Below are 40,391 nucleotides of genomic sequence, written 5' to 3' on the forward strand. Positions count from 1 at the left end.
GGTGAAATATAGAATTTCTCTAGCCGCTCGGCAATGGACAATTTATAATGTTTCAGATTAAAAAAACTAATCTAATTTTTGAGTGTACCTATGTCCAGAAGATTGCCACCATTAAACTCGCTGAAAGTGTTTGAAGCGGCAGCTCGCCAGCTGAGTTTTACTCGCGCTGCGGAAGAGCTATTTGTGACACAAGCCGCAGTCAGTCATCAAATCAAAGCGTTAGAGGAATTTTTAGGGTTAAAGCTATTTCGCCGTCGTAATCGTTCTCTGCTATTGACAGAAGAAGGGCAAAGTTACTTTCTCGACATTAAAGATATCTTCACCGCACTCTCTGAAGCCACCGATAAGGTACTAGAGCGCAGTGAGAAAGGGGCATTAACCATTAGTTTACCGCCGAGTTTTGCAATTCAGTGGCTCGTGCCGCGTCTGGCCGATTTTAACCAGCAAGAGCCGGATATTGATGTGCGTATCAAAGCGGTTGATATGGATGAAGGTTCGTTAACCGATGATGTGGATGTGGCGATTTATTATGGGCGAGGTAACTGGCCTGGTTTACGCGCGGATAAGTTGTATCAAGAGTTTTTGATCCCGCTTTGTTCTCCTTCACTGCTGTTAGGCCCTAAGCCTTTAGAAACACTGGACGATCTAACACGCCATACTCTGCTACACGATACTTCACGTAAAGATTGGAAACAGTTTGCCAAAGAGAACGATCTTGAAGGGGTGAATGTCAACCACGGCCCCATTTTTAGCCATTCGACCATGGTGCTACAAGCGGCGGCGCATGGGCAAGGTATCGCACTGGGGAATAACGTGTTAGCTCAGCCAGAGCTGGAAGCGGGTCGCTTGATTGCGCCTTTTGACGAAGTGCTGATGACTAAAAATGCTTTCTATGTGGTCTGTCACGAGAAGCAGGCCGATATGGGGCGCATCGCTACTTTCCGTGATTGGATGCTCAAAAAAGCCAGAAGGGAACAAGAGGTATTGCTAGATGAAGAGTAAGTTATTGCTCACTATCGCGGCTTTTATGGCGGGCGTTGGTGTCGCTCTAGGAGCTTTTGCGGCGCACGGCCTAAAAGCGTATTTAACCCCTTACTTGCTTTCGGTGTTTGAAACGGGAGTGCAGTACCAATCGATTCACGCTTTAGCCATATTAGCGTGTGGTATTTTGCTGCGCTGTCGTTTGGGATCGAAAGCACAAAAATATTTTTTCATTGCGGCAATTTGCTTTATCATCGGCGTCCTTTGTTTTAGCGGCAGTCTTTACGCTTTAGCACTCACGGGCATCAAGTGGTTTGGCCCGATCACGCCATTTGGTGGCGTGTTCTTTATGCTAGGGTGGGGAGTGTTTGGCTATGCAGCACTTAATATTCAAGAGGTGGACCAGTGAAACACGTAATGCTCTATTGTCGTGCAGGCTTTGAAAAAGAGTGTGCCGGAGAGATCCAAGATAAAGCGACGAAGCTAGAGGTTTTTGGTTTTCCTCGTTTGAAAAACAATACGGGTTACGTTTTGTTTGAGTGCTATCAGGCCGGTGATGCTGATAAGTTGGTTAAAGAGATCGATTTCCAATCGCTTATTTTTGCTCGTCAGATGTTTGCGGTAGCGGCGGAATTTAGCGATTTACCTAAAGATGATCGTATTTCGCCTATCTTATCTGAACTCGCCGAACTTGAGGATTTTCCGCGTTGTGGTGACATTCGCATTGAAACGCCAGATACCAATGAAGCGAAAGAGTTGCTCAAATTTTGTCGTAAGTTTACCGTGCCATTGCGTCAAGCGTTACGTGGCAAGGGGATTCTGTCTAACAAAGAGTCGGCGAAGAGACCTGTGCTACATGTCTGCTTTATTCAACCCGGACACTGCTTCGTTGGGTATTCGTACACCAACAATAACTCGCCTTTTTTCATGGGTATTCCTCGTTTGAAATTCCCAGCCGATGCGCCAAGTCGTTCCACTCTGAAGTTGGAAGAGGCTTTCCATGTGTTTATTCCTCGTGAAGAGTGGGACGAACGTTTGGCTCCGGGAATGTGGGCGGTAGACTTGGGTGCATGCCCGGGGGGCTGGACTTACCAACTGGTGAAGCGTTCGATGTTTGTTCATGCTATCGACAACGGTCTAATGGCTGAAAGTTTGATGGACACAGGACAAGTGAAACACCATGCCGAGGATGGTTTTAAATTTGAGCCGCCACGCAAGAACGTGACTTGGATTGTGTGTGACATGATTGAAAAGCCAGCTCGTGTTGCGCATTTAATGGGGCAGTGGATCCTCAAGGGTTGGGCGAAAGAAGCCATCTTTAACTTAAAGCTGCCAATGAAAGGGCGCTATGATGAAGTTTTACAAGATATTGAAAATCTGAAAGTTTTTCTGATTAAAAATGATGTAAAGTTCCGCATGCAGGCAAAGCATTTGTATCATGATCGTGAAGAGATCACAGTGCATGTCCAATGCTTGTCGAACATCTCTCCGCACTAATGCTCCAATAGGTTAATTTAACGCTCCTTTCTAGGAGCGTTTTGCTATTCTGGATGGGATACTTGCGCTGAAAAGCGAATGTCTTGCAAATTAAAACCGAGCTCTATATCGGTCTTTAGTGTGGCAATGTGTTTGCAGACTCGCGCCATATCGATCTGCTCATCAAATTTTTTACGGTATTTCTTGGCCAAATCAGCACTGGCGTAGGCCGCTTCTATGTCGGGAAATTGCGTTAATATCTCTTTTGCTGCTTTGGGACCAATGCCGGCAATGCCGGGAACTTGGCTTGAACTGATGCCCGTTAATCCCCAAAAATCGGTTAATTGGCTCGGCTTTACGCCAAATTCCTGTTCAATAAAGGGTTGATCTAACCAACGATGTTGAAAGTAGTCACGAATTTGTAAAGTGGGGGAGAGCAGTTGGCAGTAGCCTTTATCGGTTGAAATGATCGTTACTTTTTCACCGTGGCTTGCCACTTTCGTGGCTAAGGTGGCCACCAAATCATCGGCTTCATCACCTTCCGAGAGCAGTGAATCAATCCCTAATTCCCACCATGCTTGCTGAATGGCGTCTAGGCCAAGTTGCAGTGCTTCTGGCATCGGCTTCCGGTTCTGCTTATAAGTCGGTAGAAGTTGTGCTCTCCAGCCCCGGTCTTGTAAGTGATGATCAAACACGGCGATGATGTGGGTCGGTTGAGCTTCATTGATGATACGGTGCAAGGTGCGCGAGGTTGTCTCTATGGTTCTTGCCATATCGTTAGGATCGGGTTGCGCGGAGTGCACCCGACGGATCAAATTCAAAGCATCAATGATGACAAGGTGTAAAGACATAACGACCAAAAAATAAGGGCTTAATAAGCCCTTATTGTAATGATCTCACTTAATATTGCCACTCATCCCCGGCATAAGTTATTTTTGCCTTTAATGGTTATTGGTTATTGGTTGCAATTTTATAGCAAGGTTCATAAGCACTGCCACCCGGTAGCTTCATTCGGTGTTGTGCAACGAAGTCTTTTAGCAATAGATCCATTTTTTTCATCAATTGGGCATCGCCATCAATGATGAATGGGCCGTGACGTTCAATTTCTCGAATGCCTTCCGCTTTCACATTACCAGCGACAATGCCAGAGAAGGCGCGACGCAAGTTAGCAGCGAGTACTTCTGGTTTTTGGTTTAGGTGTAAATCCAAGTTGGCCATACTGTCGTGAGTCGGTTCAAAAGGCAGTTGGAACTCAGGCTCGATTTTGAGGGACCAGTTGAAACTATAAGCATCACCACTATCTTTACGATGCTGACGAACCAGCGGCATCGCTTGGCTCATGATACGCGCCGCTTTTTCTGGATCATCAATGACGATTTGATAATGCTGGCGTGCTTTTTCACCTAATGTTTCGGCAATGAATGTGTCGATTGAACGGAAGTAGGCTTCGCTCTCTTTTGGCCCAGTCAGTACAATTGGCATTGGTTGGCTTGCGTTATCTGGGTGCATCATGATACCCAAAATGTACAGCAGTTCTTCCGCTGTTCCTGCTCCACCGGGGAAAATAATGATGCCGTGCGCCATTCGCACAAAAGCTTCTAGGCGTTTTTCAATATCCGGCATAATCACCAATTCGTTCACAATCGGATTCGGTGGCTCGGCGGCAATGATCGATGGTTCGGTTAAGCCAAGATAGCGTTGTGCGGTATAGCGCTGTTTAGCGTGTCCAATGGCGGCCCCTTTCATTGGCCCCTCCATAGCGCCTGGTCCGCAACCTGTACAAATGTTCAGTTCACGCAAGCCCAGCTCATGGCCCACTTCCCGCGTATATTGGTACTCAGTAGGGTTGATAGAGTGTCCACCCCAACAAACCACTAAGTTAGGTTCAAGACCGGGAACCAAGGCACCGGCATTACGCAAAATACCAAACACTAAGTTGGTGATGTGAATGGCATTGGTGAGATTTAGGCGCTGATTATCCGCCAGATGCATGTTGACATAAACGATATCGCGCAGGACCGAAAACAGATGTTCTTGAATTCCTTTAATGATCTGCCCATCAACAAAGGCATGTTCTGGTGGATTCGTCAGCTCTAGCTTGATACCGCGTTCACGGCGCATGACAGTGACATCAAAAGATTTATATTTTTCAAGAAGTTCTTTTGAGTTATCCGTATGGCTACCAGAGTTAAGTACCGCCAAAGTGCAGTTGCGATACAGTTGATATAGATCGCTCGACGCGGTCTTTTTTAGACGCTCAACTTCAAGTTGAGAAAGCAGATCCATGCTGCCTGTAGGGCTGATATGAGTAATCATACTGGCCTCCTTAGTTGAGAAGTAAGGAAAATGTCCACGCTACGACTAAAGTTGGTTTTTATATATACCCGCTTAGTATGGAGTATAGGTCATGGTTCGTTTAGTGACGGATGTGCGATAGGACGATATAACTGATTGAAATTACAGTATCAATCTAGTTCTTTTCTCGATTGTTAGGAAATGTTTATGCAAGCAGAGTGTGATGTTAAGCACGCTTTAGTTTGGTTTTGTTCAAATAGCGACCAATTAAGGCCGCGATTTGAATGGGTTTCTTTTGTCTACATCCGATCTGGACTTGTGTTTATTTCCAAACCACTTGGTTAGGGCCGAAACTCTTGGCTTCTAGTAACGAGCGGCGTAAACGTTCAAGTACTTCCTCTGGCGTATCGGAGTCTTTAAAACAGGTACTCGCGGCTGAAAGTGTAATCGTAATACTCTTGTCTCTGAACTTGAAAGGGAGCCTCGATACATGACGTTGAATGTTTTTTACCACCTTGAAACAGTGATTATCTTCTTGATCGGGAAGTAAAATAATAAATTCTTCACCAGAGAAACGTGCCACGGTATCCGTATCGGATGCTTCTTTGGATATGGTGCGGGCAATAATTTTAAGGGCTTTATCACCTGCCGTATAGCCAAAGCTATCGTTGATAGTTTTGAACTTATCAATATCAAAGATTACGATTCGGAAAGTGTGTTGAGCTCTTATCCAGCGCCGATATTCCAGCTCAAGGTGGTCATTAAAGGCCGTGCGATTATAGACTTTTGTCAGTGGATCAAGCAGCAAGCGCTGAGACTGATCTTCCAATCGACGGCGATAATCTTGGGTGAGCTCAAACAGAGCTTCCATTTGATTTTTGCCATAATTTAAGCGTTCAATCAGTACCTGCTCGCGTTGCTCTGCATGACTTAAGCGTTCAGAAAGTGACGCCATTTCGCATAATATAGGTGAAACGGAGAGCTTAAGATCGTCAATCGCCACAGAATCTTTGATTAGAGTTTGGCTTTGGGTAATCAAAGCGGCGAGTTCAGCATTCATCTCTTGGCGATGTTCAAAGTAACTCTGGCTTTGGTCTGCGTTGTGAGTGCTACTTTTAATGTGTTTTGTGAGTGATGAGTTGACCTGTTCTAAAAACTTCTCAGATGTTTTGCGCTCACTGTTGGTGCCATCAATCACCAGTTTTAGAATCTCTAACGTCAACTCTAAGAGCGTTGATGTCGATACGCCAATCAACAGCTTGGCACGAATATCTACCAGTAGTTCCCCTGATTCACCTTCAAAATCCAATTCAGTGATCAGGTGTTGCAGTTCATCGGATAGCTTGGTCAATAGCTCTCTATCCGCGACATGCAGCTCGCTGATGGCCGTGTTCGGGTTCGCTGTTATTATTTTGATTGCACGTTCATAAATCCCAAGCAGTTGAATCGCTTGTTCGGCTTTAGGCTGAGCTTCTGAAAAACTGAGCAGATCACGCAAATCACGCTTAAGTTTGGCGGGTAGGCCAGCAACGCGAAGTAATGTTTCTCCACAATGTTTGATTTGAGAGTCCAAATGAGAGTTTTCTTTTTCCATAACCAAAGTTTGTTGCTTCAACATGCGCTCCAATACGGCTAAGCGAGGTATGAGCGTGCTTACATCTTTTTGTTGCTCTAGAGCTTCACGAAGATCCGATAAATTAATATTTAGCTGATGATCATTACCCTGACATGCCAAGCTTAATGATGCGACGATCCGTTTTAGGACAGTATGTTCTCGTTTAAATTTGAACGAAGTGTCCCTGTGTGTCAAACGAACCTGTTCCAACTGAGTTTTCAGCTGCTGTAACTGTGTTTGAATATCCTGTTCGAGAGCGCCCATGTACAACTAAACTAAACTGCGAGGATCGTTAGGATCCTATTAATTGATTTATCGATAATAACAAATTAATTGCCCACGTCACTGCTTTAACACATTGAATGCCGAGTAATTACCCATCTTTTAGGAGTTTTTTGATGCTCTCCTCATTCTTATAAGAAGAATGCACTTTTATCAACCCTTGATTGATGGCGTGCTTGCATGATTTGCGAATATTGTTGGAGGCAAAACTAGCGGCTGGAGCGTTATCGATCGCTTTTAAGTAGACCCAATGGCTTGCTCCTTCTCTCATGCTTAGCTCACGAGCCGTGTTGGTTGCCATCAGCAGAATATCGAGCAGCTCTTTATCATTAATCGCCATATAAGCTCTTGGCAAAAAGGGGTAGTCGGCGATGCCCATCCGTATTGTACGGTTTAAGCGACGTTCAGGTTGAAATTCATCTATCCATTGCTGAATTTGATCGAATGCGATTTCAGGCGGTGTATTGCGATCGGCATTCGGTTCGATATAGAGCAGATTGGAATCTGAAAAGTGATAAATCCGATTTGGTTCTTTGATTTTCGATTTTAAAAACTGACCAAATTGATGCTCCAATTCTAAGCCAGCTGAATAGCCATGTTCTAAGTACATGTTGCGCAGAAAGGGAATATCAATCATCACAAAGCGGAGGCGATCACTCAGTGGCTCGTGGATGAGTTCACCAATATACCACGGCTCAAAATGACGGCTGCTTTTTTGCATCGCTGAAGGAAGCTTAGCATTGAGCATGCGCAAGTTACGCAAGCGAGAGCGAGAATGGGTAAAGAGCGTGCTGTTGAGTTCATCGATTTCTTCATTTTGCAACTGGATAAGGTAGCCTCTACGCAGTAGCAGTAAAAATAAAATAATGGAGATAATAAACAGAATAAAGGCGATCTTTTTGAACTTATTATACTCTTCTTGAGTTTTGAGCAGCGCTTTTTCTTGCCCGACCAGATGTAAGGTTTGTTCTACAAACTCTTTTTGTTGACGAAAAGCATCTTCACTGATCTGATTGAGTTTTTCTTGGCGTATTTGCGATAGTGCATTGCTGCGTTTTATGTTCTCTAAGGCCTGTGCGTACTGACCGTTTTGCTCATAACCCAAGGCCAGTAACCGATAGGCATGCTCTTCAATCTCTTCATCTTGCATTGTTTTAGCAACGCTTAAGGCGTGCTGAGCGTTGCTGATGACCACATCGGCTTGTTTTTGGTGAAAGGCTAATCCTGAATGCAGTAAGTAAGCCTGTGCCTTTAAACGAGGATAATCTTTCAGCTCAAGCAAGTCTTCGGCGCGAGTGAGATATTGGTCAGTTAATGGGTAGTTATAGAGATTGAGGTAGGTCGCCGCCAAACTAATACGCACTTCAATGACTTTTTCCAGATCATTGCGGCTCGTTTCGTGATCGATCACGTTGAAGTAGTGAACGAGCGCTAGATTGTATTTACCTTGCTGGTAATAGACATCGCCCATACGTTGCAATACATCAGCCAAGGCTGGCGACTTGTTATAGCCGTCATAAAAATCGGCGGCTTGAGACAAATGCTCTAAAGCCTTATCGAGCACTTTTCTTTCAAAAAAAAGCTGAGCCAGTAAGGTATTGGTTTTAGCGAGTAGGGCGCTTGAGTTGTTTTCAATCGCGCCCCAGTAGGCAACTAGCAACTCAGATAAAGCACGATTGTAAAAGCCATGAGTGAGAAAATGTTGACCAATAACAATCTGATATTCAATCACGGTTTTCGGTGAGGAGATCGAATCAATGTAAGGCTTTAGGTCAGCAAAAAGCTTATTGGCCAGTTCGATATCATTGGTTTTTGAGGCAATTTCTGCTTTGAGCAGGGTAATTTTATAATCGAGACCTTTTGCCACTTGATCCGCATTTTTGATGGCATCATATTGAATGCTGATCGCGCGTAGCGCCTGCCGAGCGGCGCTTGCATCATTATTATTGAGCCAAATTAGGCGAGTTTTGAGTATTTGTACATCCGTGGCTAAATAAGGCAATTGATAGTGTTGCGTGAGCTCTTCAGCAAGTTTTAACGCGGCCAGTGCGGCATCCATATTGTGCAACTGGAACTCTGCTTTGGCTAAAATCTTTAACGCATCAACGCTGCTGCCCGGTGTTCGAATCCGACTGTCGCTTTCATCGCGCGCCATCACTGATGATGATTTTTCTGATTTTTCGGCCAACTTGCGCTGAGTCAGATACTCAGTGGCTAGGGTTTTGGCTTGATTCGGTGAGATATCAATCAACCCATTGGCTTCATTTAACATTGGCGACGAGTAGATAGTGGCTTGTGAAGCCAATGAAAACAGAGCCAGAGTTAAACTGAGCAAAAGTGTCCAGCGCACGTTGATCATCCTAATGCTAATCCTTATTGACGGGCCATACGTTGGTTATGTGTTGGCCGTTCTTGTTCGGTTGAGCGAAATGGGTTGATATCCAAACCGCCGCGGCGAGTGTATCGAGCGTATACTGTTAACTGTGTCGGTTGGCAGTATTGCATAATGTCGGTGAAGATGCGCTCTACACACTGTTCGTGGAACTCATTATGTTCACGAAATGAGACGAGATAGCGTAGCAGTGCTTCTCGATCAATTTGTTGACCTTGATAATGAATTTCGACGCTGCCCCAGTCGGGCTGATTGGTGATTAAACAGTTCGATTTCAGTAAATGGCTGTGCAACGTTTCGTTGACTTGCTCATTACGCGCGGCGCTTTTCAGTAAGCTGGCATCAAATTGGTAACTTTCAATCTCAATATCTTGTCCATCAATGCATTCACCTTGCATAGTCACAATTGCTTGGCCAGTGTAATCGCTCACCGGGTTGAGAGTGACACTGACTTGCGCGCCAGCACAGGCCGATAAATCGTTGGTTAAGCGCTGCGTTACTTCATCCCAACTGGCTATTTTGCTTTGGTTATAGCTATTGAGGTAGAGCTTAAAGGATTTAGATTCAATCAAACTAGCACTTGTCGCAGGGATAGAAACCTCGCCAACTGCCACTTGTGGTAACCCTTTTTCATTGAGCCAAGAGAGCTCGTACAAAGTCCAAATGTCACAGCCTTTAAACGGTAAGCTATCCCCCAAATGCAGATCATCACGGTTTAAGCTACGAGGGACAGGTTGCAGTAAGCTTGGATCGTACTGTTTGGCGTAGTCGGTTTTTTTGCCAAGGGTTAACCCTGCCAGCACTTTGGCATCGGAATATTTGCTCATACTTTCACGTCAATTCGATTAGAATAAGCAGAATTTTACGCAATCCTAGGGTTGCTGTCATCACACAAGGCAGCGACTCATCAATTTTGGAGCACTTCATGGCACAAACTGCCGAGCAAGCCTTACTTTCATTTACTCAACGTTATCTTGACGCTTACCAAACAAAGCATGGCGAGTCTCCTCGTAATGATGAGTTGGCTGAGTTGGATTCCCCTTGCGCAGTGATGAACGACCAAGACAGTGTGCTGTGGAAGCCCGTCGTCAGATCGGTTACAGCTGATTTTTCTAACGTAGAAGCAGCGATTGAATTGACTCTACATTCTGATATTAAAGCCTTTTATGGCGTACAGTTTTGTGCGGACATGCCAGCTAAATGGCAAGGCAACGAGCTCGCTCTATTGCAAGTGTGGAGTGAGGATGATTTTGTTCGTTTGCAGGAAAATATCCTCGGTCATTTGGTGACTCAGCGCCGACTAAAACTCAAACCAACCGTGTTTATTGGTGCAACCGATGCGGAGATGGATGTAATTTCGATCTGTAACCTTTCTGGACATGTGATTTTAGAACGTTTAGGTACCGATAAACGCGACGTGCTGGCCGAAAGTGTGGCCGAGTTTTTCGCTAATTTAGAACCTGTGGTGTAACGATGTACGTGGTTGAATTGCAGTTTGAGTGTTTTGATAACACGACTATCTCGGCGGTAGATAAAGCGATTAATGGCCTAATGGATGCTTTACGCTATAACGGTCAAGTGCTTGGGCGTGAATTCCCCATCGTGATGGGAGAGGGCGAGTTCTTTGTGCGGGTGGTTTGCCCAGAGCAAGAAAGCTTACACCCTAAGTATCATTCTGATTTTGTTAGGGTGTGCCTGAATCGCTTGACGGAGGCTAGTTTGCTGGCTCCGAAAGCCCGTTTGTTGGGGCGCGATCTTAATTCCGAGCAAGCCGCTGATGATGTTTTGCCTAGCTGGCAGATACTTTACACCACTTATGTACACACTTGTTCTCCGCTGCGCAGTGGTGACACATTGCTGCCGATCCCTTTATATCGTAATTCTGCGACCTTAAATGGCGATCATAAAGCAGTGATCAAATGGCAAACGGAGTGGCAGGCGTGTGATGAACTTCAGATGGCGGGTGGTTGCCGAGCAGAACACGCTGCACTGCACGAGATTTGCGATGTGGACAGTGTGCTGTTTATTAGAGGATGGGATTTACGAGGACGAATTGAGTTTTTGACCCATATCCCTACTTATTACTACCAGTATCGAGTTGGCGGCCAGAGCCTAGCGGACGAACAAGCCAGAAAATGCCCGAAATGTGGGGGAGAGTGGCTACTCAATGAACCGCTACACGACATTTTCCATTTTAAGTGCGACCCGTGCCGTATTGTGTCCAATATGTCTTGGGATCATATTAAGTAAGCAGGTGCGTGTTGTTGATACGAAAAAGCCGATACATCGCGTATCGGCTTTTCTATTTTTATAGGCTTTTTGCAGAGGTAATAGGTTTATTAATTACCAGCCTTTTACTGCACCACCGTCAAAAATTTTCGAAGCGGCTTGGTACACTTCTTCTGTTTGGTAGGCTTTAACAAAGTTAGTCACGTTTTCAGCATTCAGATTTTCTGCACGAGAAACAATGATATTGACATAAGGTGACTCTTTATCTTCAACGAACACACCATCTTTTTCAGGCGTTAGATTGATTGAGCTGGCGTAGGTCGTGTTAATGATCGAGAGCGTTACGTCGTCAAGTGAACGAGGCAGTTGCGCGGCATCTAACTCAACAATAGTGATGTTTTTTGGGTTGGCGACCACATCACGTACCGTTGCCAGTAGGCCTGCTCCGTCACGTAGAGTAATAAGGCCTTGCTGTTCTAGCAGCAGTAAAGAGCGACCAAGGTTGGTTGGATCGTTAGGTACCGCAATACGAGAGCCATCTTGAATCTCATCAACCGATTTCACTTGTTTTGAATAGCCAGCAATCGGGTAAACAAAGGTGTTACCAGCAATCGCTAATTTGTAACCGCGGTCAGCGATCTGTTGATCAAGGTATGGTTTGTGTTGGAATGCATTGATATCAATCGAACCATCATCTAGTGCCGCATTAGGGGTAACATAGTCGGTAAATGTCACGAGTTCTACATCTAGGTTGTATTTTTCTTTTGCAATTTTTGCTGCAACTTCAGCAACTTGTGCTTCAGCACCGGCAATGACACCCACTTTGATTTTATTGTTGTCGACCGCTTTTTCACCACAGCCTGCCAGCACGAGTGCTGAAGCGCTAACGGCGAGGGTAAGTAGAGCTTTAAGGCTAAATTTCATGATTAACTCCTTGTTATAAAACGAATCTGTGTTTTAACTTTATTGTGATTTAACGGTGGTCGACACGGCGGACAAACTTATCGCCAATCGATTGAATAATTTGTACTAAGACAATCAACATCACTACGGTGACCGTCATGATGCCTAAGTCGTAGCGATGAAAGCCGTAACGAATAGCGACATCGCCCAAGCCACCGCCGCCAACGGTTCCGGCCATGGCAGAGTAACTTACTAGAGTGACCATAGTGATGGTGACTGAGTTGACAATCGTTGGTAGCGCTTCAGGAAGCAACACTTTACGAATAATTTGGATCGGCGTAGCCCCCATTGACTGCGCAGCTTCGACCAAACCAGTGGGCACTTCCAGCAATGCACTTTCAATTAAACGAGCGACAAATGGAATTGCGCCAATCGTCAGCGGAACAATAGCCGCTGTGGTACCAATAAACGTACCGACAAGCAGTTTTGTCACCGGAATAATGGCCACCATAAGCACCAAAAATGGCACAGAGCGACCAATGTTGACGATGGCACCAAGAATGCGGTTCAACTGAGTGTTTTCGAGAAGGCCGCCTTTTTTGGTAGTATGTAAAATAACCCCTAGTGGAATACCAACCACGAAACCGACGATGCCTGCGACAGCGACCATGTAGAGTGTTTGCCAGGTTGCCATCAGTAGAAGATCGCCATTCAAGTTTAACCAAGCGGTGATGGTGTTAAAGGACATAACCAAGTACCTCTACTTTTACGTTGTTTTCGCGAAGAAATTCAAGAGCGGCCGTATCGTCCGACTCATTACCAAACAGTTCAGCGACCATCATGCCGAATTTAACGCCACCAGCGTAATCAAGGTCAGAACTTAATATACTGACATCAATATTAAATTTACGGGCAATTTGTGTCATCAAGGGAGCATCAACCGTTGCGCCTGTAAACTCTAATCGCACCAGCGGGTAGCTACCTTTTACGCGAGTGGCTTGCAGGCGAGCTTGGTAATCTTCCGGAATTGATAAATCGAGCGTTGAGCGAATAAATTGATGAGCCAAGGCGGTTTTAGGGTGAGCAAAAATCTCGCCAACTGTGCCTTTTTCAACCAGTTCACCGTCGCCAATAATGGCCACTTCGTGGCAAATACTTTTTACCACATCCATTTCGTGAGTAATTAGCAAAATGGTGATATTGAGTGTGCGGTTGATCTCTTTCAATAGCTCTAAAATCGATTGAGTTGTCGCAGGATCAAGCGCACTGGTGGCTTCGTCACACAACAATACTTTGGGATCAGAGGCGAGTGCTCGCGCTATTGCAACACGTTGCTTTTGACCACCACTCAGATTTGCAGGATAAGTTTCGCGCTTATCCGTCAGGCCGACCAGTTGCAACAGCTCTGACACTTTCTTTTCAATGCTATTTTTTTCGACACCAGCCAGCTCAAGTGGCAGAGCAACGTTGTCAAATACCGTACGTGATGAAAGCAAATTGAAGTGTTGAAAGATCATGCCAATGTTGCGACGAGCTTGGCTGAGTTCTGATTTGCTCAGTTGAGTTAAATCAACGCCATCAACCACAACCGAACCTGTTGTTGGAGCTTCTAGCATGTTGACACAGCGAATCAGCGTACTTTTCCCTGCACCTGACGAGCCAATTACACCAAAAATAGTGCCTTGCTTAATGTGAAGATTAATCTCTTTCAAGGCATGAATTTCCTTATTGCCTTGATAGAAAACTTTATTTACTTGATTAATTTGAATCATCGGAAAACCTGTGCAGGGATAACAGAATAAAATGTTGAACTCTCTCTCACTTGTTGGACGATGCTATGGCTTAACTTGATTTAAGTCAATAGATATTTTTACGTCTAGACGTCTAAACGCTTTGGTGAATTAGGTAGTGATGAAAAAAATAAAGCGTGTAATAATCATCATATCTGGCGTGATATGAGAGAGTTATTTTGGCTAAACCTGCAGTGTTTTTAGATCGCGATGGCGTGATCAACGTTGATCATGGCTATGTTCATGATGAACATGATTTTGAGTTTATTGATGGTGTATTTGAAGCCACTAAGAAGTTTCAAGACATGGGGTATTTGCTGGTTTTGGTGACCAACCAATCAGGTATCGCTCGTGGGAAATTTAGTGAAGAGCGCTTTTTATCTTTAACGCAATGGATGGACTGGAATTTTGCCGATCACGGTGTCGAGTTTGATGGTATTTATTACTGCCCGCACCATGCAGAGCACGGTGAAGGTAAGTATAAAGAAGAGTGTGATTGCCGCAAACCCAAGCCTGGTATGTTTATCTCCGCACGGGACTTTCTTGATATCGATATGGAAAAATCCGTGATGATAGGCGATAAAGCTGAAGATATGATGGCTGCACAAGCTGCAGGTGTTGGTACTCGTGTGTTAGTGCGTACCGGTAAACCCGTTACTGAGCAGGGTGAATTACTCGCCACCGTGGTACTTGATAGTATTCGCGATGTCCCTGCTTTTCTTGCACCGTAAAAATTCCCCCCTTTGTGGAAGGCAATATGAATAAATCATTTCTTTTTATTGGATTCAGTGTTGCTTTTTTAGCAGCATGCTCACCACATTACGCGAACGATTCGCGCGTTGAAAGTGAGAACCTGTTCCAGCATTATCAATGCCGTTCTGGTGAGCATTTTGATGTTGCGTATATTGAGCAACAGTCAGCCGTTCTCCGTATTGCCGATCGCGAATATACATTGATACAAATTCCAGCCGCCTCTGGCGCAAAGTATGTGATCGACGATAGCGAGCAAACTCAGCCTCAAACCGTGCTTTTACATACGAAAGGCGATGAGGCTTTGCTCGAAGTGGGAGCAACGATTTATCAAGGCTGTACCACTCAATAATTCATTTAAGATAAGCGCATGTTATCTTCCATTTTTATTTACGCTATAGGTTCGCATGAGCAGAAAACTGACTATCTTGGATATTGCAAAACTGTCTGGTGTTGGTAAATCGACGGTTTCTCGTGTATTGACGAACGACCCAAAAGTGAAGCCTGAAACACGAGCAAAAGTGGAACGCGTTATCCAAGATTCTGGGTATGTGCCACTGAAATCGGCTCAGTTAATGCGTGGTGGCAGTGAGAAAGTGATTGGCGTAATTATCTCACGCCTTGAGTCACCGTCTGAAAACCGCGCCGTGGGGCGAATGCTACAGGTGTTGTATCAAAATGGGTACGATGTGGTGATTATGGAAAGCCAGTTTGATCGCACTAAAACGAACGAGCACCTTGAGGTTTTACATAAGCGTAATGTGGATGGTGTGATTGTATTTGGTTTTACCGATCTCGATATCACACAACTCAACCTATGGGCATCGCGAGCGGTTGTGATTGCGATGGATGCCGATAAAGTCTCATCGATTAACTATGACAATTATGGTGTTATTCAAGGTGCGCTTGCTCATTTGACTTCGAAAAATCGAGTTCATATTTCCTACATTGGGGTCGATCCTAGCGATAAAACGACAGGTAAATTACGTTTAGATTCGTACTTAGATTGGTGCAAACAAAGTGGATGCACTCCCAATTATCGCACTGGACGTTTGCATCATGAAAGTGCCTACCAACTGGTTGATGAAGTGCTGAATGATCAGACTCAAGCTATCGTGTGCGCCAGTGACACTCTGGCACTTGGCGTGATTAAACGTCTCCAAGAATTGGGCCGAGATGATATCGCCGTCACTGGTGTGGGTGGTAATGAGCTGCTCTCTTTTCTTTTTCCTAATATTTACAGTATTGATCCTGGCTATGCTCAAGCGGGAGAAAAAGCAGCTAATCTATTGATTTTACAGCTTAATAATGAAATGAACCCTGCACACATCACTCAACAACCGCTAACAAGCTAACTCCTTATTTCTTAAAGTGAATTACAATTAGTCTGTGATCTTATTCAATTAATGGGATTGTTCCCATTTTTACCTTTTATTATTTATGTCAATATTGCACTTGTAGGTGGGAATGTTCCCATTAAAAAGAAAAACAGACAGTATTCCAATATAGGGTGGGCAAAAGTATGGCCAAGATAGCGAAGCAAGACGTGATACGTCTTATCGAGCTGGTAGGTGGTAAAGAGAACATCGCCAGTGTGAGTCACTGTTTGACTCGTTTACGCTTTGTTTTAAATGATACCGACAAGGCGGATAAAAAAGGGCTAGAACAGCTGAGCATGGTTAAAGGGTGTTTTACCAATGCTGGGCAGTTTCAAGTTGTGATTGGTACTGAGGTGGACGAAGTTTACGCCATCTTAATCGGGCTTTCAGGCAAAGAAGCCGTTTCTAAAGATGAAGCGAAGAAAGCCGCTCGCCAAAACATGAACTTTTTAGAACGTGGCATTTCGCATCTTGCGGAAATCTTTGTTCCTTTGCTGCCAGCGATCATCACCGGCGGTTTAATCCTCGGTTTTCGTAATGTCATTGGCGACATTCGCATGTTCGATGGCAAAACCTTGGTTGAAATTAGCCAATTTTGGGCCACGGTTCATTCTTTCTTATGGTTAATTGGCGAGGCTATTTTCTTCTTCCTACCGGTTGGTGTTTGTTGGTCAACGGTGAAAAAGTTGGGTGGAACACCGATACTAGGTATTACTTTGGGTGTGACTCTGGTTTCGCCTCAATTAATGAATGCTTATCTGATCGGTAAGCAGATGCCCGAAGTGTGGGATTTTGGCTTGTTTGTGATAGAGAAAGTCGGCTATCAAGCTCAGGTTATTCCTGCAATGTTGGCGGGTGTTGCTCTGGCGTTTATTGAGACAAACTTAAAGCGCATCATCCCTTCTTATCTTTACCTCGTTGTTGTGCCGTTTATCTCTATCATATTGTCCGTTATTTTGGCCCACGCTTTAATTGGTCCATTTGGTCGCGTATTGGGCGATGGCGTCGCGTTTGCGGCTAAAGCTGCAATGACTGGCGATTTTGCGGTTATCGGTTCAATGGTGTTCGGTTTCTTGTATGCGCCACTGGTCATTACCGGGATTCACCACACCACTAACGCGGTGGATCTGCAATTGATGCAAGAAATGGGTGGTACGCCAATTTGGCCACTGATTGCACTGTCAAATATTGCTCAAGCGTCTGCGGTCGTCGGTATCATCTTTATCAGTAAAAAACACGGTGAGCGAGACATCTCTGTTCCTGCGGCTATTTCGGCTTATTTGGGTGTGACAGAGCCAGCGATGTATGGTGTCAACTTAAAGTACAAGTTCCCAATGCTAAGCGCCATGATTGGTAGTGCTGCTGCAGCCGCAATTTGTGGTAGTGCAGGGGTGATGGCAAATGGCATCGGTGTGGGTGGTTTACCAGGTATTCTTTCGATTCAACCACAATACTGGGGTATTTACGGCATCGCGATGCTGGTGGCGATGGCCGTCCCAATTCTGCTTACTCTGTTTTTATACAAACGAGCTCAAGCTAAAGGCGAGCTAGAGCCAGCAAGTGCATAACCTTTCATTCGAGTGGTGAGTTTTCACCACTCATTTTCATTTTGGTAAGTGAGTTGTCAATATGGTTATAACCAAGAGTGATAGTCAGTGGTGGAAAACTGCGACCATCTATCAGATTTATCCCAAAAGTTTTTGCGATAGCGGCAATAAAGGAACGGGAGATATCAAAGGGATCATCTCTAAACTGGATTACTTGCACCGCTTGGGAATTGATGCCATTTGGCTGACACCCATTTATTCATCTCCGATGGTTGATAACGGTTATGACATTTCGGATTATTACAGTGTCAATCCTCAATTCGGTAGCATGCAAGATTTTGATGAACTGCTGGCTCAAGCTCATCAAAGAGGTATCCGCATTATTATGGATATTGTGGTTAACCATACCTCAACCGAGCACGCTTGGTTTCAGTCGGCGTTGGGTGATAAATCAAGCCCGTATCGTGACTATTATATTTGGCAAGACCCGATTAATGGTCAGGCTCCAAATAATTGGCAGTCAAAGTTTGGTGGTAGTGCATGGGCGTTAGATGACGCAACAGGGCAATATTATCTGCACCTATTTGCCAAAGAGCAGGCGGATCTAAATTGGGAAAATCCTCAAGTTCGTGAGGAAGTGAAGCAAGTGATTCGTTTTTGGGCCGAAAAAGGGGTGGATGGTTTTCGTCTTGATGTGATCAATTTAATCTCAAAAGCGCAGGATTTCAGTGATGATCACCAAGGTGATGGACGCCGTTTTTATACCGATGGCCCGCGCGTGCATGAATTTTTACAAGAGATCAGCCAAGCTGTTTTTCAACAATACGGCAGCGTCACTGTGGGGGAAATGTCTTCAACAACGCTTGAACATTGCCAACAATATTCACGCTTGGACGGCAAAGAGCTGTCGATGGTGTTTAACTTCCACCATTTAAAAGTGGATTATCCGAACGGTGAAAAATGGACGAAAGCGCCATTTGATTTCTTGCAATTGAAGCAGATTTTCAACCATTGGCAAACGGGTTTAAATGGTAAAGGGTGGGGAGCACTTTTTTGGTGTAACCATGATCAACCTCGTATCGTGAGCCGTTTAGGGGATGATCAACGTTATCGCGTTGAGTCGGCAAAAATGTTGGCCGCATCGATTCATATGATGCAAGGCACGCCTTATGTTTATCAAGGTGAAGAAATTGGCATGACCAATCCCGGCTACACCGCTATTGAACAGTACCGAGATGTGGAAAGTACTAACATTTACGACATCATGGTGAACCAGCAAGGGGTAAGTCATGAAGCCATGATGGCCATTCTTGCACAAAAATCCCGTGACAATTCTCGCACGCCAATGCAATGGAATGCAGAGCGCTTTGCTGGTTTTAGCCAAGGTCAGCCTTGGCTAGACATTGCAGAAAACTATCAAGAATTGAATGCGCAACGGGCGTTAGCTGATGAGCAATCGGTGTTCTATTTCTATCGAGAGTTGATAGCGCTGCGCAAAAAAATCGGTGTAATTACTGATGGTGATTACACCGATTTACTCCCCGATCATAAAGAGATTTTTGCCTACCAGCGACGCAACGCGAAACAGGTGCTGATCTGTATCAATAACTATTATGGCGTTGACACCGAATGCGTGCTGCCAAAAGAGTTACCGATTGAGAAAGCAAAATACCTGTTAGGCAACTATACAGATATAAAACTACTCAAAGTTTTGGAACATCAAGTGCTTCGTCCGTATGAAACACGCGTAATTTTGTTCGATTTAGTATCCTGATTGAGTCCTACCCCTATAGATTCAGTCATTTTTCAGCCCCGAATTTTCGGGGCTTTTTTATCGACTCTGTTTATGAGTCAAGGCCCAATGGTACTTTCTTCGTACTCTTATTGATTCAACGCAGTAGGTTCGGCTGTTGATGATTTGTTTAATGTTTTAACAGCACCACAACTTTGTTGCTTGGTCACAATTAGTCACACAAAGATGAAACACAATCCGCTATAGTTTGCGTTCTTAGCAAACGGATGTGAAACACAATGAACAGTACTCTCTCCCCCTCTTATCGAGTGGTTCTCGTTGAAGATGATTTAGAACTCTCGGAACTGATCAAAGACTTTCTCAACCACTATGAGTTTTGTGTCTCAACGGTTGCGGATGGGATTCAAGCCGTTGATCGGATTTTGGATGAGCAACCTGATTTAGTCATTCTGGATATTATGCTACCAGGGCAAAGTGGTATGGATGTCTGCCGCGCTGTCCGAGATCAATACCACGGTATGATCTTAATGCAAACGGCGTTGGACGATGATATTGATCAGGTGATGGGGTTGGAACTGGGTGCCGATGACTATGTTGTTAAGCAGGTTAAGCCCCGTTTGCTACTGTCACGTATTCGAGCTTTACTTCGGAGGCAAGCAAGAGGAAGTCAAAGTGACAAATATGAATTGTGCATAGGTAGCTTGTGGATGAATTTACAGCATCGAGCGGTATTACTTGAGCAGCAGCCCATAAAACTCACGACCAGCGAGTTTGAGCTTTTGTATCTACTCGCCCAGCATGTCGGCACCATTGTCACGAGAGATGATATCGCTCAGCATGTGCGTGGTTTTGAATATGATGGTTTAGATCGCTCAATTGATCGTCGTATATCACGCTTGCGGCGTGCGCTCGGAGATGATCCTAATGAACCTAAATTGATAAAAACGGTTCGAGGTAAAGGATATCAGCTCTGCGCTGTATCGGAAGGGAAGTGGTCATGATTCGATCTTTTTGGGTACTCTGGGTAGCTGTGTTTCTGCCGATCTTATTACTCAGTATTCCCACGCAATTTAATCCGATCCCATATCTTAGCCGCAGTATCTCTGAAGAGTTTTATAAGCCTGTCTATCAGAGTAACTTTACGTTTCTATCTGAAAAATTACGTCAAGCGCCTCAAGCTGAGTGGACAACGATTATTGACGGCTATGCTAAGCATTTCAGTTACCCACTTAGATTAGAGGCATTAGACAGTTACCACGCCTCCCTAGAAGTTTATCAAGCGTTGCAAAAAGGCGAGATCATTTTTCAAGATGGTGATCCTATGGCACTTTTGCAAAGAGTGTTGAACAGTGACAAAGTGCTCTATTTCGCGATCAATGAACCGAGAGAACTCGCTGCGCTTAACCAGTCCAGAGGTACATTATACCTCGCGGTAGAAGATCTCCGTAGCCAACCTCGTACTCAATGGCAAACCAGTATTGCTGAGCAAAATAGCCGAATACCTTTAGAGTTGAGTCTATTGCAAGAGCAAGATTTGTCACCCATCGAGCGAAGTAAATTGTTGGCTGATGAAGAGCAGATGACCAGTTATATCAATCAACAAGGCAGCATGATCTTATTGGCTGCGGTGGATGAGAATACGTGGTTACGCGTCGAGGACAATATTTCCTACCAAACCCAATTAAAGCTCACTACGGCTATCGGCGGTTTTTTTTTTTTAGCCATTTCTGTGGCCTTAGTTATGTGGATTTATCCTTTATGGCGAGATCTGAAACGTCTGGTAAAAACGGCGAATGAATTTGGTCAAGGAGTATTATCTCGTAGAGCGACGACATCTCGACTTTCCGTGGTCTCTCAGCTCAGTCATTCTTTTAATAATATGGCAAATAACATCGAAAAGCTGATTGCCAGCCAAAGAACCTTAACCAACGCCGTGGCGCATGATTTACGAACACCGCTCTACCGTTTACGCTTTGCATTTGAAATGCTTGAGGATGAAGACATTGCCTTAAGCCAGAAAGAAAAATACCGCCAAGTGATTCACTCCAGTATTGAAGATCTCGATCATTTGATTAACCAGACACTTGTTTTGTCGCGCTATAACCGTATCACAGATATTCGCCATTTTTCTTATTGCCACTTTGCCGACAATTTGGTTGCAGAAGCGGAGCATTTCCAGCTTGAAAACCCGCAACTCACATTGCGTGTCAGCGTGTTGGATTCGTTGCGACAGCAAACGATATTTGTCGATAATCGAGCTTTATTGCGGGCCGTTAAAAACTTGCTGAGTAATGCCGCGCGATTTGCGCAGCAAGAGATCCATCTCTCGTTGAACGAATCTAATGGGCAACTTTTTTTGGTGGTCGAAGACGATGGCCCCGGTATTGCGCCAGATGATATTGAACGTATTTTTGAGCCCTTTACTCAAGTGAATAATCAAGAGCGTAATAGTGAAAAAGGCCATGGTCTTGGGCTGGCGATTGTCAAACAGATCACTCGTTGGCATCAAGGTAAGGTTAGAGTAAAAGTAAATGGTTCAGCATTAGGGGGCGCATGTTTTGAACTGCAATGGCCAAAGCAGATTTCGCTACCTAATGTGACCAAACTGGATACAAATGGTCAATAAACTGCTGACGATTTATTTGTATTGAGAATGCTACCTTGAATGGGTCGGTGAATCAGACCGCTCACAAGGAGTAAGCATGAATACCAAATTATTAGCGCTGTTTTTAAGCGGCGTATTTTTCTCATCCACCAGTGCCACTAAACCGATGGAATGGATCTCAGCCTTCAGCGATGGGGTCCGCTTAAATGACCAGCTCAGCCAAACCAATACGCAATCGAATGTGATGATGGATTACTCGCAACAAGATGCTGCATTGTATTTGGACGGTAGTGAAGTCGCCTTTCTTTCCATCAGTACCAGTTACCTCTTCTAATGCTTAACCACAGGAAAATATTATGTTTAAGTTAAACCAGTTGTTCGTGATCCTGAGTGTGCTCGCACTTATCGTGGGATGTAAAGCCGATGATTTGAAAGATGCGGATAAGCTGACTAAGCCTACGGTTAATGCTGGTGCTGATCAGATGCTAATACTGCCAGTAAATAGTATTACGTTGAGCGGAACGGCGAAATCTGAGTTATCAATATATGAAATTAAAACGAAGTCTTGGCGTCAAGTTTCTGGGCCTCAATCGCTTACCTTGATCAATGCAGATTCTCTGAAAGCAACGGCGTTTTATCCTACGATTGCTGGCACGTATGTTTTTGAATTATCAGTCAAAGACAGTGGTGGAAGAAGCAACAGTGACCAAATGCAGGTGATCATTCAGGCGGCCGCGCAAAGCATGCAGCGAGCCTATATGCAGCAGGTTGATGTCGTTGCTTGGCAGTATGCTGATAGGAACCAAGGCATGCTGAGCTTTAGTGATTTAGATTCGGTTTCTTTAACCGAATTGGACACTCAATTAGAGCATGCGCTGACCTCACTCAATAGCGCTGCTGAGTTTGAGCTACATTTTGCCGCCAATGCTGGGGGAAATATACAAACGGCTTTGTTGTTATTAAATGCCCTTTCTGCTCAAGGAGTTCCGATTTGTTTAAGTGAAAGTTCATCTTGCCACTCTTTGGAACAAGGGTTTTTATTGCAGACTGAACTGCCAGAGAGTATCAATTGCAGTGATGCACAAAGCTGTGTTACCGCTCTACTTCAGTATATTGAGGGTTAACTAGACTACTTAGTGACGTCAGTTTATAGAGCTATGATGTAAAGAAACGAAAAAGCCAGCTCGAAAGCTGGCTTTTTATCGTTCTCGATCGAGAAAATATGGTGGAGGGGGACGGATTCGAACCATCGAAGGCGGAGCCGGCAGATTTACAGTCTGCTCCCTTTGGCCACTCGGGAACCCCTCCGGGTATTTCCCTATTCTAAAAATAGGCTTGAATGATGTTTTCCCAACGTATCAGTCAAGGTTTCTCTTACGAGAGAATATGGTGGAGGGGGACGGATTCGAACCATCGAAGGCGGAGCCGGCAGATTTACAGTCTGCTCCCTTTGGCCACTCGGGAACCCCTCCGGGTATTTTCCTATTCTAAAAATAGGCTTGAATGATGTTTTCCCAACGTATCAATCAAGGTTTCTCTTGCGAGAGAATATGGTGGAGGGGGACGGATTCGAACCATCGAAGGCGGAGCCGGCAGATTTACAGTCTGCTCCCTTTGGCCACTCGGGAACCCCTCCAGAGGGTTTTCATACAATGTGATTTATAGTGTTTATAACGACACTATTGGCTCACAGTATGCTTAAACAACGTTTTCCCAACGCATTGCTCAAGTGCGGAGCGCATGATAGCAAACTCGCTCTCTCTGTAAAGCCTTTTTCTTATGATTTTGAATTGAATGCTGCCTTTTTGGGCAAAGGGGGGAGGAATGGATAGTTTTGCTCTATTTATACCCTTCCCAGTTGAAGCTCCAGCGGTGTTGGCTACGTTCGCTCACCCCAATCACATAGTTTATCTATGCTCATGGGGATGAATTTACTTGCCGCCTACCTGCAACTTCAGGTTGTTTGGGTATAGCCTGTGTGTGACGCCTAAAAAGCTGCCGGAGGAGGCTAAGTTATGACGCACGTTACAGATATTTAATAAGATTTACACTCCTTGACGTTCGAGCGTCGTATAAGCAGTTACAATTCAATCAGTCTATTTATTGTTGAATAAAAACTATGAAAAACACGTCTATTCTTTCGTTAATGTTGGTTACCTTGCTTACCACACCGTTAAGTGCGTTCGCTGCGCAAGCACCACAAGCCGTTGCGGTGGTCGCAGAGCGTGTGGCAACTCATCAAGTGTCTCAGTCTCTTTCACTGATTGGTAAATTAGAAGCTGAACGAGCAGTGGAGATCTCATCTGAAGTTTCGGGAAAGGTCAGCCATATTGCGATTAAAGCCAATCAAGAGGTCAAGAAAGGTCAGCTCTTAATTCAGCTTAATGATGATAAAGCCAAAGCCGCACTTTCAGAGGCTCAAGCCTATTTGAACGATGAACAGCGTAAGTTGAAAGAGTTTGAACGTTTGGTCAAACGGAACGCCATTACCCAAACGGAAATCGATGCGCAAAAAGCGAGTGTTGATATTGCTCAAGCACGTTTAGATGCAGCAAACGCAAATTTAAACGATCTGCGCATTAGCGCGCCATTTAATGGCACCGTTGGTTTTATTGATTTTAGTTTGGGCAAAATGGTCAGTGCAGGGACGGAATTGCTGACTTTAGATGACCTATCGGTGATGCAACTCGATATCCAAGTGCCAGAGCGTTACCTTTCGTTAATCAGTAAAGGTATGACGGTGACGGCGAAGAGTAATGCTTGGGCAAAAAACGAGTTTACCGGCAAAGTTGTGGGTATTGATTCTCGCATTAACCGTGAAACCTTGAATTTGCGTGTCCGTATTCATTTCGATAACCAAGATGGCAAGCTAAAACCCGGGATGTTGCTTTCTACTAAGTTGAATTTCCCAGCGATTGAAGCGCCCATTATCCCCGTTCAAGCACTCGAATATTCAGGCACTAAACGCTATGTCTATGTGATTGATAGCAATAATAAAGTAATACGCACGGAAGTTTGGCTTGGCGCGCGGATCGACAATCAAGTGGTGATTGATAAAGGTTTAGCCATTGGCGATAAGATTGTGGTGCAAGGCATCGTGAATATGAGAAACGGCATTGTCGTTACTGAAGTCAATGTGGATGGCTCGCCGATACAAAAGGATGACAAATAATGTGGTTATCCGATGTTTCAGTGAAGCGCCCTGTGGCGGCGGTGGTATTAAGCTTACTGTTATGCGTTTTTGGTCTAGTGTCATTTTCTAAGCTTTCGGTCCGGGAAATGCCCGATATTGAAAGCCCGGTGGTTTCAATCAGTACTCGCTATGCAGGGGCTTCAGCTACCATCATTGAAAGCCAAATCACTTCTGTATTGGAAGATCAACTGGCAGGCATTAGCGGGATTGATGAAATTGAATCCACCACGCGTAATGGCATGTCACGGATTACTGTTACATTTGAACTGGGTTACGATCTCAATACTGGTGTGAGCGATATCCGCGACGCCGTTGCGAGAGCGCAGCGCTCATTACCCGATGAAGCAGATGATCCAACCGTATTCAAAAATAATGGCTCTGGTGAAGCTTCTTTGTACATTAATCTCAGTTCTTCAGAGATGGATCGAACCCAACTGACCGATTATATCGAACGAGCTTTGATTGACCGCTTTAGTTTAATCTCTGGCGTCAGTTCTGTGGATGTGTCTGGTGGTCTTTATAAGGTGATGTATGTCAAGCTCAAGCCGAATCTGATGGCTGGGCGTGGTGTCACGACTTCTGATATATCAAGTGCATTGCGCAGTGAAAATATTGAAAGCCCGGGCGGGGAAGTGCGTAACGATTCGACAGTAATGTCGGTGCGTACCGACCGAGCGTACAAAACGGCTCAAGATTTTGACTATTTGGTGGTTAAGCGCGCAAGTGATAATTCGCCGATTTACTTAAAAGATGTCGCGGATGTCTTCATCGGCGCTGAGAACGAAAACTCAACCTTCAAAAGCGACGGTGTGGTTAATGTGAGCATGGGCATTGTGCCACAGTCAGATGCTAACCCCTTGGATGTGGCGCAGCGTGTCCATCAAGAAGTCGATAATATTCAGCAGTTTCTACCCAAAGGAACGCGCTTGGCCATTGACTACGACTCGACCATTTTTATTGATCGCTCAATTTCGGAAGTGTATAGCACACTGTTTATCACGGGTGGTTTAGTGATTTTGGTACTGTACATTTTTATCGGCCAAGTTCGGGCAACGCTAATCCCAGCCGTTACTGTGCCAGTATCATTGATCTCTTCTTTTATTGCCGCTTACTATTTCGGATTCTCCATTAACCTTATCACCTTGATGGCGCTGATTCTTTCCATCGGTTTGGTTGTTGATGATGCGATTGTGGTGGTGGAAAATATATTTCATCACATAGAACAGGGAGAGAAGCCACTGCTGGCGGCTTATAAAGGGACGCGCGAAGTCGGCTTTGCCGTGATTGCCACCACATTGGTATTAGTGATGGTCTTTTTACCGATCTCTTTTATGGACGGTATGGTCGGCCTGTTGTTCACCGAGTTCTCTGTACTTTTGGCCATGTCGGTTCTCTTTTCATCGCTAATAGCGTTAACTTTAACGCCCGTTCTCGGTAGCAAGATTTTAAAGGTCAATGTCAAACCAAACCGTTTTAATCGTTTTGTTGATCGTGTTTTTGGCCGTTTAGAAGCGGGTTACAAATCCTCTTTACGTTTTGCTATCAGTTGGAAATGGGCTGCACCGCTCGTCATCCTTGCATGCGTTGGTGGCAGTTATTTTCTGATGCAGAAAGTGCCTTCTCAGCTCACGCCTTCAGAAGATCGCGGCGTTATTTTTGCCTTTGTGCGCGGAGCGGATGCGACCAGTTATAATCGGATGTCGGCCAATATGGATCTTGTTGAGCAGCGGTTAATGCCCTTGGTTGGCAAAGGTTTTCTCAAGTCGTTTAGTATTCAATCGCCCGCGTTCGGTGGGCAAGCGGGTGATCAGACGGGTTTTGTTATCATGATTTTGGATGACTGGAACGAACGAAGCATCACCGCTCAACAAGCATTAGGGCAGGTCAAAAAAACGCTAACGGGAATTCCCGATGTACGAGTTATGCCCTTTATGCCCGGCTTTCGTGGTGGCTCTAACGAGCCTGTTCAGTTTGTGTTAGGTGGGTCAGACTATCCTGAACTCAAAAAATGGGCCGAATTGTTAAAAACGGAAGCTGAAAATTCCCCCTTTATGGAAGGAGCTGACACCAATTATTCCGAAAAGACACCTGAACTGGTGGTGACGATTGATAGGCAGCGTGCCGCGGAATTGGGGATCAGTGTCGCGGATATTTCAGATACGTTAGAAGTGATGCTCGGCGGGAAGAGTGAAACCAGCTTTGTTGAGCGTGGCGAAGAGTATGATGTTTATCTCCGTGGGGACGAAAATAGCTTCAATAACGCCTCCGATTTAAGCCAGATCTACATGAGAACCGCATCTGGTGAGCTTGTTACACTGGATGCACTTGCGAAAGTGGAAGAAGTGGCATCATCAATCCGCTTGTCTCATTACAATAAGCAAAAGGCGATCACGGTTACTGCAAATTTATCAGCTGGTTACACGTTGGGCGAAGCGCTTGATTTTCTGGATCAGAAAGCCATTGAAACACTACCTAGTGATATTTCCATTAGTTACTCAGGTGAGTCAAAAGATTTTAAAGAAAACCAATCGAGCGTAGCCATTGTATTTGCGTTAGCGCTGCTTGTCGCTTATTTGGTACTAGCCGCCCAATTTGAAAGTTTTATCAACCCGTTAGTGGTGATGTTGACGGTGCCGATGGGTGTGTTTGGCGGCTTTCTTGGTCTATCAATTATGGGACAAGGTATCAACATCTATAGCCAGATTGGGATGATTATGCTGATCGGTATGGTGACCAAAAATGGCATTTTGATCGTTGAATTTGCCAACCAGCTGCGTGACCGGGGGGTTGAGTTTGAAAAAGCAATTATTGATGCTTCAGCAAGGCGCTTACGGCCAATCATGATGACCGCCTTTACTACTTTAGCAGGTTCAATCCCATTAATTATCTCGACAGGAGCAGGCTATGAAAGCCGAGTTGCGGTGGGTACGGTGATTTTCTTCGGTATGGGTTTTGCCACTTTAGTCACTCTGTTTGTTATCCCTGCTATGTATCGTTTGGTCTCGGCATCAACACGCTCTCCAGGTCATGTTGAAGCTGAACTTAATCAAGAACTGCTGCATGATGTTAAAACCAGAAGTGTTCACTGATTAACGTATCAAGAGCCTGCGCCCTGCAGGCTCTTCTTTGTTCACCGTTCACACCTATTCCATTCACCGTTATCTATCCCCATTAGATGAAATCACATGCGGCCGGCTTATCACATCAAGTTATTTGAACATACAAGCGAGATATCAAATGGTTAATGCCATTTTCGATAATCCATCAAAATAGCCAGTTCATTTTTCCTATTTAAATCTTAGGTATTAATTATAGATAGACTCAATTTTGAGACACCCATTGCAATGCGCCTTGCGATACTCTATCCACCTCTTTAATACAGAGACAAAATGAAGTGAATGCATCAGTAATGGCCATGGAAAATAAAAAACTCTCTATCCTCATCGTATGCATGGGAAATATATGCCGTTCACCGCTTTCTGAAGCTGTTTTGAGCCAAAAAGCGCAACAACATGGAATTAATTTATTTGTTGAAAGCGCTGGTACTGTGAATTATCAAGTGGGCCGAAAACCAGATCCCAAAGCAATATCTGTCGCTGAGCAGCGTGGCTATTCAATGTCAAATTTAAGAGCAAGGCAGGTTTGTTCTGAGGATTTCGAAAAATTTGATCTTATTTTTGCCTTAGATAAAGCCAACTTAGCGGATCTGATTGACATTTGTCCTGCTAAACATAAAGAGAAACTTTCACTGTTTCTATCGCATAGTCACATCGGTGTCACGGAAGTCCCTGATCCTTACAAAGGAAATATTCATATGTTTGAACGGGTTTTGGAACTGATAGAGAGCGGGGCCCAAGGGATCATCGAACATATATCTAAACAATATCAATTAAAGGAAAGTGCAATGAAACTTTGTGTGTAACACATAGAAAGTTTTATATGACTTTTTGATTACCCACCCCAAAAAACAAAGCAACAGTTTGGCAATTAATTTCTACTCATAGTTTGTAGGTAGGTGATTAAATGTGGGTGGTTAATAAGTTTTCTCTTATATACATAAAGCAAAAAAATGTGAAGAAAATGCGCATTCTAGAGGCGACATCTAGTGGCGGTAGCGTATTTAACCGTTGCTATTCACCATTTTTATCTACTTTTTGAAGAAATAGCGTTGAACAGTTTGTTCTTAACAGTCGTTTAGTTTAGCCCAAGGAAATAAATAAAGTGAAAAAAATACTCATTGCGTTTGGTACACGACCTGAAGCAATTAAAATGGCGCCTCTAGTTCATCAGCTTAAACAAGATAACCGCTTCGACACAAAAGTATGCGTCACTGGCCAGCACAGGGAAATGCTTGACCAGGTTTTAGAGTTGTTTGAAGTGGTGCCTGATTTTGATCTTAATATCATGGAACCAGGGCAAACACTGACGACAGTAACGACTAAAATCTTGAACGGTATGGAAACGGTTCTAAAAGACTTTCAACCAAACATTGTCTTAGTTCATGGCGATACCGCTACAACGTTTGCGACTTCACTTGCTTGTTATTATCAGCAAATTGCAGTCGGCCACGTTGAGGCTGGATTACGCACCGGCAATATTTATTCCCCTTGGCCTGAAGAAGCGAACCGCAAGCTTACGGGTGCATTGACTCACTACCATTTCGCACCAACGGCAACATCTCAACAAAATTTATTGGATGAAAATATTGCCTCGAGAACATCCATATTACTGGGAATACCGTCATTGACGCCTTGTTTATGATCCGTAACAAGATTCATAACGAGCAAGATCTCAATGCTACGCTGGCACACCAGTTTCCGATGCTTGATAACAATAAAAAACTCATTCTTGTTACAGGCCACCGTCGTGAAAGTTTTGGTGATGGATTTGAGCGTATTTGTGAAGCCTTATCCATCACAGCAAAGCGCCACCCTGACTGTCAAATTCTTTATCCGGTACATCTTAATCCGAATGTTCAAGAGCCCGTCAATCGTCTTTTAAAAGGCATTGAAAACATTTTCTTAGTGGATCCACAACAGTATTTGCCCTTTGTCTATTTGATGGACAGAGCACACATCATTTTAACCGATTCCGGTGGTATTCAAGAAGAGGCACCGTCGCTAGGGAAGCCTGTATTAGTGATGAGAGACACCACCGAACGACCTGAAGCGGTAAGCGCGGGTACGGTCAAGCTGGTTGGGACTAACACACAACTGATTTGTGAAGAGTTAGACCAGTTGCTTAGTGATGAGCGCGCTTACCAACTCATGAGTCAAGCACATAATCCATACGGTGATGGCAAAGCCTGTCAACGTATCGCCGACATTCTAGCAAGATAAGATTTAAGGAAAATAAGATGTTTAATAAAGTTTCTGTGATTGGTTTAGGGTATATCGGCTTGCCAACGGCTGCCGTTATTGCTTCGCGTGGTATTGAAGTGATTGGCGTAGATGTCAATCAACACGCTGTCGATACAATCAACAAAGGTGAAATTCACATTGTCGAGCCGGATTTAGATATCGTAGTTCGAAGTGCAGTGATGACTGGCAAACTAAAAGCAACTGTGACAGCTGAATCAGCTGATGCTTTCTTAGTGGCGGTACCCACACCATTTAAAGGTGATAATCACGAGCCTGATCTTAGCTATATAGAAGCCGCGGCCAAAGCGATTGCGCCAGTTCTGGAAAAAGGCAACTTGGTAGTGTTGGAAAGTACTTCCCCAGTCGGTGCGACAGAAAAGCTTTCCGCATGGCTAGCAGAGGCTCGTCCTGATTTAACTTTCCCACAGCATAAAGGTGACACGGCTGACATTAAGGTAGCGCATTGCCCAGAGCGAGTTTTACCGGGTTATGTACTACAAGAATTGGTCAGCAATGACCGAGTGATTGGTGGTATGAGCAAATCGTGTAGCGAGAAGGCGATGGCTCTGTATAAAACCTTTGTTAAAGGCGAATGCATCATCAGCAACTCTCGTACGGCGGAGATGGCGAAATTAACAGAAAACTCCTTTCGCGACGTCAATATTGCATTCGCGAACGAACTTTCTCTTATTTGTGAGAAATTAAAAATCAATGTTTGGGAATTAATTAAATTGGCCAACCGCCACCCTCGGGTCAACATATTAAACCCAGGACCAGGTGTTGGCGGGCACTGTATTGCAGTTGACCCTTGGTTTATTGTTAACAGCTGCCCAGAAGAAGCAAAACTGATTGCTGCTGCTCGTCATGTTAATGATGGTAAACCACACTGGGTCGTTGATCAGGTAAAACAAGCCGCAGATCAGTTCAAAAAGCCTGTTATTGCATGCTTAGGTTTGGCATTTAAAGCCGATATTGATGATTTACGTGAAAGCCCAGCTTTAGACATCACTTTGCATTTAGCACAAGACAATATTGGACAAATTCTAGCGGTAGAGCCAAATATCCACCAATTACCGGGTAAGTTAACAGAACATGATGTTGAGCTAGTCTCGCTAGAGCGTGCTTTAGAGTTAGCCAATATCGTTGTGGTGCTGGTTGATCACCGAGATTTTAAAGAAGCAGATAAAACGGAGTTTGCCAAGAAAGTCGTGATTGATACTCGTGGTGTGGTTGCTTGAGTTCACCTAATCTTGCGCTCAAAAAATAAAGACTAATGTTTACACAACTCTGACTACTAGAGAAAAGTGGTCGGGGTTAAACGTTTTGTTCATTGATGAAGATGGAATCGAACTGATGAAAAAAGTGTTACTGATCATGCCTATTTCAACCCTGAACTGGGGAGAAGAAAATATAGGTGGCGTGGATTCAGTATGTCAAATGTTGGTACGTCAACTTGCTGATCAAGAGCGCCCATATCATTATCGGGTTTTAGCGTTTGATCCGCTCAATAATCACTCTTCTTCAGGCGAGATTATCCAGCTATCAAAGAATGTGGAAGTTGTGGTTTGCCAGCTGCGTGAAAAGCGATTTGGACTACCTCTGCCCAGTCTATTATCTACCTGGTTACGTATCCAAGAGCAGTTGAGGTTTTTTCAGCCGGACCTTGTTCATGCTCATTTAAATAGTTGGATGATTGGAATTGGGTATAAAACCCGTAATGTTTTGACGTTACATTCCTACCGAAAAATTGGGCGTAAGCCTGTTTCAAAACTCAATGATTTTGTTTATGAGCAAATAATTCCTTGGGCGAGCGACTTTTCTGTGGATGCCTATACGTGTGTCGGTGAAGTTTTACATCAGGCACTGAAACCCGAAACGGCCAAGCCGATTCGGGTGATAGGTAATCCGGTGAATCAGGAATACTTTATTCAGCCTTCTCATACCTTTTCAGGATCTTCGATTCACTTCGTAACTTGTGCGCTTATTTCTCGTCATAAAAGGATTGAATTAGCAATTTCATTATTACGAGAGCTGAAAAAACTCGGTCAATTGGCCACTTTATGTATCATTGGTCCCAAGGTGGATCACGTGTATTCCATGGAGTTGCAACAGTTAGTCCAAGATTATGGACTTGAACAAAATGTGCATTTTCTTGGCAAGCTTAATCAAAAAGAAATTGTCCAACAATATCAGCTTGCTGATGTAGGCATATTCACTTCCGCTCAAGAAACATTTGGTTTAGCGCCGCTAGAAATGTTGGCAGCAGGATTACCGTTGGTTACAACTCCTGTAGGGATTTTAGGTGAGCGACAAGCAACGTTTGCTAAGTTGGGGGTTTTTTTTTTTTTTTTTTTTTTTTTTTTTTCATGCGAGATGGCGAGGAAGCGGAGATTGCAAAGCGAATGAATGAGATCAAAATGGCCGATACTCAAGCGATTCAAGCTTATTTACGCGATCAGTTTACAGCAGAAAATGTGATTGAACATTACCAGAATCTTTATCGAGAGGTGCTGAGTTGATTGCTAGCCTACTCAGATATGCCCCTGTGCAGGTTTTTGCTGCTTTGAGCGTTTTTATGCTAATCGCCGTACAAACCCGTTTCCTTACACCAGAAAATTATGGTGTGTTAGCGGTGGCTATGGTGGTTCTCGAACTCGTGCGTGCTTTTAGTACTCAGTGGCTCAACACGTCGATGTTACGTCTCTACCCCGGGTATTCGGATCGGGAGCAAGTCCAACTCGTTCAAACCATTTCACTGCTGGTTATTATCGGATCTTTGCTTGGCTTTATTGTTATCGCCGCAACTTTATTCATTTATCAGCAATTGAATTGGGAACGATTATTGATACTGGGTGCTTTACTGTCGGTTAAATCGATATTTCAATACCAGTTAGAATTGAGTCGCTTAAATGAGCGATTGAGCGCTTATCGTCAAGCGACCGTATTGCAGTCAATTTCTGCGGTAGTGCTCTCCATCCTTTCGCTCTCTTGGGCGGCTACTATTGAGTCTGCGTTGTTTGCTTTAACCTTGAGCTTTGGTATTGGAGCTTTAGGTCTGGGTTTTCCTAGACGGCCTGAATGGCATATTGCTACGTTAAAGCGTCTGCTTACTTACGGTATTCCGATCATGTTAGCGGGAGGAATTGGCGTATTAGGGGGAAGAGTCGATCGTTTATTTATTGCCCATTTCGTTGGGATGAACGAAACGGGTATCTATGCTGCGCAAGCCAACTTATTAATGGGAGTGCTGGGCTTAGTTTTCATGGTAATTGCTATGCCTCTCTATCCTAATTTGGCCAAGCATGCGGAAGATAAAACCACCCTTGTGAGTCAGCATAAAACCTATCTGCATTTATTGGTTACCCTTACTTTTCCGGCTCTACTTGGACTTGGCATATTACAAGAAGAAATCATTAGGCTCTTTTTGGGTGAGCAATATCTCAGTAGTTCTACCGGACTATTCTGGGTGTTAGCGATCGCTGTTTATCTGATTAATTTTAAAGGTCATTACCTTGATCATGGTTTGCAGTTTCTATTACAGACTCGCAAGCTCCTATGGGTTTCTCTCTCGGGCTTAGTAGCGAGCATTTTCCTACTACCTTTTATGCTCAATAAATTTGGCATGTTTGGTGCGGCTATCACCTTGCTTATAGTGAGTGGCTTAGTCGCAATACTCTCTTTTATCAGCTCATGGAGATCGGGGTATCGTTACGCTATTGGCATTGATGGCGTCAAAGTGATCATTTCTTCACTTCTGATGGGCGGCTACTTATACGCAGTGAAACAGTGTCCACTGGCGATCCATTCATTATTCGCTCTAGCCTTTTATGTCACCTCATCATTGTTGTTTTATGGCATCTGTTTGTGGTGCACGAATGCTTTTAATGCACGTCAACGTTTATTCTCAATCTGGAGGCCCAATTGAGCGAACGTAATCTCATTCGATGGGTGATTCTGATTGTCCTCGGTGCGTTTCTGCTGGGGGCTTTTTTACTCGAAAATATGGGCATTCAGTACGTTTCAGAAGGCGGGAGCCCCATACTCAAAATTCATGTCTATTCCTATTTGACTATAGGAATTTTTGCTCTGTTGATATTACGGGTAGGGCTTTTTAATCTTATTAATCCTTTGAATGAGCTTAAAAAAGCATGGTGGCTGGCCATGGTATCGATGCTGGCCGTTATTTTATACGGCTTTATGCGATTCGGTACGTCGGGACTCGCTTATCTTATTGATACGATTTTTATCCCTTTGGTTGTGGTTCCTATTGTGTACGGTTTGTCCGATGCTGCTAAAGGACGATTACTAGCCTTGCTCGGTTATCTTTTATTTCTTAATGCTTGTATTGCTATTATTGAGCTTATATTGGCACAGAGTATTGTGGCTGTAGAGATTGGAAGTTTTTCAACTTTCCGTTCGACCGCATTTTTGGCTCATCCACTGAACAATGCTCTCATTACGGCGTCATTAACGCCGATTGTGATGCGTTATACACGAATTCCGGTGGCTTTGTATGTCTCTGTTATCGTGCTAGCCCTGTTTGCTTTTGGTGGGCGAGCTGCGTTGGGGATTTTCCTATTGGGGAATTTTCTGATGTTGTTGCCCAAATTACGTGACTTTTTAGGCCAAGGCGTTCGTTACCACAAGTTGAAATTCGCTTATCTGCAGGCCTTGGTCTATTTCTCTGTGATTGCCGTTATTTTGACCTTAGTGTTAACTCCTATAGGCGAGCGAATACTGTCTAAGTTGTACATCGACAAAAGTGCCGAAGCTCGATTCGATGTTTTTATTTTGCTTGAACAGCTTTCACCTTCGGAGTGGGTATTTGGCGCATCTCATGGATTACTTAGTGATATCGCCTTTTATATCGGGATCAATGTCGTGGAAAACTATTTGATTGGATGGGTTCTAAACTTTGGCTTACTGGGGGGGATCGGTTTATTACTGGCAACTTACACTGTTCCAGTGCGCTTGATTTACCGACAAGAATTTCCTGCTCAAGTTGCTTTACTCAGTTTTATGTTGATATCACTGACTAACAATGCACTAACGGTGAAGACCCCCGCACTAATGTTATTAGTTGTGGCTTTAGTCTGTCGTTATCGTTCATCTGATCGCTCGTTGGCGAACAAGAGTTATTAGGAGATAAGAAATGTGGTTGTATTGTGTTGGCCATTTCTTCTATAAGCGCCGCATACCGCTATTGCCTCAGGTTTGTAATAGTTTGATTCGTTTGGTTCATAACTGTGCGGTCTATAGTCAGTCTGAAATTGGTAAGGGGACTGTCTTTGGCTATGGAGGAATTGCGGTTGTAATTCATAAGCGCTGTGTAATCGGCAAAGAGTGTGTGATTGGAAGTAATGTAACTATTGGTGGCCGTTCTCGTTCACATAATGTTCCAGTGATCGGTAATTACGTCTATATCGCCACTGGGGCAAAAGTACTGGGTGATGTTCGAGTCGGTGATGGAGCCGTGATTGGTGCGAATGCTGTGGTACTTGAAGATGTCCCCCCTTACAGCGTTGTGGTCGGAATGCCCGCCAAAGTGATCAAAACAAATATTAATCCCAAGGACTTTTACTGATGTTTACAAGTTCACTTTATGTTAAAGCACCAATCTGGCTGCAAAATGTAATGCTTTCTGTGCGGGCGCTTTCACGTAAGATGGTCAGAGAAAACGGCGAGATGCGCGCCGTTCTAAAAGAGATCCAGGCTAATGAGTTTTCGCGCACCCATTTAGGCGATTACCAACAAGATAAGCTTCAAAACACCTTAGCTAATGCTCGTAATCATGTACCGTTTTATCAGAATTTAGACTTACTCAATCTTGAGCTTGAGGCTTTTCCATATCTGGATAAAGCGGTATTGCGTCATGACCACGAGCAGTTTATCTCGCAGAACAAACCTTCTGTGGTAGTGAAAGGGGCTACAAGTGGTACAACCGGCACGCCTCTGACTATTTTGCAAGACATGAATTCAGTTATTCGTGAGCAAGCCTTTGTCGAAAGACAGTTGGCTTGGGCGGGGTATCGTAAAGGTGATAAACGAGCGTGGATCCGTGGCGATATGGTGGTGCCATTGAGTCAAAAACAAGGGTCGTTTTGGCGCTACTCCTGGTTTGAACAGATGATAGTGCTTTCATCTTTCCATCTTACATCGCAAACGATACCTAGTTATCTGCAAGCTATGGTCGATTTTGGAGTTGAAGTGATTCAAGCATATCCTTCTTCGATTGCTACTTTAGCCCGCTATTTAGAGGCTAACCAAAGTTATTATCCGGCGAAGCTCAAATCCATTATCACTTCATCAGAGTCTTTGTCTGCAGAAGATCGCCAAGTTATTGAGACGCGCTTTGGCTGCAAAGTGTTTGATTGGTATGGCCTATTTGAAAGGGTTGCTGCAATTGCTAATTGTGAGCATGGTCGTTATCACGTTCTCACCGATTACTCACATGTTGAATTTTTAGATGCGGGAAATGGTACTCATGAAATTGTTGGCACTAATTTCAATAATAGCTACTTTCCTCTAGTCAGGTACAAAACTGGTGACCATGTCGTATTGTCTGACGAGAAGCAGTGTCCATGTGGGAGATTCTACCCAATAATTGAACATATTAAGGGACGTGTTGGTGATTATCTCGTCGGCGAAGATGGTCAAAAAGTGCATATCCTGAACCATATACCTAAAGGTGTCACTGGGATTATAGCATGCCAATTTGTTCAGAGTGAACGTGAACAGATTGTGGTTAAAGTGGTGGCGGATGCTGAGCAATTTAATGAAGAGCAGCAACAAAAGTTAATCGGTAATACTCAAGCTCGCTTAGGAAGCTCGTTAATTGTCACCATAGAAATGGTGGCAGCGCTTGAGCGTACCGGGAATGGTAAGATTCGACAAGCTATCTGTACTATCAAGGATGTGTTGTGAGAAAAGCGATTAATCTAATGGTCGCCACTGACCTGAAAGGTCAAGGTGGCGTGGCAACTGTGGTTTCAACGTACGCTGATTGCGGTTTTTTAGAGGAAAACCAAATCAAGTTGATTGCTTCACACTCAAGTTTAGACCACGGACAGAAATGGCGAATGACATTACGCTTTATGCTGGCTCTCTGCCAATTGTTGTACTGCTTTGTACGTTACCGAGTTGGCCTTGTGCATATTCACATGTCATCACGAGGTAGCTATCGACGTAAATCTGTGATTGTGCGCCTGGTTAATATTTTGAAAGGTAAGGTTATTTTGCATTTGCATGGTGCTGAGTTTCGTGATTTCTATCGAGATGAGTGCAATGTGGATCAGCAAACTCACATTCGACGTACTTTTGCTCTAGCTGATCATGTACTGGTACTATCCACTCAATGGCTGACATGGCTACAAGAGGTGATAGGACGAACACAAGGTGTTTCTGTGCTGTATAACGCTGTACCCAGTTTGGCTTTAGATCGCCATCTTGCTCAACCAGGTCGTATTGCCTTCCTTGGTCGTTTAGGCACGCGCAAAGGTGTGGGTGACCTGATTCAAGCTTTTGCGTTAGTCAAACAGCGTTGTCCTGAGGCGCAGCTTTATCTCGCTGGCGATGGCGATATTGAAATTTATCAAGCTATGGCTAATAAAATGGGGCTCGCTGACTCTGTGTACTGTTTAGGCTGGATTGCTGGTGAGGCGAAGACCAACTTATTGACTCAAACGGATATTTATTGCTTACCCAGCTATAACGAAGGCTTTCCAATGGGAGTGATAGAAGCCATGTCGGCAGGCATTCCTGTGGTAGCAAGCCGAGCGGGCGGGATTCCTGATGCAATTAGTAATGGTGAAGAAGGGCGTTTAATTGAGGCTGGCGATGTGGTCGCTTTAGCGCAAGCACTAGGAGATTTGATTGAGCAACGTGCGGAAAATCGACGTATTGCTACGGCCGCTAAACAAAAGTTTGCCGAAAACTTCTCTTTGCAGGCGGTGATCCCGCGTCTACAAACACTCTACGATGAGCTATTAAAATCATGAAATCGACGACTGTAGCTGACATTAGCCAATGTTTATTGAATAAAGCTCGTACAGAACAATTCGCTGGATATGACCCTTTTGATGGACTCAATTCAAGCTGGTTCAAGCGCTTGCCGATAAGCAAAGACTCGACTTTTGGCTTAGCATGGATCCAGTTGTTCAAACGCTCTCCCCTTAATCTTCGGCCATGGCTAGGTGTGCCCAAAGCACGAAACCCTAAAGGCGTGGCTCTGTTTATTCTCGGATTAATCGAAGAGTATCAAGTGACAAAAGATCCCGCTTTGCTCACAGAAGCGGAGCAACTTGCGCTGTGGCTAGTGGCTCAGCGTTGTGATGAGCAAATCTGGCATGGTGCCTGTTGGGGGTATCATTTTGATTGGAAAGCGCGTGCATTCTTTGTTCCTAAGGGGAAGCCAAATGTGATCACGACAGTCTATGTCAGCCGTGCCTTACACCAATTGGGGCAACTGACGGGGCGAGCTGACTGGGTCGAGTTGGCGCTGCGCAGTGGTGATTTTATTGCTGGCCATTTATTGACTCAAAATGAGAGCGGGGAGTTTTTTGCGTATATCCCCGGGGAAACGGCGTTTGTGCACAACGCCAGTTTGTGGGCGGCAGCTTGGCTGGCCGTGGTCGGTCGAGAAACGTCTCGCCCAGACTACACTGAGTTGGCATTACGCATTGCGCGTAATAGTGCTCAAGCTCAAGCTGCCGATGGCAGCTGGGCCTATGGTACTCGTCATCATCATGTGTTTATTGACGGATTTCATACGGGCTACAACTTAGAAGCGCTACATCTCATACGAACTACTTTAGCGACAAAGGAATTTGATGAGGTGATTGCACGCGGTTTTTATTTTTACAAGCAGCATCTATTTGAAGCCGATGGAACAGCGAAATATTACCACAACAATCCTTATCCACTGGATCCGCATTCAGTATCACAGGCAATTATTACCTTACTCAGTGTTGGAGGTGAGGAGAGTGATGTTGTTTTGGTTAAACGCGTCATTCAGCGTGCTATTCAAACGCTGTACATGCCCGAGCGGGATCAGTTTGTTTATCAACGTAACAAACGTTGGGTTAATCGAATTCACTACGCGCGCTGGACACAGGCGTGGATGTACTTTTCATTCCGTTTTTATTTAAGAATTACCAATGAGGAATAACCGATTGAAACGCATTAATTTTCTTGGTAGCCCAATGGATGTGGCTTCGATGAGTGAAACTGTTGCTCTGATCCGCGATCGCATTTTGCGACAAGAGTTTACCCAGCATGTGGTCGTCAATGTTGCTAAGTTAGTCAATATGCGTAAGGATTCTGAATTGGCTCAGTCCGTGACCGAGTGTGACATTATCAATATCGATGGTATGGGTGTGGTTTGGGGCGCGCGCTTTTTAGGTCACCAAGTGCCGGAACGAGTGGCGGGTGTTGACTTGTTTCTAGAGCTCAATGCGATGGCTGCACAAGAACAAATGCCAGTGTTCTACCTAGGCGCAAAGTCGGAGATTGTTGAAAAAACGGCTGCGGCCATGCAGGCAAAGCATCCACAATTAGTGATTGCGGGTTATCACCATGGCTATTTTTGGGATGATGAACACGCGATAGTTGAAAAGATCCGTCAGTCAGGTGCAAAACTTCTGTTTGTTGCGATCACATCACCGAAAAAAGAGAACTTTATCAACCGCTGGCAAGAGCAGTTGGGTGTGTTATTTGTGATGGGGGTAGGGGGAACATTTGATGTTGTCGCAGGTCATGTTTCTCGTGCACCCTCATGGATGCAAAAGTCTGGGTTGGAATGGTTATATCGTGTATTACAAGAACCTGGAAGAATGTGGAAGCG

General features: G+C 44.4%; 33 protein-coding genes, 3 tRNA genes and 2 pseudogenes. 27 read left to right on the plus strand and 11 right to left on the minus strand.

Going from position 1 to position 40,391, the window contains the following annotated elements; all coding sequences use genetic code 11:
• The first annotated feature begins 90 nt into the window (after nt 1-90).
• From AACQ21_RS05490 to rlmM, 3 genes are read left to right on the plus strand one after another with little or no spacing between them, the layout of a single operon-like run.
• Nucleotides 91-1,002 carry a transcriptional regulator GcvA gene (locus AACQ21_RS05490; protein ID WP_026027676.1) on the plus strand — a complete coding sequence of 304 codons (912 nt, stop codon included), beginning with the start codon at nt 91-93 and terminating at the stop codon, nt 1,000-1,002.
• A complete protein-coding gene (locus AACQ21_RS05495; protein WP_013857395.1) occupies nt 992-1,390 on the plus strand; it encodes a DUF423 domain-containing protein in 399 nt (132 codons plus the stop codon). The genes AACQ21_RS05490 and AACQ21_RS05495 overlap by 11 nt, the downstream gene beginning before the upstream one ends.
• The gene (gene rlmM / locus AACQ21_RS05500; protein WP_105976408.1) at nt 1,387-2,478 is read left to right on the plus strand and encodes a 23S rRNA (cytidine(2498)-2'-O)-methyltransferase RlmM; all 1,092 of its coding nucleotides are present in this window, start codon (nt 1,387-1,389) and stop codon (nt 2,476-2,478) included. Before AACQ21_RS05495 ends, rlmM begins: the two co-directional genes overlap by 4 nt.
• Nucleotides 2,479-2,522: 44 nt before the next feature.
• On the opposite strand, the gene xni is transcribed toward rlmM, so the two are convergent.
• The 5 genes from xni to queF all read right to left on the minus strand — a co-directional run bounded on the left by xni (nt 2,523) and on the right by queF (nt 9,868).
• A complete protein-coding gene (gene xni / locus AACQ21_RS05505) occupies nt 2,523-3,308 on the minus strand; it encodes a flap endonuclease Xni (protein WP_026028115.1) in 786 nt (261 codons plus the stop codon).
• A 97-nt stretch (nt 3,309-3,405) separates the two neighbouring features.
• Entirely contained in the window at nt 3,406-4,773 is a 1,368-nt protein-coding gene (ppnN, locus tag AACQ21_RS05510; protein WP_088721014.1) for a nucleotide 5'-monophosphate nucleosidase PpnN, read from the minus strand.
• A gap of 301 nt (nt 4,774-5,074) precedes the next feature.
• Nucleotides 5,075-6,631 carry a GGDEF domain-containing protein gene (locus tag AACQ21_RS05515; RefSeq protein ID WP_105976409.1) on the minus strand — a complete coding sequence of 519 codons (1,557 nt, stop codon included), beginning with the start codon at nt 6,629-6,631 and terminating at the stop codon, nt 5,075-5,077.
• Nucleotides 6,632-6,740: 109 nt separating this feature from the next.
• Nucleotides 6,741-9,008, minus strand: a complete 2,268-nt coding sequence (locus tag AACQ21_RS05520; protein WP_105976410.1) for a tetratricopeptide repeat protein — start codon at nt 9,006-9,008, stop codon at nt 6,741-6,743.
• Nucleotides 9,009-9,022: 14 nt separating this feature from the next.
• Entirely contained in the window at nt 9,023-9,868 is an 846-nt protein-coding gene (gene queF / locus AACQ21_RS05525; protein WP_105976411.1) for an NADPH-dependent 7-cyano-7-deazaguanine reductase QueF, read from the minus strand.
• A 98-nt stretch (nt 9,869-9,966) separates the two neighbouring features.
• Here queF and syd point away from each other — a divergent pair, with 98 nt between their 5' ends.
• Both syd and AACQ21_RS05535 read left to right on the plus strand, forming a co-directional pair.
• Complete coding sequence (gene syd / locus AACQ21_RS05530; RefSeq protein ID WP_026027678.1) at nt 9,967-10,512, plus strand: SecY-interacting protein; 546 nt, start codon at nt 9,967-9,969, stop codon at nt 10,510-10,512.
• A 2-nt stretch (nt 10,513-10,514) separates the two neighbouring features.
• Nucleotides 10,515-11,291 carry a Zn-ribbon-containing protein gene (locus AACQ21_RS05535; protein ID WP_105976412.1) on the plus strand — a complete coding sequence of 259 codons (777 nt, stop codon included), beginning with the start codon at nt 10,515-10,517 and terminating at the stop codon, nt 11,289-11,291.
• A gap of 93 nt (nt 11,292-11,384) precedes the next feature.
• On the opposite strand, the gene AACQ21_RS05540 is transcribed toward AACQ21_RS05535, so the two are convergent.
• From AACQ21_RS05540 to metN, 3 genes are read right to left on the minus strand one after another with little or no spacing between them, the layout of a single operon-like run.
• Entirely contained in the window at nt 11,385-12,194 is an 810-nt protein-coding gene (locus AACQ21_RS05540) for a MetQ/NlpA family lipoprotein (protein ID WP_013857385.1), read from the minus strand.
• 49 nt (nt 12,195-12,243) lie between these two features.
• The gene (locus tag AACQ21_RS05545) at nt 12,244-12,921 is read right to left on the minus strand and encodes a methionine ABC transporter permease (protein WP_017044205.1); all 678 of its coding nucleotides are present in this window, start codon (nt 12,919-12,921) and stop codon (nt 12,244-12,246) included.
• Nucleotides 12,911-13,945 (minus strand): methionine ABC transporter ATP-binding protein MetN, encoded by a 1,035-nt coding sequence (gene metN / locus AACQ21_RS05550; RefSeq protein ID WP_013857383.1) that lies wholly within the window; start codon nt 13,943-13,945, stop codon nt 12,911-12,913. Before metN ends, AACQ21_RS05545 begins: the two co-directional genes overlap by 11 nt.
• A 197-nt stretch (nt 13,946-14,142) precedes the next feature.
• On the opposite strand from metN, the gene gmhB reads away from it, so the two are divergent.
• From gmhB to AACQ21_RS05595, 9 genes are all read left to right on the plus strand, one after another.
• Nucleotides 14,143-14,694 (plus strand): D-glycero-beta-D-manno-heptose 1,7-bisphosphate 7-phosphatase, encoded by a 552-nt coding sequence (gene gmhB / locus AACQ21_RS05555; protein ID WP_013857382.1) that lies wholly within the window; start codon nt 14,143-14,145, stop codon nt 14,692-14,694.
• Nucleotides 14,695-14,720: 26 nt separating this feature from the next.
• Nucleotides 14,721-15,065, plus strand: coding sequence for an MliC family protein (locus AACQ21_RS05560; protein WP_105976413.1), 345 nt, complete (start codon nt 14,721-14,723; stop codon nt 15,063-15,065).
• 55 nt (nt 15,066-15,120) lie between these two features.
• Complete coding sequence (treR, locus tag AACQ21_RS05565) at nt 15,121-16,068, plus strand: trehalose operon repressor TreR (protein WP_013857380.1); 948 nt, start codon at nt 15,121-15,123, stop codon at nt 16,066-16,068.
• A 167-nt stretch (nt 16,069-16,235) separates the two neighbouring features.
• Nucleotides 16,236-17,660 (plus strand): PTS trehalose transporter subunit IIBC, encoded by a 1,425-nt coding sequence (treB, locus tag AACQ21_RS05570; RefSeq protein WP_064624695.1) that lies wholly within the window; start codon nt 16,236-16,238, stop codon nt 17,658-17,660.
• A 61-nt stretch (nt 17,661-17,721) separates the two neighbouring features.
• Nucleotides 17,722-19,413, plus strand: a complete 1,692-nt coding sequence (treC, locus tag AACQ21_RS05575) for an alpha,alpha-phosphotrehalase (protein WP_105976414.1) — start codon at nt 17,722-17,724, stop codon at nt 19,411-19,413.
• Nucleotides 19,414-19,670: 257 nt separating this feature from the next.
• Entirely contained in the window at nt 19,671-20,393 is a 723-nt protein-coding gene (locus AACQ21_RS05580) for a winged helix-turn-helix domain-containing protein (RefSeq protein ID WP_017044211.1), read from the plus strand.
• The gene (locus tag AACQ21_RS05585) at nt 20,384-22,018 is read left to right on the plus strand and encodes an ATP-binding protein (RefSeq protein WP_105976415.1); all 1,635 of its coding nucleotides are present in this window, start codon (nt 20,384-20,386) and stop codon (nt 22,016-22,018) included. Before AACQ21_RS05580 ends, AACQ21_RS05585 begins: the two co-directional genes overlap by 10 nt.
• Nucleotides 22,019-22,094: 76 nt before the next feature.
• Nucleotides 22,095-22,331, plus strand: a complete 237-nt coding sequence (locus AACQ21_RS05590) for a hypothetical protein (RefSeq protein ID WP_094125026.1) — start codon at nt 22,095-22,097, stop codon at nt 22,329-22,331.
• Between the two features lie 22 nt (nt 22,332-22,353).
• Nucleotides 22,354-23,121, plus strand: coding sequence for a PKD domain-containing protein (locus AACQ21_RS05595; protein WP_105976416.1), 768 nt, complete (start codon nt 22,354-22,356; stop codon nt 23,119-23,121).
• 99 nt (nt 23,122-23,220) lie between these two features.
• Here the strand turns inward: AACQ21_RS05595 and AACQ21_RS05600 are convergent.
• From AACQ21_RS05600 to AACQ21_RS05610, 3 genes are all read right to left on the minus strand, one after another.
• Nucleotides 23,221-23,305 (minus strand) — tRNA-Tyr (locus AACQ21_RS05600).
• A gap of 79 nt (nt 23,306-23,384) precedes the next feature.
• Nucleotides 23,385-23,469, minus strand: a tRNA-Tyr gene (locus AACQ21_RS05605).
• A gap of 79 nt (nt 23,470-23,548) precedes the next feature.
• A tRNA-Tyr gene (locus AACQ21_RS05610) sits at nt 23,549-23,633 on the minus strand.
• 483 nt (nt 23,634-24,116) lie between these two features.
• On the opposite strand from AACQ21_RS05610, the gene AACQ21_RS05615 reads away from it, so the two are divergent.
• The 13 genes and pseudogenes from AACQ21_RS05615 to vpsK all read left to right on the plus strand — a co-directional run.
• Nucleotides 24,117-25,169, plus strand: coding sequence for an efflux RND transporter periplasmic adaptor subunit (locus AACQ21_RS05615; protein WP_019281706.1), 1,053 nt, complete (start codon nt 24,117-24,119; stop codon nt 25,167-25,169).
• A complete protein-coding gene (vexH, locus tag AACQ21_RS05620) occupies nt 25,169-28,279 on the plus strand; it encodes a vibriobactin export RND transporter permease subunit VexH (RefSeq protein WP_105976417.1) in 3,111 nt (1,036 codons plus the stop codon). The genes AACQ21_RS05615 and vexH overlap by 1 nt, the downstream gene beginning before the upstream one ends.
• 305 nt (nt 28,280-28,584) lie before the next feature.
• Nucleotides 28,585-29,112, plus strand: a complete 528-nt coding sequence (locus AACQ21_RS05625; RefSeq protein WP_013857370.1) for a low molecular weight protein-tyrosine-phosphatase — start codon at nt 28,585-28,587, stop codon at nt 29,110-29,112.
• A gap of 299 nt (nt 29,113-29,411) precedes the next feature.
• Nucleotides 29,412-30,529, plus strand: a pseudogene (gene wecB / locus AACQ21_RS05630) (non-hydrolyzing UDP-N-acetylglucosamine 2-epimerase).
• A 17-nt stretch (nt 30,530-30,546) separates the two neighbouring features.
• Nucleotides 30,547-31,788, plus strand: a complete 1,242-nt coding sequence (vpsB, locus tag AACQ21_RS05635; RefSeq protein WP_105976418.1) for a UDP-N-acetyl-D-mannosamine dehydrogenase VpsB — start codon at nt 30,547-30,549, stop codon at nt 31,786-31,788.
• Nucleotides 31,789-31,903: 115 nt separating this feature from the next.
• Nucleotides 31,904-33,069: pseudogene (locus AACQ21_RS05640) on the plus strand (VpsD family glycosyltransferase).
• Nucleotides 33,066-34,475, plus strand: a complete 1,410-nt coding sequence (gene vpsE, locus AACQ21_RS05645; protein WP_105976419.1) for an exopolysaccharide biosynthesis flippase VpsE — start codon at nt 33,066-33,068, stop codon at nt 34,473-34,475. Before AACQ21_RS05640 ends, vpsE begins: the two are co-directional and overlap by 4 nt.
• Nucleotides 34,472-35,692: an exopolysaccharide biosynthesis protein VpsF gene (gene vpsF, locus AACQ21_RS05650; RefSeq protein ID WP_105976420.1), complete on the plus strand. Its 1,221-nt coding sequence runs from the start codon at nt 34,472-34,474 to the stop codon at nt 35,690-35,692. Before vpsE ends, vpsF begins: the two co-directional genes overlap by 4 nt.
• A 10-nt stretch (nt 35,693-35,702) precedes the next feature.
• Nucleotides 35,703-36,134: an exopolysaccharide biosynthesis acetyltransferase VpsG gene (gene vpsG, locus AACQ21_RS05655; RefSeq protein ID WP_017049472.1), complete on the plus strand. Its 432-nt coding sequence runs from the start codon at nt 35,703-35,705 to the stop codon at nt 36,132-36,134.
• Complete coding sequence (vpsH, locus tag AACQ21_RS05660) at nt 36,134-37,474, plus strand: exopolysaccharide biosynthesis protein VpsH (RefSeq protein WP_105976421.1); 1,341 nt, start codon at nt 36,134-36,136, stop codon at nt 37,472-37,474. Before vpsG ends, vpsH begins: the two co-directional genes overlap by 1 nt.
• A complete protein-coding gene (gene vpsI, locus AACQ21_RS05665; RefSeq protein WP_219884447.1) occupies nt 37,471-38,547 on the plus strand; it encodes an exopolysaccharide biosynthesis glycosyltransferase VpsI in 1,077 nt (358 codons plus the stop codon). Before vpsH ends, vpsI begins: the two co-directional genes overlap by 4 nt.
• Entirely contained in the window at nt 38,544-39,716 is a 1,173-nt protein-coding gene (vpsj, locus tag AACQ21_RS05670; protein WP_105976423.1) for an exopolysaccharide biosynthesis protein VpsJ, read from the plus strand. Before vpsI ends, vpsj begins: the two co-directional genes overlap by 4 nt.
• Nucleotides 39,706-40,391 (plus strand): exopolysaccharide biosynthesis glycosyltransferase VpsK (gene vpsK, locus AACQ21_RS05675; RefSeq protein WP_105976424.1); only part of this gene is annotated, 686 nt, incomplete at its 3' end. The genes vpsj and vpsK, both read left to right, overlap by 11 nt.

Source organism: Vibrio sp. V01_P9A10T6 (assembly GCF_963877065.1).
GTDB classification, from domain to species: domain Bacteria; phylum Pseudomonadota; class Gammaproteobacteria; order Enterobacterales; family Vibrionaceae; genus Vibrio; species Vibrio anguillarum.

Coding starts and splice junctions, on each gene's coding strand:
- AACQ21_RS05580 (WP_017044211.1), top strand. CDS start 19,671: ATGAACAGTACTCTCTCCCCCTCTTATCGAGTGGTTCTCGTTGAAGAT.
- queF (WP_105976411.1), bottom strand. CDS start 9,868: ATGAGCAAATATTCCGATGCCAAAGTGCTGGCAGGGTTAACCCTTGGC.
- metN (WP_013857383.1), bottom strand. CDS start 13,945: ATGATTCAAATTAATCAAGTAAATAAAGTTTTCTATCAAGGCAATAAG.
- treR (WP_013857380.1), top strand. CDS start 15,121: ATGAGCAGAAAACTGACTATCTTGGATATTGCAAAACTGTCTGGTGTT.
- treC (WP_105976414.1), top strand. CDS start 17,722: ATGGTTATAACCAAGAGTGATAGTCAGTGGTGGAAAACTGCGACCATC.
- xni (WP_026028115.1), bottom strand. CDS start 3,308: ATGTCTTTACACCTTGTCATCATTGATGCTTTGAATTTGATCCGTCGG.
- vpsH (WP_105976421.1), top strand. CDS start 36,134: ATGTTTACAAGTTCACTTTATGTTAAAGCACCAATCTGGCTGCAAAAT.
- vpsj (WP_105976423.1), top strand. CDS start 38,544: ATGAAATCGACGACTGTAGCTGACATTAGCCAATGTTTATTGAATAAA.
- AACQ21_RS05515 (WP_105976409.1), bottom strand. CDS start 6,631: ATGGGCGCTCTCGAACAGGATATTCAAACACAGTTACAGCAGCTGAAA.
- AACQ21_RS05545 (WP_017044205.1), bottom strand. CDS start 12,921: ATGTCCTTTAACACCATCACCGCTTGGTTAAACTTGAATGGCGATCTT.
- AACQ21_RS05535 (WP_105976412.1), top strand. CDS start 10,515: ATGTACGTGGTTGAATTGCAGTTTGAGTGTTTTGATAACACGACTATC.
- treB (WP_064624695.1), top strand. CDS start 16,236: ATGGCCAAGATAGCGAAGCAAGACGTGATACGTCTTATCGAGCTGGTA.
- vpsG (WP_017049472.1), top strand. CDS start 35,703: ATGTGGTTGTATTGTGTTGGCCATTTCTTCTATAAGCGCCGCATACCG.
- vexH (WP_105976417.1), top strand. CDS start 25,169: ATGTGGTTATCCGATGTTTCAGTGAAGCGCCCTGTGGCGGCGGTGGTA.
- ppnN (WP_088721014.1), bottom strand. CDS start 4,773: ATGATTACTCATATCAGCCCTACAGGCAGCATGGATCTGCTTTCTCAA.
- AACQ21_RS05590 (WP_094125026.1), top strand. CDS start 22,095: ATGAATACCAAATTATTAGCGCTGTTTTTAAGCGGCGTATTTTTCTCA.
- AACQ21_RS05560 (WP_105976413.1), top strand. CDS start 14,721: ATGAATAAATCATTTCTTTTTATTGGATTCAGTGTTGCTTTTTTAGCA.
- AACQ21_RS05490 (WP_026027676.1), top strand. CDS start 91: ATGTCCAGAAGATTGCCACCATTAAACTCGCTGAAAGTGTTTGAAGCG.
- AACQ21_RS05540 (WP_013857385.1), bottom strand. CDS start 12,194: ATGAAATTTAGCCTTAAAGCTCTACTTACCCTCGCCGTTAGCGCTTCA.
- syd (WP_026027678.1), top strand. CDS start 9,967: ATGGCACAAACTGCCGAGCAAGCCTTACTTTCATTTACTCAACGTTAT.
- AACQ21_RS05615 (WP_019281706.1), top strand. CDS start 24,117: ATGAAAAACACGTCTATTCTTTCGTTAATGTTGGTTACCTTGCTTACC.
- AACQ21_RS05520 (WP_105976410.1), bottom strand. CDS start 9,008: ATGATCAACGTGCGCTGGACACTTTTGCTCAGTTTAACTCTGGCTCTG.
- AACQ21_RS05595 (WP_105976416.1), top strand. CDS start 22,354: ATGTTTAAGTTAAACCAGTTGTTCGTGATCCTGAGTGTGCTCGCACTT.
- AACQ21_RS05495 (WP_013857395.1), top strand. CDS start 992: ATGAAGAGTAAGTTATTGCTCACTATCGCGGCTTTTATGGCGGGCGTT.
- vpsB (WP_105976418.1), top strand. CDS start 30,547: ATGTTTAATAAAGTTTCTGTGATTGGTTTAGGGTATATCGGCTTGCCA.